Below are 43,473 nucleotides of genomic sequence, written 5' to 3'. Positions count from 1 at the left end.
CTCCCGGGGAGGCGTGGGAGCAGGACAAAAGAGTTGGAGGGAAGCCTCGGTTGCGCCGATTGTTCGCGTTCGTCCCGCCTTCGCATCCCCTGGAAGCGGGCCTGGCCTTCCTGGAGCCTGGAGCCCTCTTGATTCCCTATTGGCACGCCCCGTCGTTCAAGCTGGGGCCCCTGGAGTTGAACCCCTTCAACGTCTTCGTGGCGGCGGGCATCCTGCTGGGCGCGCGACTGCTGACGAAGCAGGCCGAGCGCGAGCGCCTGGACCCCAACCCGCTGGCGGACTACGCCATGTGGGGGGTGGCCGCCGGCATGCTCTTCGGCCACTGGGTGCACCTGTTCTTCTACCACCCGGAGGAGCTGTCCAAGAGCCCGTTCCAGATCTTCAAGTTCTGGGACGGCCTGTCGTCCTTCGGTGGACTGCTGGGCGGCATCATCGCGGCGGTGGTGTTCTTCCGGATACGGAAGCTGCGCTTCAACGACTACGCGGACAGCTTCGCGCTGGGGGTGGCGCCCGCATGGGCGGTGGCGCGGCTGGGGTGCTTCGCGGTGCACGACCACCCGGGGCGGCTGACCGACTTCTTCCTCGCGGTGCAGTTCCCCAACGGCAACCGGCACGACCTGGGCTTCTACGACGCCATCGTGCTCTTCAGCATCACCGGCCTGCTGTACGCGCTGCGCGATTCTCCGAAGATGAAGGGGCGGCTGTTGCCGCTTTTGGCCCTGCTGTACGCGGTGTCCCGCTTCTTCCTGGACTTCCTCCGGGCCACGGACCTGTCGTACGTGGACGCGCGCTACTTCGGCCTGACGCCGGCGCAGTACGGCTGCCTGATGCTGGTGGCGTACGGCCTGTGGGGGCTCTTGCGCAAGCAGGCGCCCAGCACGTCCGCCCAGAAGCCCCCGCCGTCGCAGGGGCGGGTGGAGACCGCGCGCTAGGCTCGGGCGTCTCGCAGTGGGTTTGAACGGGGGGTGCGTATGAAGGCACTGGCGTATGACGCGGTGATGGCGCCGCTGGGATGGGTGGGGCTCAACACCGCCCGGCGGCAGCTGGTGGAGGGGCTCTCCGGCCGCGTGCTGGAGGTGGGCGCGGGCACGGGGCTGGCGCTGCCGGGCTACCCGGACAGCGTCAGCTCGGTGACGGCGGTGGACGTGGACCTGGAGGTGCTGACGCGCGCCCGGCAACGGCGCACCGGCGTGGCGCTGCTCCAGGCGGACGCGCAGGCGCTGCCGTTCGCGGACGCGTCGTTCGACGCGGTCGTCTCCAGCCTGGTGTTCTGCTGCGTGGACGCGCCGGCCACCGCGCTCGCGGAGGTGAGGCGGGTGCTCAAGCCGGGCGGCGAGCTGCGCCTGCTGGAGCATGTGCGGGCCCCTGGCAGGGTGCTCGCCACCGCGCAGGACCTGCTCACGCCCGCGTGGCGCAAGCTCTTCGGCGGCTGCCGGCTCAACCGGGACACGTTCCGCCTGGTGGAGACGGCGGGCTTCCATGTCGTCCGGCGCGAGCAGCGCCTGGGCGGCGTGGGCGAGTTCATCTTCGCCCGGCGGCCCTGAGTCCAGCCGGACCTTGGCGGGTAGGACACAACCCACTGCATCAGGTTTCAGGTCAGGATGTCAGAGGTCACTTTAGGATGGGGGGCACGACGGCGGGCCGACCCGCCGCGTCCTCTTCCCAAAGGCCCTGACGAATGACGCGTTCCCTCCCCACCCTCCTCGCGCTGCTGCTGCTCGCTGGCTGTGGACCTGAGTCCGACACGGGCGCTTCGCCCGACCTCACGAGTTCCCCCGCCGCGCTGCAGGAGGCCGACCGCCAGGGTGGCGCCCGTCCCCGCGAGGGTGCCGTGCGGCTGTCCACCGGCGTCACGCTCCGCTACGTGGAGCAGGGTCGCCAGGACGGGCCCGTCGTCGTCTTCCTGCACGGCTACAGCGACTCGCACCACACGTGGGATTTGAACCTGCCGCGCTTCCCGCGCGACTTCCACCTCTACGCGTTGGATCAGCGCGGCCACGGGGACTCGTCCCGCCCGGCGTGCTGCTACACGCAGCAGGCGTTCGCCCGGGACGTGGTGGCCTTCCTCGACGCGATGCACGTGTCGAAGGCCGTCCTCGTGGGCCACTCGATGGGCAGCTTCATCGCGCAGCAGGTGGCGTTGGACGCGCCCCGCCGCGTGAAGGCGCTGGTGCTGGTGGGTTCTGCGCCCACGGTCGCGGGCAACGAGGTGGCGCTGGGGCTCAAGTCCTTCGTGGACACGCTGAGCGACCCGGTGGATCCGCAGTTCATCTACGAGTTCCAGGCCAGCACCTTCTACCAGCCCGTGCCCGCGTCCTACCTGGACACCCTGGTGGCGGAGAGCTCCAAGGTGCCCGCGCGCGTGTGGCAGGACGCGCTGGACGGGCTCATCGCGGAGGACCACTCCGCGCGGCTGGGGGAGATCCGCGTGCCCACGCTCATCATCGGCGGGGACCAGGACGGCTTCTTCTCCGTGGCCGAACAGCAGGCGCTCGCCAGCGCCATCCCGAACGCCACCTACCTGCTCTACCCGGACACGGGCCACGCCCCGCACGCGGAGCGCCCGCAGCGCTTCGTGAAGGACGTGCACCGGTTCCTGCAGCGCCTGTAGCGCCTGGAGCGCCTGGAGTCAGCGGCCGCTCGCGGCGTCAGGGGCTGGCCGCCTGGGACACGGGGTCCGGGCGGGCCGGCTCCGAGCGCGCCAGCACCACCACCGCCACCAGGATGAGCAGGCCGCCCGCGCCCTGACGGAGCGACAGCCGCTCGCCCAGGAAGAGCGCGCCCAGCACCACCGCCATCACCGGCTCCAGCGTGGACAGCAGCGACGTGTTCACCGGACCGATGCGCTGGAGCCCCGCGAAGAACGTGAGCACCGCCACCACCGTGGACAGCAGCGTCAGCCCCGCCACCGCGCCCCAGCCCAGCGGCGTCTGGGGGAGGGACGGACCGTTCACCAGCATCAGGGCCCCGAAGGCGACCCCCGCCGACAGCGGGACGACGGTGCTCGCCGCGAGCGGCCCCGCCGGGCCCACCACGCGCGCGCTGGCCAGCACGTAGAGCGCGTAGATGACGGCGGACAGCACGCCCAGGGCAATGCCCAGCAGCTCCGCGTCCGGCCCGGGATCCACCGTGAGCCCCGTGCCGACGAGCGCCAGCCCCACGGCGAACCAGCGGGTGCGGCTCAGGTGCTCGCGGCCCAGCGCCACCTGGAGCAGCGCCACCAGCGCGGGGAAGAGGTACAGCAGCAGCGCCACCAGCCCCGCGGAGGCGTGCTGGAGCGCGAGGAAGTAGGCGCTGCCTTCCGCGAAGTAGCCCAGCGCGCCCAGCGCCACCAGGCCCAGCAGCACCCGGCCCCGGGGCCACGCCTGCCGGCGCGCGAGCATCACGCCCGTGAGCACCAGCCCCGCCAGCGTGAAGCGCAGGAACAGCAGCGTGGGCATGTCCGCGCCCGACGCGAAGGCCAGACGCGCGAACAGTCCCAGCGCGCCAAACGAGGCGCCGGACACGATGACGAGCAGGAAGCCGACGGTGCGGAAGCGGGACAACAGCGAGCGCCTACCAGTTCTTCACGGACTGGAGGTCGAACACCTCCGGGAAGCCGCCCTTGCGCAAGAGCTCCGCGGCCACCGCGCTGCGGCCTCCGGCGGCGCAGTACACCACCACGGGCGTGCCGACGGGGCCCACCTCCGAGAGGCGCTGGGCCAGCACCTGCACGGGGATGTTGCGGGCGGCGTCGGGGTGTCCCTGCTGGAACTCCTCCGGCGTGCGCACGTCCAGCAGCACCGCGCCCTTGGCGACGAGTTCGTGGGCCTTCTGAGAGCGTTCCTGAGGCGTCATGTGGCCATCGTAACCCCAAGCCCCCGCCCCGGCCGGGCCGAAAACTGGAGGCCGCTCCACCGGACGCTACAGTCCTGTAACGACCGCCATGCCACTCGACAAGCACACCCTGCTCCACCAACTGGCCGAGCGCCTCCAGCAGAGCGACCGGCTGGCCCACCGCGCGGAAGCCGACGCCCGCGAGGCCGCCCGCAGCCTCGCCACCGAGTCCGAGAAGAAGGAGGACGGCCGCGCCGCCATCGAGTACGGCAGCCTCGCCACCGGCCAGGCCCAGCGCGCGCGCCGCCTGCAGGAGGAGCTCCAGGCGCTCACCGCCTTCGGCGCCAAGGACCTGCCGCGCTTCCCGCGCCAGGGGCCCGTGGGCCTGGGCGCCCTCGTGGACGTCAGCACCGAGGACGAGGACGGCTTCGCCGAGCGCACCTTCTTCGTCCTCCCCGCGGGCGCGGGCACCGAACTCACCGGCCCCGGTGGCGACGGCTTCCTGTCCGTCATCACCCCCAGCTCCCCCGTGGGCCGCGCCCTGCTGGGCCGCCGCGCCGGGGACACCGTGGAGGTGACGCTCGCGGGCGAGGTGCGGGAGTGGACGGTGCTGGAGGTCGCCTGAGGCTCCGGTGAGACTTCGGTGACGCCTCAGCCCCCTTCGGATTCGCTGGTGGGGCCCGGCGCCGCGTGCGCCGTGAGCCACTCCTCCGGGATGTCGCCCCGGGGCAGCTCCAGGGTGAACGTGGAGCCCTGACCGGGCTCGCTCTGGGCCAGCACCGTACCGCCGAACGCTTCGACAATCTGGCGGGTGATGTAGAGGCCCAGGCCCAGGCCGCCGTAGTGCCGGTCGCTCACCGCGCGCTCGAAGCGCTCGAAGATGCGCGCCAGGTCCTCCGGCGCGATGCCGATGCCGTGGTCCTTCACGGTGAGGCGCGCCACCGTGCCGCGCGCGTCCACGGACAGCACCACCGGGTGGCCCGCGCCGTACTTGAGCGCGTTGGACAGGAGGTTCGTCACCACCTGCTCCAGCCGCAGCCGATCCCACCGGCCCACCACCGGCACCGGGGCGTGCAGCTCAAGCTCCGTGCCCTGCTGCTGCGCGGCCGGGGCGAAGCGGTAGAGGATTTCAGCCGCCACGCTCGCCAGGTCCAGCTCCTCCACCTCCAGCCGCAGCCGGCCCGCGCTGATGCGCGACACGTCCAGCAGGTTGTCCACCAGCCGCGACAGCCGGCGCACCTGGCGCTGCACCACCTCCAGCGTCTCCGACACGCGCTCGGTGGGCACGGGCTTGCCCTCGCGCGCCAGCACCGTCACCTGCTTCTGCAGCAGCTGCACCTTGAGGCTCAGCGGCGTGAGCGGCGTCTTCAGCTCGTGGCTCGCGATGCCCAGGAACTCGTCGCGCTGGCGCACCGCCTCGCGCGCCTCCTTCAAGAGCCGCGCGTTCTCCAGGTAGAGCGCGGTGCGGTGGGCCAGCTCCGCCAGGACGCGCTCCTCCTCCGCGTCGAAGGCGTGCAGCACGTTCGCACGCAGCAGAATCAGCGCGCCCAGCACGTTGCCGCGCGCGGCCAGGGGCACGCTCAGGCACCCGTGCGGGCCCACCTCCCGCATCATTCGCGCGTGCTCCGCGTCCCGCGCCGTGAGCGTCACGTGCTCGTCGGACATCACGCACAGGCGCGCCACCGCCCCGGTGACGAACACGTGTGACAGCCCGCCCGGCAGGGTGGGATCCGGCGGGTAGCGCGACAGCAGCTCGCGCAACAGCGCGTGCCTGCCCGCGTCCACGTGCAGGGACGCCGCCACGCTCACGTCCGCATCCGGCGACATCAGGATGAGCAGCGCCCCGTCCCCCAGCGTGGGGACGAGCAGCTTGAGCAGCGGCTCCAGCTGCGCCTCCGCGTCCACCGACGTGCCCAACAGGGCCCCGGCCTCCGCGAGCAGCCGCGACGCATCCAGCAGGGGAGCAGGCAGGGCCTCGACGGCCCGGGTGCGCAGGACCGCCGCCGCGACCCGCCCGTCCCCGCCCTTCACGGGCGTCGCCGTGCCCTGGAGCCGGACGCGCATCCCGTCCGGCCGCAGCACCGTCCACTCCGCCGTGTCTACCTGCTCGCCCGCCAGGGCCCGCGCGAGGGGGGCCTCGTGGGAGGGCAACGGCGTGCCGTCGCTCCGCAACCACTCACACCCGGGCAGGCGGCCGTGCTCCACGGTGGTGGGCGCCGGAATGCCGAAATGGACGGAGGCCTGCGCGTTGAAAGCAACGACGCGTCCCGAGTGTTCGACGAGGGCCCAACCCTCCGCGTCCATGACGCGCGAGGATAGAGGCGGGGCGTCCCCGTCTTTCAGGGAAGCCACCGCAGAAGCCTGCGGGGAATCCAGGGAAGGATCCGAGCGGTGCGCTGAAGGCATGGCGCCGAAAGACATGCTGGGGCTTTCCGCACGCATCATGGTGTCATCTCCGCCTCCCGGGAAGGAAGGCAGCCCGCAGGTCCGCCCCATCACCATCAAGCACAGGGAATGCTTCCCGTCATCCCGCTCTTCCCGCAAGGCCCCTTGCCTGCATGGCGGCGATCCTCAATCGTTCGACTCTCATCGTTCGCCCCCTTCACGTCCGCCCTTTGTATCGTTCCATTCGCACGGCGAAGTTCTTCCATCGCGAAAGTCTCCCGCATGCAGATGCCGTTCACCCGGCCTGACGGCACCCCCAATGAGCGCCGCTTCCGGCAAGTCATCGACACGCTCCAGGAGGTCGTCTTCCAGACCGACCTGGAGCGGACGTGGGTCTTCCTCAATCCGGCGTGGACCGAGGTCACCGGCTTCTCCGTGGAGGAGAGCCTGGGCCGGTCGGCGTTTGACTTCATCCACGTGGACGACCATGCGCGCACGCTGGAGGTGTGCCAGTCGCTGATCACGGGCGAGCGCGAGTTCGTCCAGCACGAGGTGCGCTACCTCACGCGCGACGGAGGCTTCCGGTGGGTGGAGGTCTTCGCCCGGGTGACGCAGGACGAGGACGGCACGCTCATTGGCATGGCGGGCTCGCTCAATGACATCACCGAGCGCAAGCGGGCGAACGATGCGCTCGCCCGGCGTGAGCGCTACCTCACGGCGCTGGTGGACATGCAGCAGCGCCTGCTGTCGGTGCCCGAGGGTGGGGACCTGTACGGGCCCGCGCTGGCGCCGCTGGGGCAGGCGTCGGGCGCCAGCCGCGTCTACGTCTTCGAGACGCTCACCAACGCGCAGGGCGCGCTCGTGTGCAGCCAGCGCGCCGAGTGGTGCGGCCCCGGGGTGACGGCGGAGATCAACAACCCGCTGCTCCAGGAATTGCCCATGCGGCCGGACCTGGAGCGGTGGGTCCCCCTGCTGGAGCGGGGCGAGGTCGTCGCCGGGCGCGTGGCGACGTTCCCCGCGTTCGAGCGGGCGCTGTTGGATCCACAGGGCGTGCTGTCGCTGCTGGTGCTGCCCCTGCGCGTGCAGGGCCGGCTGGTGGGCTTCGTGGGATTCGACAACTGCTACGAGGCGCGCGAGTGGGACCGGCTGGAGGTGGACCTGCTGTCCGCGGCCAGCGGCGCCATCTCCGTGTCGCTGGAGCGGCGCGAGTCGGAGCGCGCGCTGCGCGAGCACGAGCACCGCTTCCGCCAGCTCGCGGAGAACGCGTCCGACGTGCTGTACCTCTACCGGTGCGCGCCGCCGCGCGGCTTCGCGTACGTCAGCCGCGTGGTGCACGCGAAGCTGGGCCTGGGCCCGGAGGCGCACTACGCGGATCCGGAGCTCTGGTACCGCCAGGTACACCCGGAGGACCGGCCCGCGCTGGAGCAGTTGCTGGAGTCGCCCCGCACGTCGGACGGCGTGCCGGTGGTGCTGCGCTTCCTGCACCCCGACGGGCGCACCCTGTGGCTGGAGCACGTGGTGGCTCCGGTGACGGACACGCACGGGAAGGTCGTGGCGGTGGAGGGGCTGGCGCGCGACATCACCGAGCGGCGCCAGGTGGAGGAGGCCCTGAAGCGCTCCGAAGCCAGCCTGCGCGCGCTGATGGAGGGCTTCCCGGACGCGGCGGCCATCGAGCGCGACGGCCACATCGTCTACGCGAACGCGGTGCTCGTCACGACGCTGGGCTTCCAGAGCGCGGAGGAGCTGGTGGGGCGCCGGCTGTCGGAGTTCCTGTCGGACGTGCCGGGCACGGGCCCCACGCCCGCGGGCACGAACGCGGCGCCGCTCACCAGCGAGCGTCGGCTGGTGCTGCGCGACGGACGCACGCGCGTGGTGGAGCTGGCGTCGCTGCCCCTGCGCTTCGACGGGCAGCCGGCGGTGGTGTCCATCGCACGCGACGTGACGGAGCAGCGCCAGTTGCAGGCGCGGCTGACGCTGGCGGACCGGCTGGCGTCGGTGGGCACGCTGGCGGCGGGCATCGCGCATGAAATCAACAACCCGCTGGCCTTCGTGGTCTCCAACCTGGGCTTCCTGTCGGACGAGTTCCGCCACCACCTGCAGCCCAGCGCCGGGCGCGGGGTGCGCCCGCCGGACGTGGCCGAGTGGCAGGAGGTGCTGGGCGAGGCGTGCGAGGGCGCCGAGCGCGTGCGGCAGATCGTCCGCCAGTTGAAGACGTTCTCCCGGCCGGATGAAGAGCGCATGACGCCGGTGGACCTGCACGCGGTGCTGGACTCGGTGGTGATGATGGCCGCGAACGAGATCCGCCACCGCGCGCGGCTGCGCCGGGACTACGGCACGGTGCCGCAGGTGATGGCCAACGAGGGCCGGCTGTGCCAGGTGTTCCTCAACCTGGTGGTGAACGCGGCGCAGGCCATCCCGGAGGGCTCCGCGCACGACCACGAGGTGGTGCTGACGACGCGCATGGAGGGCGGACGCGTGGTGGTGGAGGTGCGCGACACGGGCAGCGGCATCCCGCCGGAGGTGCTGGGCCGCATCTTCGATCCGTTCTTCACCACCAAGCCCGTGGGCGTGGGCACCGGCCTGGGGCTGTCCATCTGCCACGGCATCATCAGCGGCATGGGCGGCGACATCTCCGTGGACAGCACCGTGGGCAAGGGGAGCGCCTTCCGCGTGCTCCTGCCCGCGCCCGTGGCCGCCTCCACGTCACGCCCCTCCGCGGCCACCACGCCCGACGCGCCCGTGACGCCGCGAGGCCGGGTGCTGGTGGTGGACGACGAGCCCGCGGTGGGCCGCGTGCTGCAGCGGCTCCTGCGGGGCCATGACGTGGAGGTGGCCACCAGCGGGCGGCAGGCCCTGGAGCGCATGGGCCAGACGCCGGGCTTCGACGCGGTGCTGTGCGACGTGATGATGCCGGACCTCGCCGGCCGGGACGTGTACGAGGCCACGCGGCGCGCGCACCCGGGGATGGAGCGCCGCTTCATCTTCGTGTCCGGCGGCGCCTTCACCGTGGGGGCGCGCGAGTTCCTGTCGCAGATCCCCAACCCGGTGCTGGAGAAGCCCTTCGACGAAGCGCGCGTGCGCGGCGCCGTGGAGGCGCTGGTGCGCCACGGTCCGCAGGACGTCCCCTGACGCGGGTGCATGCAGCGCGCGGGACCCATCGGTCATCGGGAGGACCCTCCTCCCGCTGACCGATGCCCGGGGCGGGCGCGTCTGCGAGCGTGTGCTCGTCCGCTCGCTCCAGCCCGAGGTACGCCGCCCATGAACCGCACCACCCTGCTGCTGTCCATCGCTGGCCTGCTCGTCGTGGGCGCGCTCGCGCTCGACGGCATCCACGCCCTCTTCGCCACCCGCTCCGAACACCCGCCCTTCGTCCATCAGCCGCGCGCCGCGCCGCCGTCCGCGGTGGACCAGAGCCACACGGTGGTGCAGCCGGGTGAAGCGCCCATCACCACGGTGCTGCCCGTGGGCGTGGGCACGCCGGGGTCCGGCAAGCCGGGCATGGTGGAGCTGACCGGCAAGCTGTCCGGCGCGTACGTGAAGACGGGGCCCGGTGAGGCCTTCGCGTGGTTCGAGGTGTCGGCGCGCGCCCCGGAGAACCCGCAGCGCGTGCCGGTGAACCTGGCGCTGGTGGTGGACCGCTCCGGCTCCATGATGGGCAGCAAGCTGGTGGACGCGAAGCGCGCCGCGGAGGCGCTGGTGAACCAGCTGCGCGTGGGAGACCGGCTGGCGCTCGTGCACTACGGCTCCGACGTGAAGACGCTGCCCAGCGTGGAGATCACCGAACAGACGCGCGCGGAGCTGCTCAAGGCCATCGCCGCCATCGAGGTGGATGGCTCCACGAACATCAGCGGCGGGCTCCAGGCGGCCGGAGTGGCGTTGATCCCGTACACGAAGCAGTACCGGGTGACGCGCGCCATCCTCCTGAGCGACGGCCAGCCCACCGAAGGCGTGGTGTCCGAGACGGGCCTCTTCTCCGAGGTGGGCAAGCTGCGCGAGCAGGGCATCACCGTGAGCTCGCTGGGCGTGGGCGAGGGCTTCAACGACGTGCTGATGCGCGGCATGGCCGAGCGCGGCGGCGGCTTCTCCGGGTTCGTCAGCGATTCGGCGCAGCTGGCCTCCATCTTCACGCGCGAGCTGGAGCAGGCCGCCAGCACCGTGGCGCGCGACGTGAACCTGGTGCTGACGCTGCCGCCCGGTGTGAGCAGCGTGGAGGTGATGGGCCTGACGTCCACGCGCGAGGGCAGCACCGTGCGCGTGCCCCTGTACGACCTGACCGGCGGCCAGTCCGCGCGCGTGGTGGCGAAGGTGACGCTGGTCGCCCCCGACACCGCGTCCCAGATGAACGTCCTGGCCGCGAACCTGTCGTACATCGACGTGACGGCCGACCTGCCGTCGCGGGTGCTGCTGTCCCTGGACGCGAAGGTGACGCCCGACGCGCAGGTGGTCCACGCGAACCTGGACCGGGACGTGCGGGTGCACGCCATCCGCGCGTTGGGTACGCAGCAGTTGCATGCGGCCGCGGAGCAGATGAAGAGCGGCAACCGTCAGGGAGCCCTCGATCTGCTCGGCAACGCGCGTCGCCTCTTTGGCAGCTCGGCGTCGGCGCTCGCGGGGGAGCTTGCGGATGTGGACGCGACCCAGGCAGCCTACGGGAATGCCCACAGCGAGGCGGAGGTACGGCGTGAGATGCTCGACCTCAAGAAGAAGACGATGAAGAGCTTCGGGCAGAGCAACTCCTACTAGTCGTTCAAGCCGCTCGGGACGGTGCGCCATGTCGCTCTCCATCCAACTCATCCGCCGGGAGGACTTCGAGTCGCGCTGCCTGTGCGCGCTCGTGGGGGCGGGCGCCATGGCGCTGGTGGCCGGCGTGGCGCGGCAGGTGCTGCACGTCCCGGTGGAGCCCGGCTACTTCGCGCTGGCGGCGGCGGCCGTCACCGCGCTGAAGCCGCAGCCCGCGTACAGCGCCCTGATGCGCGCGGCGGTGGTGCTGCTGCCCGCCCTGCCCTACGTCCTGGGCCTGCCGTCCCCCCTGCGGCACGCGGTGGCGGGCGCCATCGCCGCGGGGCTGCTGGCGTGGCGCGGCCATGGGCGCGACCACGTGGGCACGTCCACCCAGGTGGGGCTGAGCGCCGGGGCGGCCGCGGTCACCACGGCGCTGGGGATGTACGTGTACACGGTGATCCACGCGCGCTTCCTCCCGGGCCAGGGCTACTTCCCGCTGCTGGTGGACTACGCGGTGGTGGCGCTGTTCTGGAGCATCGGCACGCTGCCGGTGAACCTGGCCATCGACCTGGACGCGGTGGCCGCCCGGGGCATGCGCCTGGAGGCCACCCTCACCGGCGAGGTGCGCGGGCTGGTGACGCGGGCGCTCGGGCTGTACCGCCAGAGCCAGGCGGAGGCGCGCAAGCTGGCCACGGGCGAGGGCCGCGTGAAGCTGGAGCGCGTGCTCGCGAAGCTGGCCCAGGACGCCTTCGGCCTGGCCGAGTCCCACACGGTGCTGGAGGGTCAGCTCTCCGCCGCGTCCCAGGGCAGCGTGGATTCGCAGGTGCAGGAGCTGCGCAAGCGCGCCGCGGACGCCCAGGACGGCGTGGCCCGGCGTCAGCTGGAGCGCGCCGCCGCCTCCCTGGGCGAGGAGCTCAACCACCTGGACGCGCTGTCACGTCGCCGCGAGCGGCTGCACGCCCAGCTCCACGCCCAGGTGGCCCTGCTGGAGCGCGCCCGGGTGTGCTTCATCGGGGCCCGGGCGGCGTCCCCGCTGGACGGGGGCGACCGGGCCCTGGCCCTGGCCGACAAGCTCTCCGCCCTGGACCTGGAGTCGTCCAGCCCGGAGGCGCTGCCCCCGCAGGTGCGCGCTCCCGGGGTCCACTCCTAGGCCCGACGGTCGCCCTGCCCTTCAGGGCGGGCCTCGCGTCACTTCGTCGCGTGGGCGGTGGTCGTGCGCTTGCGCGCGGGCGCTGCCTTCCGGGGGGCCGTCTTCGCCGGGACGCGGGGCGCGTGCAGCTCGCTCGCGATGCGCTCTTCAATCTCCTCGCGAGTCCTGCGGCTCACCTCCAGCGCGGCGTTGATGCGCTCGCGCACGCGGTCGGCCTGGGCCTCGGCGGCGGCCCGGTACTCCGCGATGTCCCGGCGCAGCTCCAGACGGCCCGCGGTGGCCGGGGCGGCCTCCGCCTTCTTCCGGGTGGCCGTCTTGCGCCGGGCCGGACGGTCCGTTGCGGTCTCACTACCCTCGTGTCCCTGTACCTTGCGCGCCATGAGGCCCCCTCGTGCGATCTCTCGCCTTGGGCGGAAAGGTGGGGTGTGTGGTTCCACCAGGGAAGCCCGACCCCGGGTCGGACGCAGTCCTTGCAGGCGGACAATCCGGGGCTGCTCCAACAGGAGGGCTTCTCAATGTCGCCAGGAAAACGCTAAGAGGGGCCTCGCCGTTCCTGAGCCAGGGGCCTTCCAGCCTGCTAGCTCAGGCACCGCCGCATCGTCCAAAGGGCCGGGATGCGAGCGAGCCTTCTTGTCCCGCGTGCTCCGACGGCAGGGGTCTCGCGGTGGCAACCTCTAGTGAGGGGATACCGTGGCGGTCTCTTTCCTGAACCGGAAGCACAACCTCGACCGGATGTCGCTGCGCGACCTGGTCTATTCGTTCTTCACGTACTACGCCGTCGTTGCCTACATCCTCATCGGCATCACCTGCATCGTGCTGTCGGTGAAGTGGTTCGAAAACCCGGTGCGCATGGCGGCGGCGGTGGTGGTGGCGACGGTGGCCTACCCGTTCGGCTGGTACCTCATCCACCGGTACATCCTGCACGGCCGCTTCCTCTACAAGTCCGCCGCGACGGCGGTGACGTGGAAGCGCATCCACTTCGACCACCACCAGGACCCGCACGACCTGCGCGTCCTCTTCGGCGCGCTGCACACCACGCTGCCCACCATCGCGCTGGTGCTCACGCCCATTGGCTACCTCATTGGCGGGCGCTCCGGTGCGGCCGCGGCGCTGGGCTGGGGCATGGTGACGACGTGCTTCTACGAGTTCTGCCACTGCATCCAGCACCTGAACTACGCGCCGCAGTTCAAGTTCCTCAAGGACATCAAGCGGCTGCACATGTCCCACCACTTCCACAACGAGACGGGCAACTTCGGCATCACGAACTACTTCTGGGACCGCGTGTTCGGCACGCTGTACGAGAAGGCCGCGGACAAGCCCAAGAGCCCCACCGTCTTCAACCTGGGCTACACCGCCGAGGAGGCCCAGAAGTACCCCTGGGTGGACAAGCTCTCCGGCGGCACGCGCGGTGACGGACACCCGCGCCGCTTCTGGCAGGCCGAGGGACTGAACGCTCCGGAAGCCAGCACCAGCGAACAGTCGTAGCCCCGCCTCTGCCTGCTTCACCCGGACCTCCCCGCGCGCACGTCGCCGGGGAGGTCTTCTGTTTCAGGGCGCCGGCCTCACGCGGAGAGCGACGCCATCATCGACTCCTGCTCCTGCTCCTCGCGGAAGCGCTGGGCGGCCATGGGCGGCAGGGAGTGCACGCGCGCGACGAGACACGCCGCGCTGCCCCCGGCCAGGTGGAATTGATCCAACCGCACGCTGACGGGGCGCCGGCCCAGTCCGCGCAGCACGGCCTCCACGCGGGGCACGCGCGCGCCGATGATGACGGTGTTGCCCACCTCCACCAGGTTGAGGCCGAACGCGAGCGCGTCATCCCGCGCGATGGGCACCACCTGCCCTATGCCCTCCGTGCGCGACAGCGTGTGCAGCGACTCCGGCGTGAAGGCCTCCGGACACACCAGCGCGGTGCCGTCGGACAGGACGGTGAGCGCGGTGTCCAGGTGGTAGAGGTACGGGTCGCACAGCTCCAGCGGCGTGACGGGCGCGTCGAGGAAGGCCTCCAGCACGCCCGCGGCCCGCTGCGTGGAGCGCTGGCCATACCCCAGGAGCGCGCCCCGTCCCGCGGGCAGCATCGCCACGTCCCCACCTTCGATGTGCACGCGCGGCGGCTCGATGACGTCGAAGCCGCGCGCGGCCAACCACCGGGCCCGGGCGCGTTGCTCCCCCCGGCGTTGTCCGTGGCGCATGGTGGCGAGCAGCGCGCGCAGCTCTCCGTCCTGGGCCACGAGCACCGCGTTGTCCTTGGCGAACACGGAGTCATACGCGCCGTGGACGAAGGGCAGCTCGAAGCAGCTCGCGCCCGCCTCGCGCAGGACGCGCAACAGCTCCCGGTGCTGGCTACAGGCGCGGCGCCACGCGACGGCACCGACCTTCATGTGCGGATTGATGTTCCACGCGACCTGATACGCGCAGTCGCGGGAGCGGACGTGGTCCTTTTCGCAGCGCACCTGACTCACGGCGAAGGTGGCAGGGGCGAAGTGGCCGGTGTTCAAGGTCATCCCCATACATGTGGTCGGAAGGCACTCCTGCCTTCCCAGACATGTAGAGAGGGTGCGCACCATGGGCGGGCTTGGCGAGGTGGCAGGGGAAGTAGGAACGGAGGACGCACGCCTGGCTGAACGGCTGCATCGGACCCTGTTGCGCTTCAATCATTCGAGACTGGCGCCGGGCTTTCCCACGGGGGGCTGGCGGGCAGACGTGCAGGCGGAGACACAGTTGCGCCTGCTCGAAGGCGAATATGTGGAGGCCGAGCGACAGCGCATGGCGGCCTGGGCCGCCGAGGCACCCGAGGACGCGGACGGTTTCATCGCGTGGTTCGAGGACCTGAAGGAGACGGGGCCGGGGCAGCAGGACCCGTTGTTTCCGTGGCTCGCGACGCAGGCGTCGTTGGAACAGATGCGTTGGTTCCTCACGCAGGAGGTCGCGGGCGAGGCGGGCTTCGACGACCTGGTGGCGCTGACGCAGTTGCAGCTGCCCACGCAGGCGAAGCTGGAGCTGGCGCGCAACTACTGGGACGAGATGGGCCGCGGGCGCGAGGACGCGATGCACGGGCCGATGCTCGCGGAGATGGCGGCGAAGCTGGGGCTGAAGCCCACCGACGAGGACACGGTGTGGGAAGCGCACGCGCTGGCGAACCTGCTCTGCGCATTCGCCTTCAACCGCCGCTACACGTACCTGGCGGTGGGTGCGCTGGGCATCGTCGAGGAGACGGCGCCGGGCCGCACCGCGTGCGTCAACGAGGGCCTGAAGCGGCTGGGGTTCGACATGCGGGTGCGGCGCTACTACGCGGTGCACTCCACGCTGGACGTGAAGCACTCGGAGACGTGGAACCGCGAGGTGCTGCGTCCCTTGGTGGCCGCGAACCCCGCGTGCGCGAGGCCCCTGGCGGAAGGGGCGCTGTTGCGACTGTCCGCGGGCGCGAAGTGCTTCGAGCGCTACCGCCGCGAGCTGGGCCTGGAGCTGAAGTCCCTCAGCTGAAGCCGCGGACCTGTCCCCCGGGACCTTGCGCGTGTGCGCTGGCCTGGGGGCTGCGTCCGCCAGAGGACGGCGGGGGCCGCCAGGGCGTGGGCAGGGGATGCGCGCGGCGCGGGGGCAGCGCCAGCTTGGGGGCGTTCGAGAGCCGTCTGGAGGTCCCGATGTCCCTGTTCCGATTCGCCTGTGCCGGGGTGCTGGCCCTGACGGCGTGTGCTTCCCCGGGCACGTCGTTCGAGGACGTGATGCGCCGCACCCAGCCCCTGACACCGACGCGGCCGGATCCGCTGACCTACGGCACCCGGCCGGAGAACCCCGTGCGCGTGGGCTGGGGCGACAAGGGCGTCCACGCGTACTTCAAGCTGTTGCGAGGACCGCAGGGGCAGGCCGTGGCGTGGCGCCGGATGGGGGACTGCTGCGAGTTCACCCCGGTGGATGGCCGGGGCACCACGCAGGGCAAGCTGGCCATCTTCGAGGTGACGTACGAAGGCCTGGATACGCCCGTGGTGCTCTACGTGGACGCGTACACCGGAGGCTCCGTGTACGCGCCCTGGGGCTTCGTACTGGAGGGCGGGCCGGACTCGAAGGGCACGCCGGCGGGCGCGGAGCCGGACATCATCGAGCTGTGAGCAAACGCCCCTTGGGACCAAGTTCCGAGACGTCGCGAAATAAGCCCTGCCTCAACCTCCGTTGCCACTCAAGAGAGTAGGCAGCCGCATGAATCGGGCCTGGGTAGGCCCGGTACGCGCGACTGGAGACAATCCGTCAGGTTGCTCACCCGTCCCAACCAAAGCGCAATTCTGCCGGCCTGAGCCGTCAAGAGACGTCAGCCCCTTGCCATGCCTGCCTACCCACCTAGACACCGAAGGACCTGCCCTCTGCAAGGTAGCCTCAACCCATGCAACCAGCGAAGCTTGGTGGCCATCAAATGGCCACCAGACCTTGACTTTTGGGCCCATATTTCGCTACCTTACGACACTGAACGGAGGTTCCATGACTAGCAAAAGAACCATGACGTTGAACCTTAGCGACCTAGAAATGGATGTACTGGAGACATTGGCCACCAGAAAGGACATTAGCAAGACGGGCGTAATCAGGCAGGCATTAAGACTTCTCCAAATGATTGACGTACGCGCAGAGCGCGGCGAGAAGATTTACTTCGAAAACGAAAGAACAAAAGACAAGGCAGAGTTGATGCTCCTATGACCGACCAACCACAGACAATGCACATCAAAAAAAATACGACTGGAGCCATCATCGCCGCAGAAGTCCACCAATCAATTCAAGACACAGATCTCCTTGACTGGCAAAAAACCTGGCAACCGGAAGTAAACGAGGTAATCCAAAAACTTGGCTCCCAAGGAGTCCCCTCCAAGAACTGGCCACAGAGCTTTCATTGGAATTGGATAAACAAAGTCCGGGCCACCGAAGGGCTGCTTGGACAAGAGACATTCTCACTTCGAGCGGAGGGACAACTACAGGGATTGATGCATCTTGACCTCACCAAGTCGGCCCGACACGCATCTCAATCCGGAAAACCGATTGTTTACGTTGAATATCTTGAGACCGCACCGTGGAACAGAGCCCCTCCTTTTCGAGGTCCCCTTTTTAGCGGAATCGGCTCAGTGCTGACTGCGATTGCCATCAACAGGAGCTTTGAAGAAGAATTCAAGGGGCGCATTGGCCTGCACTCCTTGCCACAGTCAGAGGACTTCTATCGAAACACGGTCAAGATGACGGATCTTGGCAATGACCTGAACTATCTAAATCTCCGCTACTTCGAAACCACTCCCGAACAAGCTATCGCATTTGCCGAGAGGAAGTAGGATCTCATGAAGAAAATAATTTTCAGCAAGGAATGGTGTGCAAGCGCAGCGGCCAGTGAGGCTTCTACCGAAGTAGGGGCTGGTCTTAGTGCTTTTGCTTCTACCGCTAAACAAGCCGCAGCACTACCTCAACATGAAAGCGATGAATCCCGAATTGCCTTTGGTCGCCTAGTTCAACTCATGCGCCGCAAGCGCGGACTAACCCTCGAGGATCTTGAGAAAAAAGCAGACATAGACCTCGAGGAATTGGTCAACATTGAGGAAGGGACAGCTCATATTCCTGAGCCACGAACAGTTTACCAATTGGCGCAGTTTTTCAAGGTCCCATCCAAGGGGCTTTTACAACTATCGGGACTCAGCACAACGAGAGATGATCGCATCAGACATGAAGCTGTTCGTTTTGCAGCTCGCTCGGAGTCCGTAGCAAAACTCACATCTGAAGAAACAGCTGCCCTTGAGAGCTTCATCGCGGTGCTCTCAAGCCAGCGTTAGTGAGCCGGCCAACCGTGAAGAATCTTATTTTAACACAAAAGACCGCCGCCAGCATTGACCGTCATGTTGAGAAAGTACTGAAAGGGTTAGGAAACCCAGAACCTCCTCTCAACTTAGAACTTGTCCGCGAGTTACTACGACTTGATCGAGCATATTATACATCCTCTGACGATAGCGCGGTCCGCGAGACTGTTAGTCGGATCAAGGTAGCTGGACTACAAATCCTCAAGCGCCCATCTCTTCTTTTTGAAGCCATTAAGAAATTCGATTTAAAGGCGCTTTATCTACCAGATCAACGTCGGATATTAATAGACAAGAGCAGGCCCCCAAAGAAACAACGTTGGGATGAAGCTCATGAGATCGGGCACAGTCTTTTGCCCTGGCACGAGGAAATGACGCTGGGTGACAACACTCAGACACTAACCCCCGTCTGCCATGATCACCTTGAGGCGGAGGCAAACTTCGCAGCAGGCCAACTCCTATTCCTGAAAGATAGGTTCGCCCTTCAAGCAAATGATTACGCACCGAACCTGGACTCCATACGCAAGCTATATCCTGTCTTCGGGAATTCGATAACTACGACACTCTGGCGATACATCGAGCTGGCACACAACCAGACGCCAATGATCGGTGTCGTATCCTGCCATCCACATATCTCTCGACGTCCAGTTGACTTTGACGCCACCCAGCCCTGTCGGTATACAATTCAATCACCAGAATTCGCGAAGCGCTTCTCCAAGACACCAGAACTAAGCATATTCAACACAATCGTATCGTACTGCGGCTCACAGTCGGGTGGGCCCCTCGGAAAATCCCAATGTTTATTGTATGACGACAACGGGGTCTCCCACATATTTCTCTTCGAGACCTTCTTCAATCGCCATGACGCACTCAGTCTTGGCGTCTACTTAAAACCGAACCCTTCGACATTCCAGTCCTTTGGACTGTAGACATTGAACCAAAACAGCATCTCGCTTTTTAACTAGGGGCTGTTCCTGATTAACGCAGCCAGAGAAGCATGGAGGCGACGTGCAGGACGGCGAGGTAGCTGGTCGCCGTCTTGTCGTAGCGGGTGGCGGCAGCCCGAAAGCGTTTGAGGTCGTGGAAGAAGCATTCGACCCGGTAGCGCAGCCGGTAGAGGGACCGGTCCAAAGGCAACGGGCTCTTGCGGCTTGGGTTCGAATGGATGACAGGCTTCATTCCAAGCTTCTGGACGTTGGCGCGGATGCGGTCGGCGTCATCGCCCGTGTCGGCAATGAAGGCTTCGCCTTCGGCGTGCACCAGGAGTTCCTCGGCCATTGTGGACTCATGCTGCTGGCCAGGAGTCAGCGCGAGGTGGAGCGGCTTGCCGCCCGTCGTTGTGACGGCGTGAATCTTTGTTGAAAAACCTCCTCGAGAACGCCCCAGAGCATTGCTTCGGATCCCCCTTTTCCGCCCGCGGCGTCTTGGTGCGCCCGGACGACCGATGCGTCGACGAGGGAGCCGAGCTCATCCACGTCGAGCCGAAGCGCCTGGAAGATGGCTTCCCAGCGCCCGGTTTTCGCCCATCGGCGGAAGCGGTTGTAGACGGTCTTCCAGTGGCCGAATCGCTCCGGCAGGTCCCGCCACTGCACCCCGGTCTTCACGCGCCACACCACGGCGTTGATGAAGTCACGGTCCCCTCGCTTCGAGGGAGGGCCGCTCCGGGAGCCCAGCAGGGGCTCAATGCGGCTCCACTCGGCATCGCTCAGTTCATGTCGGCGCACAGCCAGCGTTGATCATGCCTGACGCTGGCTGGCAACCTCCTCATGCCCCCTGAAGCTGGGTCCAACCCCGATGTTCGATCCAGCAGGTTGAATTTTCGGACCGGAGATCAGGGACAGCCCCTAGCGCTGCCGCGACGTGTGCCCCCCATTGTGCTCAACCTTGAACATAGGCAGAGGAAACGGCGGCAGTACTTACGCGAAGAGGGGGGCGGCCCCAGGCGCAGTAAGCAGCGTGGGTGAATGGGAAGAGCTATCCGTCGGACCTCACGGACATGCAGTAGGCACTGGTGAGGCCGTTGCAGGAGGTCTACCGACAGGGCGGGCCGGACTCGAAGGGCACGCCGGCGGGCGCGGAGCCGGACATCATCGACCTGTGAGGACCGGCGGGGTGCTGGGTCCTTTGAATCCGTAGAACCTCCGGGGAGGGAGCGGCCATCCGTCACGGAGGCCCCCTTCCTGGAGCGCGCCGTCGTACCTAGATGCAGGGGGACGGAAGCGGGCCGGAGCTCGGGAGCAGGGTGCGTGCGCGCCCTTCGGAGCGGACAGGCGGGCGTGAGGCTTCGCGGGGGCGTGATTATCCCCGCGGCGGGGGCGTCACGCTGGATAGTGGAAGTTTCCCCGCCGAGGAGGGGCGTCCGGGTCTCCATGGGAGATGCGGCCCACCCGGCGCTGCGCTAAGCGTTCGACCGCTCTCCCGACGGAGGAGGAACCGTGGCGGCTGTGAAGAAGAAGCGTTGGCCCTATGTGCTGGGGGGCATCCTCGTCCTCCTGATCGCCATCGTGGCGGTGGTGCTGTGGCGGCTGGACGCCATCCTGCTGAAGACGGCGCGTGACCAGGCGGCCACGTACTCGCAGAAGCTCGGGCGCCCCATCACGATTGGCGACATCTCCACGAAGCTCTTTCCCCATGTCGGCGCGCAGATTGAGGACGTCGTCGTGGGCCCCGCCGAGGGCGAAGACCTGCCGCTCGCGGAGCTGAAGCAGGTGGACGTGAGCGTGGCGGCGATGCCGCTCTTGTCCTCGCGCGGCAAGGACATCCAGGTGAAGAACGCCGAGGTGTCCGGCCTCACCGTGAACGTCCTCCGCCTGGCCGACGGCACCACCAACGTGCAGCGGTTGCAGGAGAAGCTGGCCCAGCAGCAGCCCAAGGAAGAGGCGCCCGAGGAGGAGTCGCAGCCCACCGACCTGTCCGGCGTGCACGTGGAGCGCGCGGCGCTCACCGACGGCACCATCCGCTTCGTGGACCGCGCGGGCGGCGCCCAGGCGCGCGAGCTGGCGGTGCGCGACCTGGACATCGAGGTGAAGGACCTGCGCGTGGGCCAGCCCTTGAAGGTGGACCTGGCGGCGGCGGTGCTCGCGGAGAAGCAGAACCTCAAGATGACGCTCCAGGCGGCGCCGCTGCCGGCGACGCTGGTGCCCACGCCGGAGCAGGTGACGCTGAAGGCGGACCGCATCGACCTGTCGCCCCTGGGGCCCTTCCTGCCCCCGGACGTGGGCTTCCAGGCGGGCACGCTGGACGCGGACTGGAAGGCGGACCTGGGCGGCGCGGTGCCCGGCGGCAAGGGCCCCACGAAGCTCGTGGGCGTCATCAAGGCGCTGGGGATGAAGTTCGCGGGCGCGGAGGGCGGCAAGGCGCTGGACGTGGTGCTCGACACGGACGTGACGGGCGACATGGCCACGGGCGACCTGGCGCTGGACAAGCTCAAGCTGGACCTGGGCCCCGCGGCCATCACCGGCAAGGGCCGCGTGAAGGGGCTGCTCACGGACAAGCCCGCGGTGGAGGGCTTCGAGCTGGTGGGACGCAACCTGGATCCCGCCGTGCTCGCCGAGTACTACCCGCCCCTGAAGAAGCAGCTCAAGGGCATGGTGGCGGGCCCCATCGGGTTGGACGTGCGCGGCAGCGGGACGCAGGACGCGCAGGCGCTCAACATCGCGGTGGACCTGACGCCGGTGCGGCTGCGCGTGCCGGATCAGCTGTCGAAGGAGGCCGGCGGGGCGATGAAGCTCAACGCCCAGCTGGCGGGCGCGGCGGCGAGCGGCGGCGCGCTGCGCTTCGACGCGAAGGCGGACCTGGACGGCGTGGACATGCGGCCGGGCCTGCTGGTGAACAAGGCCCCGGGGCAGCGGCTGGACGTGGCGGCGGCGGGCACGTACGCGCCGGCGAAGACGGGCAGCGGCATGACGGTGAACGTCACCAGCATGACGCTGCACGCGCTCGAGGACACGATGACGGGCACCGCCACGGTGGCCCTGGCCGGCACGGGCAAGAAGGCGACGACGACGTTCAAGGCGAACGTGAAGAGCGCCCGGCTGGATGCGGAGAAGTTGTTGATGAGCGAGGAGCAGGTCCTGGAGCGCACCGGGGGCAAGCCGCCGCCGGAGCCGCCACCGGCGGAGGCCACGCGCTTCAACGGCTACCGGGGTGACATCCAGTTCGCCATCGCGTCGCTGCGCTACACGGCGATGGACCTGTCCAACGTGACGGGCGTGGTGAAGATGGTGGACGACCTCATCACGGTGGAGAAGTTCTCGACGGGCATCTACGGCGGCAAGGTGGTGGCGGACGGCACGACCATCCGCCTGGGCCCGGCGCCGGAGGCGCGGCCGTTCTCCGCGAAGGTGCAGGTGCAGGGCCTGGAGGTCGCGCAGGCGCTGGCGGCGCGCACGCCGAAGCAGGTGCTCACGGGCAAGTTCAACGGCAACGTGGACGTGCAGGGCGTGGGCTACACGATGGAGAAGCTCCAGCAGACGCTGCTGGGCGGCATCAACGGCAACCTGCTGGAGGGCACCTTCCTGGGCAAGGACCTGGTGTCCTCCGCGACGGGGCCGCTGGCCAAGGCGATTCCGTTCGCGAAGGCGCTGAAGAGCGGGGACGTGACGTCGCTGGGCGCGGACCTGCCCTTCAGCGTGACCATCAAGAACGGCGTGGCGCAGCTGAGCAAGCCCATCACCTGGACGCGGCCGGAAGCGGCGATGAACTTCGACGGCGGCATCAAGCTGGATGGCACGCTGGATTTGATTGGCGGCATCTCGCTGACGCCTGCGACCATCAAGGCGCTGACGGTGGGCAAGGTGACGCCGACGGAGCCCATCCCGGTGGGGTTGAAGCTCACGGGCAAGGCGTGGAGCCCGGAGGTGACGGGCATCGACGTGAAGCCGGCGGCGACGACCATCCTGAAGCTGGCGGGCGCGTCGGTGGCGGGCAACCTGCTGGGCGAGAAGGGCAAGGCCGTGCAGGACGTCATCACCGGCGGCCAGGACAAGGCCAAGGCCGAGGCGGAGGCCCGCGTCGCGGAGGAGAAGAGGAAGCTGGAGGAGCAGGCCCGCGCCGAGCAGGAGAAGGCGAAGCAGCGCGCGGCGGAAGAGGCGAAGAAGAAGCTCAAGGGCATCTTCGGCGGGAAGTAGGCACCGCCGCAGGCCCGGAAGTGAAACACGCCGCGGAGCTCCGACGAGGGAGCTTCGCGGCGTAGGCTCTCCGCCCATGGTCCTCCGACTCACGCGCATCGAGGTCGCGGGCTTCCACTCCCTGCGCGACGTGGTGCTGCGCCCTCGGCCGCTGGAGGTGTTGCTGGATCCGGACGGCACGGCCACCCGCGACCTGATCCGTCTCTTCACGCTCCTGCGAGCACTCGCCGAAGGTCGGCTCCAGGAGCACCTGGCCCTTCCCTGGATGGCGGACGAACAGGTGACGTGCGTGCTGGGCGTCCAGGGTGACGACTACCGCGTGGAGCTGCGGCGCTTCCCGGACGGGCGGTGGCGCATCACCCGCGAGGAGCTGGACTTGGCGGCAGGACTGGGAATCCCCTTCGTCGAGCCCTCGGACAACGCCCCCCAGGACGAGGCCCGGCTCTCCTCGTTCCCCCCTGCCCTCGCTGCCAGCCCACCCGGGCCCGTGGCCAACGAAGCGGAGTGGCTCGGGCAGATCGCCGACGGAGCGGCGCGGCGGATGAACCGGTTCCTGCGCGGCTTCCGCGTCCAGTCCGCCGGGGACTTCACCGTGGACGAGGAGTCCTTGCTCTTCCTCCAGGAGCCCGGCACCGAGCCCGGCGTGGACCTGCCCGCGAATGCACTCTGGGACCGGGTCCAGGCCGCTCGCGCGGCGTCCGCTCGGGTCCCCGTGCTGCTGTGCACGCCGTCGGTGGCCCTGGCGGACGCCTTCGACCTCCAGGACGTCCAGCGCGTGGAAACCTCCTCCGACGGCGCCTCCTTCCGGCCTCTGGGAGCCCGGAAGGAGCGGAGCAGTTAGCCGCTACTGCCCGGCCGCGCCGCGCGCTTCCCAGCCGCCACCGGCACCACCGACAGGGCCACCGCGGGGACCACCGCCGCGGGGGCTGGCGTCTTCACGACGCATCTCCTGGTACTTCGTCAGCTGATCCGCGCTGAGGACCTTCTGCATCTCCTGGTCGGTCTGCGTGCGCAGGTCGCGCATCTGCCGGCGGGTGTCCCGGCCCTGACCCGCGCCGCCGCCGTTCAGGTTCGCCATCAGCTCCTGGCGCTTCGCGTCCTCGGCCTTGAGCTGCTTCGTCAGCTCCTGCTCCTGGCTGTAGGAGAGCTTCGCGTCGGAGATGAACGTCTTGAGGCGCTCGCTGCGTTCCGCCTCCGCCTGCGACCGCATCTGGTCGATCTGCTGCTGCCACTGCTGGCGCTGCTCGTTGCGCTGCTCGTCCTGCACCGAGCGCAGCATCTCCTTCAGCGTCGCCTTGCCGCTGTCGGTGCTCAGCGCCTCGCCCACCATCACGCCGCGCACCTCCTCGCGCAGCTTCGCCACCTCCGCCTCCAGGCCCGCGGGCGCAGGACCGGCGCCGGCGCCGGCCGTGCCGGGCTGCTGCTCGAAGGCCATCAGCCGCCGCGACAGCAGCTGCACGGTCTCCTCCAGGGCCTTCACGCGCGTCTGGAGCGCCCGGACGTCCGCCGACGCGTCCTGTGCCCGGGGCGCCTCTTCCGCCGCCGGAGCCTCCGTCCGGCCGGGCCCCCACAGGGCCACGCCCAGCGCCACCGAAGCCAACCCCACCGATGCGATGCCGAGAATGCGATTCATGATGTTCCTTCTGACGGAAGTCCCGGCCGCCTATTCCACCGCGCTCCCGGTCTGCGTCCCGCGCCGTCATCCTCCCACCCGCACGCCTCCCGGGGAACCTTCCTGGCCTGCGTGCCTGCCTGCTCTCGCGCCTCACGAGCGTTGACCTCGCCCGGCGGGACGCGGAGAGTCCCGCGCCATGACGCTCCGTCCCATTGCCGAAGTCGGCGCCGAGCTGGGCCTCGCGCCGGAAGACGTCCTCCCGTGGGGCCGCGACCGCGCCAAGGTGTCCCTGGACGCCCTGGGCCGCAGCTCGCGCCAGGGCCGCATGGTCCTGGTCTCCGCCATCAACCCCACGCCCCCGGGCGAGGGCAAGACGACCATGTCCGTGGCGCTCGCCATGGGCCTGCGCCAGCGGGGCCGCAAGGCCGTGGCGGCGCTGCGCGAGCCGTCCCTGGGCCCCGTCTTCGGCGTGAAGGGCGGTGGCACCGGCGGCGGCGTGGCCAGCCTGGAGCCCGCGGCGGACATCAACCTGCACTTCACCGGCGACCTGCACGCCATCACCAGCGCCCACAACCTGCTGTCCGCCCTGGTGGACAACGCCGTGTACTACGGCCACCCGGTGGTGCTGGAGGGCACCAAGGTGCGCTGGCGCCGCGCCATGGACATGAACGACCGGTTCCTGCGCAACGTCATCGTGGGGCTGGGCGGCAAGGCGCACGGCGTCCCGCGCGAGACGTCCTTCGACATCACCGCCGCCAGCGAGGTGATGGCCATCCTCGCCCTGTCGGAGAGCCTCAAGGACCTGGAGGCGCGGCTGGGGCGCATCGTCGTGGGACAGGCGCCGGACGGCTCGCCCGTGCGCGCCAACGACGTGAACGCGGCGGCGTCCATGGTGGCGCTGCTCAAGGACGCGCTGATGCCGAACCTCGCCCAGACGCGCGAGGGTGGTCCGGCCATCGTGCACGCGGGGCCCTTCGGCAACATCGCGCACGGCTGCTCCTCCGTCATGGGCACGCGCCTGGCGCTGGCGTACGCGGACGAGGTCGTGACGGAAGCGGGCTTCGGCTTCGACCTGGGCGCGGAGAAGTTCCTGGACATCAAGTGCCGCGGCGCGGGCGTGTGGCCCCGGGGCGTGATGCTGGTGGTGACGCTGCGCGCGCTCAAGCACCACGGCGGAGCCGCTCCCGCGCAGGTGGCGGAGCCGGACCGGGACGCGCTGCTGCGCGGCTTCGACCACCTGGAGAAGCACCTGGAGTCGGTGGCCGCGTTCGGCCTGCCGGCGGTGCTGTGCGTGAACCGCTTCCCCCAGGACACGGCGGCGGAGCTGGACGAGCTGCGCGCGTTCGCGAAGGCGCGCGGCGTGGGCATCGCGGTGTGCGACGGCTTCACCAAGGGCGGCGAGGGTTCGCTGGAGCTGGCGGACACGGTGCTCGCGATGCTGGACGCGACGGACGCGGCGCCCCCCAAGCCGCGCTTCCTCTACTCGCTGGAGCAGTCACCGGAGGAGAAGATCCGCGCCATCGCGCGCACGGTGTACGGCGCGGACGACGTGGCCTTCACGCCAGGGGCGCGCAAGGACCTGGAGACGGCGCGCGCGCTGGGCGGCGCGGAGCTGCCGGTGTGCATGGCGAAGACGCACCTGTCGCTGTCGGATGATCCGACGAAGACGGGCCGGCCCCGGGGCTTCACGTTGACGGTGCGCGAGGTGCGCCTGTCCGCGGGCGCGGGCTTCCTCGTCGCGCTCACCGGCGAGCTGCTCACCATGCCGGGCCTGCCCCGCGAGCCCGCCGCGAGGCGCGTCACCGTCCACCCGGATGGCCGCATCACCGGCCTGATGCAGGGCGAGTAGGGACCGAAGCACCCCGAAGCACAGCGGGCCGCCCCGGTGCATCCGGGACGGCCCGTGGGCCCTGCTGGCGCCGTGCGACGGGGCGCTAGACGCGGAACGAGGTGGACAGCTCCTGGAGCTTGCCCAGCGAGGCGTTGATCTGCCCCACCGCCTCTTCGGCGTTGCTGGTGGCCATCACCACGTCGCTCATCATCTCCGACAGCTGCGTCACCACTTCCGTCATCTGCGTGATGCCCGCGTTCTGCTGGGTCACCGAGGCGACGATCTGCCGCGCGGCCTGGCTGCTCTCCTGCACCACCTGGGTGATGTCCTTGAGCGTCGTCGCGGAGGCGAGCACCTGCTCGATGCCCTCCTCCATCTTCTGGCTGTCCCCCTCCGCGATGCCCACCGTCTGGCGGATGGCCTGGTTGATCTCCAGGAGGATCTTCCCGATGCGCTGCGTGCTCTGGAGCGACTGCCCGCTGAGCGCCCGCATCTCCTTGGCCACCACCGCGAAGCCCCGGCCCTCTTCGCCGGCCCGCGCCGCCTCGATGGCCGCGTTCAGCGCCAGCACGTTGGACTGGTCCGCCAGGTCCTTCACGCTGCCGATGATTTCACCGGCGTGCACCGCCTGCTCGGACAGGTGCCCGATGCTGCCCACGAGCGCGCCCACCCGCTGGCGGATCTGCTGCAGCCCCTCCGCGCTCCGCTCGATGGACACCTGCCCGGAGGAGCTGAACGCGTCCGCCTGCGCCGCGACCTTCAGCACCATCTCCGCGCGGCTGGCCGCCATGCCCGACGTCTGGGCGATCTCCGCGATGGTGGAGCTGGCCTCCGTGAGGCTGCGGGACTGGTTGGTCAGGAAGTTGAGCTGCTCGTGGCTCGCCGCGTTCAGCCGCGACGCCGCCGCCGTCAGCTCCGTCACCACCGCGTGCAGCGTGCCCGGCACCGAGCGCAGCCGCTGTTGCAGCGTCTGGATGCTGCGCGCCAGCTCCCCCACCTCATCCTGGGAGCTGGTGTCGATGAGCTGCGTCAGGTCACCGTCCCGCGCGATGCGCGTCGCCGACTCCGTCAGCCGCGCCAGGGGCTGCGTCACTTCCCGCAGCAGCCACACCATCAGCGCCGCGAGCGCGGCCATGCACACCACCGACAGCAGCAGCACCCACGTCAGCGTGGAGCGGTGCAGCGACGACACCTCCATGAAGGCCTCGCGCTGCGCGGCCTCCTGCTGCGCCGTCACCGACTCCAGCCGGTCGTGCACCGTCTTGTGCGCCGACCCCAGCTTCGCCAGCGCCGCCTCCGCGGCCGCGTCGTTGCGGGAGGCCAGCGCCACCACGCGCGTCGCCTCCTGCCAGTAGGTCGTGAAGGCCGCCTCCACCGCCTCCACCGCGGTCGGGTCCACGTCCGGAAGGGCGCGCAGCGCCTTGAGCCCCGCCTGGAGCTCCTTCACCTGCGCGTCCAGCGACTGCTGCTGCACCGCGTGCAACGCCACCGCGTCGCCCACGTCCTGGTGCAGGGTCGCGAAGCCCGCGCGCGCCGTCTGCGACAGGCTCACCGACGGAGCCAGGCTGGAACCGATGCGCTCCGACACGTTCCGCGTGCGCGAGCCCAACACCACCGTCACCGCCACGATGGCCACCAGGAACACCGCGGCCACCACCGGCAGCACCATCATCTTCTGCTTGAGTCTCAACGCCATCGCACACCCCCTCGCAACCCCACGTCAGTCATCCCGATGAAGCGCGGTCGTGGAGCCCCGCAGGGCCTGCTGCGCCAAGTCATTGTCGCTCATCCTTCCGCGGCCCGCACGGGCCCCCCCAGCAGTCGAGGCTCCGCCGAGGCCCGTAGGATAGACAACACCTCTCCCCCCGACTCAAGCCCGCGACCCTTGAAATATCTTGGAAGCGGGTCTGACCTGCCCCGCAGGGTGGGGTGGGACACCTTGCCCTGTCAGGTGGGACCTGGCGCGCAGGACGCCTCACGTCTGACGTAGGCGGCGGGCGCACATGGCGGTGCGATCAGGAATCCAGGAGAGACTCAGCGTGCGGGCGGGCTGAGGAAGGGTTGGATCTCCCGCTTGCACACGTCGTCGCACTCGGCGAAGCGGGCGAGGAAGTCCGCGTGCTTGGTGCACCGCTTGGGAAAGCGCGTGGTGCCGCCGTCGAGCAGCACGCACAGCTCCTGGAACTCATCGTGCGTCTCCTGGAACAGGGCCTGTCGCTGCGAGGGCGCGAGCGCGTTCAGCGCGCGGTTCTCCCCGCCCTGCAGCCACAGGAAGACGCCGATGAGCAGCAGCAGGACGGCGCCAATCCACGTGCCCCGGCGCACCCAGCGGTCGGGCGCGGGCGCCAGCTCCTTCGCGAAGATGTTGTCCTCTCCCCCTTCACCGGGCGGCGTTCCGTCGTTGCGCATGGGCTCCATTCCATCCACGGCGCGTGCCAGTCCGCACGGCCGTCCCGCAGCAGACACCAGCCGGCCCGGGGTTGCACCTTGCAAGCGCGCTCCGGGCGCGCTCTTAGACTGTCCCCATGGAAGTCCGTACCGGACCCGAGGCCATGGAGCGCCCCATGCGGGTGCTCGTGGTGGACGACGAGCGAAACATCCGCCACACCCTGCGCGTGTGCCTGGAAGGCTTCGGGTGCGAGGTGCGGGAGGCGGCCACCCCGGAGGCCGCGCTCGCCGCGTTGGCGCAGGGCCCGGCGGACCTGGCGTTCGTGGACCTGCGCCTGGGCAACGCCTCCGGGCTGGAGCTGCTGCCGCGCCTGCTGGCGGAGTCGCCCGCGCTGGACGTCATCCTCATCACCGCCTACGCGACGTTCGACACCGCCGTGGAGGCCGTGAAGCGCGGCGCGCGCGACTACCTGCCCAAGCCCTTCACCCCCGCGCAGATCCGCCACGTGCTGGAGCGCGCGAAGGCGCAGCGGGAGCTGTCCTCGCACCTGGGGGACCTGGAAGGGCAGCTCGCGCAGGCGGTGCCGGAGGCCACGCTGGAGACGGCGTCGCCCGCGATGCACGCTGTGATTGGCTTCATCACCCGCGCGGCCACGTCCGACGCGGCGGTGCTGCTGCGCGGGGAGAGCGGCACCGGCAAGGGCGTGCTCGCCCGCGCGCTGCATTCCATGAGCGCGCGGCGCAAGCGGCCCTTCGTCACCATCAACTGCCCCACCCTGTCCGAACAGCTGCTGGCGAGCGAGCTGTTCGGCCACGCGCGCGGGGCCTTCACGGGCGCGGTGAAGGACCAGCCGGGGCGCGTGGAGCAGGCGGAGGGCGGGACGCTGTTCCTGGACGAGGTGGCGGAGATGAGCCCGTCGCTCCAGGCGCAGCTGTTGCGCTTCCTCCAGGAGAAGCAGTTCGAGCGGCTGGGCGAGGGCCGCACGCGCAAGGCGGACGTGCGGGTGGTGGCGGCCACGCACCGCGACCTGGAGAAGGACGTGGCGGAGGGGCGCTTCCGCGAGGACCTGATGTACCGGTTGAACGTCCTGGAGGTGAAGCTCCCCGCCCTGCGCGAGCGGCCGGAGGACCTGCTGCCGCTGGCCCGGCGCTTCGTCGCCTTCTTCGCGAGGGCCGCGCAGCGTCCGGCCCCGGAGCTGTCGCCCGCCACGGAGGCGATGCTGCGCGCCTACCCCTGGCCGGGCAACGTGCGCGAGCTGCGCAACGCCCTGGAGCGCGCGCTCATCGTGGGGCCCGCGGGCGTGGTGGAGCCGCAGGCGTTCCCGGAGCGCATCGCGTCCGCGGCGGGCCCCGGCGTGAGCCTGGGCGGGCCGCACACGCTGGAGGACGTGGAGCGCGAACACATCCTGCGCGTCATGGCCTCCACGCCCACGCTGGAGGAGGCGGCCCGGCTGCTCGGCATCGACGCGTCCACGCTGTGGCGCAAGCGCAAGAAGTACGAGTCGGACGCGTGAGCCCCCCTCCTCCACGCCCGCCCGGCCCTGGAGGACGGGGCGCTCAGGGGTACGGCCTCCTGCGTGGGGATTGCACCCGCACGCGCGCGTGAGGACCCTGCGAAAGGGCCACCACTCCGGGGGCCCAGGCAGGGGGGCGCATGGACATCATCGACGTGCTCATCCAGCAGCACCGCGACCTCGAGGCCCTCTTCGAGGCCTACCGCGCGGCTCCCGATGACGAGCGGCCGGAGCTGTGCGTGCGGCTGGCCGAAGCTCTCACGCTGCACAGCACCCTCGAGGAGCGCTGGGTGTACCCGGTCGCCCGCGGCGTCGTCCACGGCCCGCGCATCGACTTCGCGGTGGAGGAGCATGGGGAGATGACCCAGCTGCTCTCCGAGCTGATGCACGCCTGCTGGGACGTGCGCCGCAGGGAGGCCACGGTGCGGCAGCTGGAGGCCGTGGTGGCGCACCACCTGACGGAGGAGGAGCGGGACGTGTTTCCCCGGCTCCGGAAGATGGACGAAGCAGCGTTCGGCCTGTCCAGCACGGAGCTGGCCCGCTCCGCCTCCGACGCGCGCCAGGAAGCGCGGCGCCATCTGGAGGTGGTCGCGCCGCCGTGACGCGGCGGTCGTCCGTCAGTCCCCAGCAGGCTCCGGCATGGACTGCGGCGTGGGCTGCGGGAGGGTGAACCAGAAGGTGCTGCCCTGGCCCGGAGTGCTCACCACGCCCAGCTCGCCGCCGTGCGCCTGGACGATGTCGCGCGCGATGGACAGCCCCAATCCCGCGCCGCCCGGGGGTGCGCCCGGCGCGCGGTAGAACTTCTCGAAGATGCGCGCCTGCTCCTGGGCGGGGATGCCCTCGCCGGTGTCGCGCACCTCGAAGCGCACGAGGGCGCCGTCGCGCAGCACGCGCACCGCCACCTCGCCGTCGCGGGGCGTGTGCTTCACGCCGTTGCCCACGAGGTTGCCCAGCACCAGGTGAAGCCGGTCCGGATCCACGCGCACCGTCTCCACGTCCTGCGACAGGGAATGGGACAGGCGCACGCCGCGGTCCTCGGCCACCGTGCGCCAGGCGTCCAGCGCGTGCTCCATCAGGTCCTCCGTGCGCACCTCGCGCAGGTCCAGCTGGAGCTGGCCGGACTGGATGCGCGACAGGTCCAGCAGGTCGTCCACGATGCCCTGCAACCGCTCGCAGTCCTCGCGCGCCGCGAAGAGCAGGTCCGCCTGCTTCTCCGTCACCGGGCCCACGACGCCCTCGGCCACCAGGTGGATGGCCATGCGCAGGGACGTCAGCGGCGTGCGGAACTCGTGCGCCACCGTGGCCACCAGGTCGTTCTTCAGCTCGTCGAAGCGCCGCAGCCGCGTCACGTCCTGGAGGATGAGCGTGGCGCCCACCACCTCCCCCGTCTCGCCGTGCACCGGGCTGCCGCGCGGCAAGAGCCACCGGCCGCCCTCCGGGGAGGCCTCCACGCGCACCGCCTCCTCGTAGCCCCGGGGCTGGTAGGCGCCCCGGCCGCCCACGACGTGCGCGCGCACGCGCTCCAGCACCGCGCGCACCTCCGGCTCCACGCGGCCCAGCGCGTCCCCTCCTTCATCCAGCTTGAGCCGCAGCACCGCCTCCGCCGCGGCGTTCACGTTGAGCAGCCCGCCGTCCGCGCCCAGCACCAGCACCGGGTCCGGCAGGCTGTCGATGGCCGCCTGGGACACCGCCTGCGCCTGGAGCAATTCGCCCAGGCTGCTGCGCCGGTACTGTCCCAGCCGCTCCGCCATGGTGTTGAAGTCCCGGGCGAGCCAGGCGATCTCATCCCCACCCTCCACCACCGCGCGCGCCTCGCCGTCGCCCTGCCCCAGCCGGCGCACCGCCTGCGACAGCACCGACACCGGCCGCAGCGCCCGCTGCACCAGCGACGTGGTGAAGAAGAGGCCGAAGCCCAGCGCCGCCGCCACCGCCAGCACCATCAGCGTGTTCACCTGCCCGCTCTGCTGGCGCAGCCGGTCGCTCTTGTGCACCATCGCGTCCTGGTTGAGCGCGAGGATGGCGGACGCGGCCGCCTTCGCCGCCTGGAAGGCCGGTGAGAGGGATTGGAAGTAGCGCGCGCGGGACGCCTCCGGGTCACGCTCCTGGAGGAACGCGTCGAACGCGGACTGGTAGCGCGTCCACGCGGCGCGCAGCCGCTGCGTCGCCTCCGCCTCGCCGGGTTCGGTGATGTTGCCCTGCTGCGTGGCCAGCTCCGACTCCAGCGGAGGGCGCTGCGCGGCCTGCTGGGCCTGTCCCCGCTCGCGCTCGCCCGCGACGATGAACAGGGCCGCACTGTCCATGCGCTCCAGGTGTTCGGTGATGCGCTGGGTGGCGAGCACGCTGCGGTAGTTGTCCTCCAGCACCTGCTGCCCGGAGCGGCCCACGCGCCCCAGGGTGACGACGGCCAGCGTGCCCAGCAGCAGCAGCGCCAGCACCAGCGGCGCCTGAGCGAGCAGCAGGCGGGAGCGCAGCGTCATGGGCGCTTCTCCTCATGCGGGACTTCGAAGGACACGACGTGGATGTCGAAGCCGTCCCCCTCTCGCAGCAGGCGCGCGTCCGCGGTGAGGCCCAGCCGCTGGCGCCACCTCGCCTGGGTCGAGCGCCCGATGATGATGTGCCCCACGCCGTGCGAGCGGCCGAAGTCCAGGAGCGCCGCCACGGGGTCCTTCGCGCGCAGGCGCACCACCTCCGCGCCCAGCTCCTTCGCCTTCTCGATGTTCGTCAGCAGGTGGCGCTGGGCCTCCGCGTCGATGAGGTGGGGCGCTTCCCCCGGCGTCTCCACGTACACCACGAACCAGTCCGTGTTGAGGCGGCCCGCCATGCGCGAGCCCCGGCGCAGCAGCGTCGCCGCGCGGGGCGGCTGGCTGGAGAGGGCCACCAGCACGCGGCCCCAGGCGCCTCCGGCTCCCTTCTGGGACGGGTCCTCGCCCGCGCGGGCCTGCTTGCCGGTGGTGGCGCGGTCCAGGCTCTCCGCCACCTCGCGCAGCGCCAGTTCGCGCAGGGTGGAGAGGTTGTCGCCGGTGAAGAAGCGCTCCAGGGCGTGCGGCACCTTGTCGGGCGCGTAGATTTTTCCCGCCTTGAGCCGCTCGTGCAGGTCCTCCACCGCGAGGTCCAGGTTCACCACCTGGTCGGCGTTCTTGAGGAAGCTGTCGGGCAGGGTCTCCCGGACGGTGACGCCGGTGTTGCGCTCCACCAGGTCGTTGAGGCTCTCCAGGTGCTGCACGTTGAAGGCGCCAATGACGTTGATGCCCGCGGCCAGCAGCTCCTGCACGTCCTGGTAGCGCTTGCGGTTGCGGCACACGGGCAGGTTGGTGTGGGCCAGCTCGTCCACGATGGCCACGTGCGGCCTGCGCGCGAGGACGGCGTCCAGGTCCATCTCCTCCACCGTGACGTCGCGGTAGGTGCTGCGCTGGCGGGGCACGAGCTCCAGTCCCGCCACCAGCGCCTCCGTCTCCGGACGACCGTGCGTCTCGACGAAGCCCAGCACCACGTCCACGCCGCGCAGCTTGAGCGCGTGCGCCTCCTCCAGCATGCGGAACGTCTTGCCCACGCCCGCCGCGAAGCCGATGTAGAGCTTCAGCCGGCCCCTCCGGCCGCGCTCCACCAGCTCCAGGAAGTCTTCCGCGCGAGGGCGCCGCGTCGTCATGCCAGGGTCTTCCTCAAGGTCCCGCGGACTTCGCGGGGGTGGGAGCGGGCCCGCCGAACTGTCGGTCCATCGCGAGGTTCAACGTGAGCACGTTCACCCGGGGTTCGCCCAGCACGCCGAACGTCCGGCCCTCCACCTGCGACGCCACCAGCGTGCGCACGCGCTCCGGGTCCACCCCGCGCGCCCGCGCCACGCGGGGAACCTGCCACAGCGCGGACTCCGGCGACACGTGCGGATCCAATCCGGACGCGGACGCCGTCACCAGCTCGCCCGGCACGAGGCCGGGGGCGTCCGGGTTCTCGCGGCGCAGCCGGTCCGCGTCCGCCACCGCGCGGTCCCGGAGCTTCTGGGAGGTGGGCCCCAGGTTGCTGCCGCTGGACGCCGCCGCGTCGTAGCCCGCGCCAGCGGCGGAGGGACGCGGCTGGAAGTAGCCGGGCCTCGTGAAGCCCTGGCCGATGAGCGTGCTGCCCACCTCGCGGCCCTGGTCGTCCTTCGCGAGCGACCCGTTGGCTTCGTGGGGGAACAGCACCTGCGCCACGCCCGTGACGACCAGCGGGTACATCACGCCCGTGAGGACCAGCGTGACGACGCTGACGCGCAGGGCGGTGAGAAGAGTGGAAGCCATGATGTGCCAATTCCTTTCAGGTCAGGCCAGGCCCACGGTGGTGAGCAGCACGTCGATGACCTTGATGCCCACGAACGGGACGATGACGCCGCCCACCCCGTACAGGAGCAGGCTGCGGCGCAGGAGCGCCGCCGCGCCCAGCGGGCGGTAGCGCACGCCCTTGAGCGCCAGCGGGATGAGCGCCACGATGATGAGCGCGTTGAAGATGACGGCGGACAGGATGGCGCTGAACGGTGACGTCAGCCCCATCACGTTGAGCGGGGCCATCTGGGGGAAGACGCCCATGAACAGCGCCGGCAGGATGGCGAAGTACTTGGCCACGTCGTTGGCGATGGAGAACGTCGTCAGCGTGCCGCGCGTCATCAGGAGCTGCTTGCCCACCTCCACCACCTCCAGGAGCTTGGTGGGGTTGGAGTCCAGGTCCACCATGTTGCCGGCCTCCTTGGCGGCCTGGGTGCCGGTGTTCATCGCCACGCCCACGTCCGCCTGGGCCAGCGCGGGCGCGTCGTTGGTGCCGTCGCCCGTCATGGCCACGAGCTTGCCCTTGGCCTGCTCGGCGCGGATGAGCGCCAGCTTCGCCTCCGGGGTCGCCTCCGCGAGGAAGTCGTCCACGCCGGCCTCGCGGGCGATGGCGGCCGCGGTGCGCGGGTTGTCGCCGGTGATCATCACGGTGCGGATGCCCATGGCGCGGAAGCGGTCGAACCGCTCCTTGATGCCGCCCTTCACCACGTCCTTCAGGTGGATGATGCCCAGCACGCGCGCGCCGTCGGCCACGGCCAGCGGCGTGCCGCCCGCGTCACCGATGCGGCCCGCCACCTGGGCCAGTTCCTCCGGCACGGCGCCGCCCTGCTCCTTCACGTAGCGCACGAGGGCGTCCACCGCGCCCTTGCGGATGCTGCGCGGGTGGGGGTCCACCAGGTCGCAGCCGCTCATGCGCGTCTGCGCGGTGAAGGGCACGAAGGTGGCCTGGTGCGCGCGCAGCTCCCTCGGACGCATCTTGTAGGCGTCCTTCACCAGCGTGACGACGGAGCGCCCTTCCGGCGTTTCATCCGCGAGGCTCGCGAGCTGCGCGGCCTCCGCCAGCTCCTCCATGCGCACGCCGGGCATCGGGAGCAGCTCCGTGGCCATGCGGTTGCCCAGGGTGATGGTGCCCGTCTTGTCGAGCAGCAGCGTGTCCACGTCCCCCGCCGCCTCCACCGCGCGGCCACTGAGCGCGAGCACGTTCTTGCGCAAGAGCCGGTCCATGCCCGCGATGCCAATGGCGCTCAAGAGCCCGCCGATGGTCGTGGGGATGAGGCACACGAGCAGCGCCACCACCGCCGTCCCGGACAGCGGCACGCCGGAGTAGAGCGCCAGCGGCACCAGCGTCACGCACGCCAGCAGGAACACCAGCGTGAGGCCCACCAGCAGGATGTGCAGGGCGATTTCATTCGGCGTCTTCTGCCGGGCCGCGCCCTCCACCAGTCCAATCATCCGGTCGAGGAACGACTCGCCCGGGTCCACGCTGATGCGGATGACGATGCGGTCGGACAGCACCTTGGTGCCGCCCGTCACGGCCGAGCGGTCGCCGCCGGACTCGCGGATGACGGGGGCCGACTCGCCGGTGACGGCGGACTCGTCCACGCTGGCGATGCCCTCCACCACGTCGCCGTCGCCGGGGATGACGTCGCCCGCCTCGCACACCACGCGGTCGCCCTTGCGCAGCGCGGGGGCGCCCACGCGCTCCTCGCTTCCGTCGTCCTTCAGCCGGCGGGCCTGGGTGTCCTGGCGCATGCGGCGCAGGGCGCTCGCCTGGGCCTTGCCGCGCCCCTCCGCCACGGCTTCGGCGAAGTTGGCGAAGAGGACGGTGAACCACAGCCACAGCATCACCGACACGGTGAACCAGGACGGCGCGCTGTCGTGTCGAGGGGCCACCGCGTCCTTGAGGACGAACACGGTGGTGAGGAGGCTGCCGGCCCAGACCACGAACATCACCGGGTTGCGGGCCACGTCGCGCGGGTGGAGCTTCTTGAAGCTCTCCCACACGGCGGGCTTGAGCAGCGTCGGGTCCAGCAGCGACGCCTGCCTGGAAGCGGGGGCCATGGTCAGTACACCTTTCCGGCCGCGCCGAGGAAGTGCTCGACGATGGGGCCGAGTGACAGCGCGGGGAAGAACGTCAGCGCGCCCACGATGAGGACGACGCTCACGAGCAACCCGGTGAAGAGGACGCCTTCGGTGGGGAAGGTGCCGGGCCCGGGGGCCACGACCTTCTTGCCCACGAGCGAGCCCGCCAGCGCCAGCACCGGCACCATCATCAGGAAGCGGCCCGCGAGCATCGACATGCCCAGGCTGACGTTCCAGAACGGGGTGTTGGCGTTGAGGCCGGCGAAGGCGCTGCCGTTGTTGGCGACGCCGCTGGTGAACGCATACAAGATTTCCGACAGGCCGTGCGGCCCGGCGTTGTTGAGGGACGACGTGCCCTGCGGGATGACGGCGGCCACCGCGGACAGGCCCAGGATGACCAGCGGGAAGACGAGCACGTACAGCATCGCGAGTTTCATCTCGCGCGCTTCAATCTTCTTGCCGAGGAACTCCGGGGTGCGGCCCACCATCAGGCCGGCGATGAACACCGCGAGCACCGCCATCACGAGGATGCCGTAGAGGCCCGCCCCCACGCCCCCGAAGATGACCTCGCCGAGCTGCATGTTGACGAGCGGCACCAGCCCGCCCAGCGCGGTGAAGCTGTCGTGCATGGCATTGACCGCGCCGCACGACGCGTCGGTGGTGACGGTGGCGAACAGCGCGGAGGCCGCGACGCCGAATCTCGCCTCCTTGCCCTCCAGGTTCCCGGCCTGGACGACCTGCGCGGAAGCGAGCGCGGGGTTGGGCTGGGACTCGGCGGCGTAGCTGGCACCAGCGCCCCCGAGGAAGAGGACGGACATGGCTGCGAAGAGGACCCAGCCCTGCTTCGTGTCGCCGGTCATCTTCCCGTAGGTGTACGTGAGGCCCGCGGGGAGCAGGAAGATGAGCAGCAATTGCACCAGGTTGGTGAGGGGCGTGGGGTTTTCAAAGGGGTGGGCGCTGTTGGCGTTGAAGAAGCCGCCGCCGTTGGTGCCCAGCATCTTGATGGCCTCCTGCGAGGCCACCGGCCCGAAGGCGAGCGTCTGCTTCACGCCCTCCACGGTCGTCACGCCGTGGTACGGCGCGAGGTTCTGGAGCACGCCCTGCGAAACGAAGAACAGGGCCGCGACGAAGCTCAGGGGCAGCAGCACGTAGAGCGTGCCGCGCACCAGGTCCACCCAGAAGTTGCCCAGCGTCTTGCGGCCCTCCGGACCGGGGCGGCGGGTGAGGCCGCGCGCCAGGGCCAGCGCGACGCCCAGGCCCGCGGCGGCGGAGACGAAGTTCTGCCACGTCAGCCCCACCATCTGGGTGGCGTAGCTCATCGTGGATTCGCCGGCGTAGGACTGCCAGTTGGTGTTGGCGACGAAGCTGGCGGCGGTGTTGAAGGCGAGCTCCGGACCGACGGCCGGCAGGCCCTGGGGGTTGAAGGGGAGCACGTGCTGGAGGCGCTGGAGCACGTAGAGGATGAGGACGCCCAGCAGGCTGAAGGCGAGCAGGGCGACGGTGTACTGGCCCCACGTCTGCTCGCGCTCGCGGTCCACGCCGCACAGGCGCAGGAGGGCGCGCTCGACGGGGCCGAGCAGGCGTGGAAGAGGTTGGGTGCCGGCCTCGAAGACGCGGAAGAGGTAGCCGCCCACGGGCTTCGTCAGCGCGAGGACGAGGGCGAAGAACAGCAGGGTCTGCAGCCAGCCGGTGGCGGTCATCAGAAGCGCTCCGGCCGGAGCAAGGCGTAGACGAGGTAGACGGACAGCAGGACCGCGAGCGCGGTCCCGGCGACGTATTCGAAGGTCATGGGTTCGGCTCCGTGGGGAGGGTCAGAAGTAGGCGACGGCTCCGACGACGAGCAGCGTCTGGTGTTGGCGCGGTGTGTCCCGGCTGTCGAAGACGCGCTCGGTGGAGCGGTCGTAGCGGGCCTCGGCCTTGAGGGTGAGGTGTTCGGCGGGCTTCAGTTCCAGCGTGAGCGTGCCCTCGGAGAGCGTCTGCGCGGTGCCACTCAGGAGCCCATCCCGGTCGCGGTACACCTCCGCGCGCGCGGTCACGGCCACGGGCCGGGCGACCTGCACGCGCACGTTGGCGCCGGCCGCGTACCAGAGCGCGGCGCTCATCCCGGGGCGAGCCTGACGGCCGGCGTCCGCGGTGGCGGAGACGCTCACGGCGTCGGTGACCTTGAGGGTGGCGACGGTGTCGACGAAGAGGCGCAGGGCCTCCGCGTCACCGGAGCCCTCGTTGCCGACGAAGGTGTTGAGGGCCGCGGACAGGCGGTCCCCGGCGTAGGCGACCTGGGTGCCCAGGGCCTTGCCGGTGTTGTTCTCGCCAATGGTCTGCCAGCCATTGAGCAGGTGCAGCTGCGCGCTCCAGCGGTCATTGAAGCGCCAGGTGCCCTTGAGGCCGGTCTGGTAGTAGGGGGAGAACTCTCCCATCCACGAGCGCGTGTACGTCCAGTTGAGCTGGGATTGGAAGGACTCCAGCCCGATGTGGCTGGGGAAGATGCCGGCCTCCAGGGTGAGGGGGCCTTCGGCGAAGGACAGCGACGCCTGCTGCACGAAGCGCCAGAGGTCGGGGCCGGTGGCGTCGCCCTCGGGTTCAGCGCGGTGGAGGACGTCCATGCCGGTGCCGAAGCCGAGCAGCACGCGCACGCCCACGGGCTCCGGGGTGACGCTCACGCCGAGCGAGGCGAGGTTGACGGTGGCCTCGTTGTGCCGCCGTGCGGTGGTGCCGGTGCCTGCCAGGAAGCTGGTGGCGCTGGCGGGGCGGTTGAAGTCGTAGCCGTAGTAGGCGTCCACGCCCCCTTCCACCTGGAGGCGGGAGAGGACGGTGGGCGCGGGCTCCACGGGGCCGGCCTGGGCCAGGAGGACGTGGGTCAACAGCGGGGTCAAAGGGAAGGTGGGCATGATGGCGTCCCCTTCCCTTGAGCATCCGCCGTACCGTCACGGGCCGCCGGCCGCCCCAGTCATTCCGGCCGGTTGCGGGGCGCGGGTGCGGGCCCGGATTGCAATGTGCACGAACAGGCCTCCGGGAGCCCTGCGGCGTGAAACGTGCGGCACGAGCTTCAGGGCTGGCTGGACACGGACTCGTCGCAATCCGGGCCGGTGCACGTGCCAGAGCAGGTCACCTGGCCGGGATAGGAGAGCAGCGTGGCGCACGTGGTGCCGCCGGTGCAGGTGACGAGCTCCGTGCACACCGACGCCTCATCCACGCAACGCGCCTGGGTGACTCCGTCCAGCTTGAAGGCAAAGCAGCCCAGGCTCTGCGGACACTGGGGCAGGTCCACGCCGCACTCCTGCGCGACGTCCAACGACTGCCCATCGCGCAGCGCGAGCCGCCCCTGCTTGTCGCCCGATGCGTCCGAACCACAGGCCGTGAAGGCCATCACCGTCAGGCAACATCCCACCAGTTTCATCCAGCGCATCGCGGCTCCTTCAGCGGAAAGTGTGACGCAGCCCTGCGCACAGCAAGGCGCGGACCAGCGCGGTCCTCTCAGGAATTCCGCCCCCTTGCCCAGGAGGAAGCCCACACGCCTCCCAGAAATCTGAGGCAGTCACGGATAGGAGAGGGCAGTTCGAAAGGCGACGCCTTCCCCATCCCAGAGGGCAGCGTGGCGCGCGTATTGCGTACGGTCGACTGCAACGCAGCCGGCCTCGCGCGTGTTGCGGACCTGCTCATCTTGGGAGGCGCGATGGCAGGAGTGAAGAACAACGTGCTCGCCGACGGGATGAGCCCGGTCACCACCCAAAGCGAGGGGAAGGTGGTGGGGTTCCCCGACGTTTGCAAGACGCCGGGTCCGTCCGGGCCTATCCCCCTCCCCTATACGAACATCGCCCAGAGCAAGGACCTGGAGAACGGATCGAAGACGGTCTCCATCAACGGCGCCGCGGTGTGCCTGTCCAACTCCTTCATCGGCAAGTCGACGGGCAACGAGGCGGGGAGTCTGGGCGGCGTGGCATCGGGGAAGACGCGGGGGAGAGCGCACCCGATGAACTTCTCGTTCGACGTGCGCATTGAAGGGAAAGGCGTGGTGCGGAACTTCGACCTCTTCTGTCTCAACGACCACAACACTCCGCCATTTCCGCTCGTGCAGCCCCAGGTGACTCGCCCGTTGGCCGGCCGGGTGGAGGAGCGGGAGACACCGCGGCGCAGGGTGCCGTGTGATTGCTGCGGGAAGGAGCACCCGCCCATCGAGGCGAAGGGGCGAGCGGGCGGCAACCTGGGCAGTTCCGCCGCGCTGGGTCGGAACATGCTTCAGGGACGCGAGCTTGCGACACACCCCTGGTACACGGGACCGTTCTCAATCGCTGCGCATCACCTCATCTGCCTGGAAGCACTGGAGAGCGAGAAGTGGGCCCTGTTCTGCGTGCGTTTCGGGTACCACCCCGACCGACAGCAGAACGGGGTGTTCCTGCCCATGAAGATGGCCGGCGCCTGCGAGCTCCACGTCGCCGTGCATCGAGGGAACCACGCCGAAGGTTATGCGTTCGACGTCGCCTTGGCGTATCCCAGGGCAGTCATGAAGAAGCTTCGGGAGGTCGAGGCACAAGTGGAGCGTGGCGCGTTCTGCACCGACCCCGACGCATTGGTCCGCAAGTTCGACAAAATCAGTGCGGAGATTCTGGAAAAGGTGGAGCGGTTCTTGTGGACCCTCACCCGTGACGGACTCGACTACGCACCAGGCGGGAAAGGATGCTCGGGGCTCAGGAGCATCCGGCAGAAGCCGGGTTCGTCGCCCTGTCCCCGGGAGAGACAGCACCTCCACAAACAAGCGGTGACGGGCCGCCCCCTGGCGAGGCGCCCCCTTCGCATTGGAGAGTGAGCCATGCAGGCCGACTACTTCGTCATCGAGTCAGCGCCGAACAACAGCCACCCGCTCCTCCAGTGGGACGAGTTGGTGTGGGGCTTTGGGAGACCGGAGCCCGTCACCCTCTCAAACCCAGTGCGGTTGCGACTGGGCTCTCCAGTACCGCCCCACCCGGTGATGGTGGATCATCACGGATTGCCGCAACCGGTGTTCTCCACTCGGATGAAGGAGGTGCTGGAGCCGCTGGGACTTCATGGCGTTCAGCTTGTGCCAGCGGACGTGAAGGTGAAGCCGGACGATGTGCGGCGCTATTGGGTGCTGCACGTCTACAACGAAATCGCCTGTGCGGATCGGCAGCGATCCGTGCTGTCCATTGATGCTGAAGATGGCGAGGTGTTGGGCATTGATGCGCTCGTCCTGGACGAACGCGTGCTCCAGGAAATCCCGCTGGAGAGACGGCTGCTGTTCGTGCTGGCGGAGTCCATCAGCACCTACGTGTTCCACCGGTCCCTGGTGGAACAGCTGCTAGCGCTGACGCCGCCGCCGGAAGGCATGGCGTTCGTCCGCGCGGACAAGTGGAGCGACTCCGCGGGCTTCCGGGTGGATGCTGGCGGGTAGTGGCTGACGCACTGGCAGCACCGATTCGCGAGCATCGTCAAGGGCATCACCCCTTCCGACAGGGTCGGTGAAACCCCGTGCGGTTGCGACTGGGCTCTCCCGTCCCGCGTCACCCCGTGATGGTGGACCACCACGGCTTGCCGCAAAACGAGATCGCCTGTGCGGACCGGCAGCGCTCCGTGCTGCCCCTTGATGAGGAGGACGGCGGGGTGTTGGGCATTTCCGCGAGCTTCCAGGTGGATGCCGCCGGGTAGGGCCTGCGCGGTGGCTGCGGTCCCGAGGGTCCTGACTCACAGCGTCGCTCAGGAGCCCCAGGCACTCCGCACCCCGCCATCAGCCAGCAGGCCCCCCAGGGATTCCCTGCCCGTGCTCTGCAATAAATCACACACACCTCTCAGAAATATAAGAAAATAGCGGATTCCCGCATTGGCCTCTCGGGCTGAGTCCAGACACACAAAGACAGTCAGGCAACCACACCCAACCTGACGGGGGGTTTGTAATCTATCCAAGAAATCAGACCTATACCGTTATCTAATCATCACCGGCATCGGGGGGCCGTACGATGAAAGAAGAGCTCGACAGTTCAGACATGGAGTACGCCGTCTTCGCGATCCGCCAGCAGCCCATCCTGGTGGCTGTTGCCCGGAATCTTTGTGGCCGGAATGCCAGCGATTGCGCGGACCTGGTCCAGGACGTGCTGCTGCGGGCCCTGCTGAAGTGGGACATGCTCCAGTCCTGGACGGAGCCGGAACGGCGCGCCTGGCTGGTGCGGGTGCTCCACAACCGCTTCCTCGACCAGTGCCGCCGCTCCCGGTCCGAGGCCGCCACCGTCATCAACCTCGGCAACGTGCACAAGCTCTTCGAGGAGCCGGACGCGCCGGACCTGGAGCTGTGGGAGTGCATCACCGAGGCGGAGCTGCGCCAGGCCGTCGCCACCCTCCCCTACAACCTGCGCCGCACCTTCGAAATGCACTCCGAAGGGCTGCGCCACGCGGAGATCGGCCGCCACCTGGGCGCGCCCGTGGGCACGGTGGGCACCTGGCTCTTCCACGCGCGCCACCGCCTCCGTGACCAGCTCCGCGGCATGGCGGAAGCCCGCCGGAAGCGGGGGAATGGGTGACGACGGCCGACTGCCCCAACCTCTCCGCCTTCGTGGATGGCGGATTGCCTCCGGAGGACCAGGACGGCTTCCGCGCGCACCTCGCCAGCTGCGAGGTGTGCTGGGTCCGGCTCCATGAGCTGCTCCAGGTGGACGTACTCGGCCGGATGGCGTTCGCGGAGGAAGCCGAAGTCCGCGAGGCCGCCTCGGCCCCCTGGCCCCAGCCC

At 69.6% G+C, this 43,473-nt stretch carries 38 protein-coding genes and 1 pseudogene; 22 read left to right on the top strand and 17 right to left on the bottom strand.

The window, feature by feature from the left end; all coding sequences use genetic code 11:
- The first annotated feature begins 128 nt into the window (after window positions 1-128).
- From D7X12_RS09700 to D7X12_RS09690, 3 genes are all read left to right on the top strand, one after another.
- The gene (locus tag D7X12_RS09700; protein ID WP_120624985.1) at window positions 129-932 is read left to right on the top strand and encodes a prolipoprotein diacylglyceryl transferase; all 804 of its coding nucleotides are present in this window, start codon (window positions 129-131) and stop codon (window positions 930-932) included.
- Between the two features lie 39 nt (window positions 933-971).
- Entirely contained in the window at window positions 972-1,544 is a 573-nt protein-coding gene (locus tag D7X12_RS09695; protein ID WP_120624979.1) for a class I SAM-dependent methyltransferase, read from the top strand.
- Window positions 1,545-1,678: 134 nt separating this feature from the next.
- A complete protein-coding gene (locus tag D7X12_RS09690) occupies window positions 1,679-2,611 on the top strand; it encodes an alpha/beta fold hydrolase (RefSeq protein WP_120624978.1) in 933 nt (310 codons plus the stop codon).
- 37 nt (window positions 2,612-2,648) lie between these two features.
- Here the strand turns inward: D7X12_RS09690 and D7X12_RS09685 are convergent, their stop codons facing one another.
- A complete protein-coding gene (locus tag D7X12_RS09685) occupies window positions 2,649-3,545 on the bottom strand; it encodes a DMT family transporter (protein WP_208718907.1) in 897 nt (298 codons plus the stop codon).
- Between the two features lie 10 nt (window positions 3,546-3,555).
- Complete coding sequence (locus D7X12_RS09680; RefSeq protein ID WP_120624976.1) at window positions 3,556-3,837, bottom strand: rhodanese-like domain-containing protein; 282 nt, start codon at window positions 3,835-3,837, stop codon at window positions 3,556-3,558.
- Between the two features lie 88 nt (window positions 3,838-3,925).
- Between D7X12_RS09680 and D7X12_RS09675 the strand changes: the two genes are divergently transcribed.
- Window positions 3,926-4,441 carry a GreA/GreB family elongation factor gene (locus tag D7X12_RS09675; RefSeq protein WP_120624975.1) on the top strand — a complete coding sequence of 172 codons (516 nt, stop codon included), beginning with the start codon at window positions 3,926-3,928 and terminating at the stop codon, window positions 4,439-4,441.
- A gap of 26 nt (window positions 4,442-4,467) precedes the next feature.
- On the opposite strand, the gene D7X12_RS09670 is transcribed toward D7X12_RS09675, so the two are convergent.
- Window positions 4,468-6,168 (bottom strand): GAF domain-containing sensor histidine kinase, encoded by a 1,701-nt coding sequence (locus tag D7X12_RS09670; RefSeq protein ID WP_244224457.1) that lies wholly within the window; start codon window positions 6,166-6,168, stop codon window positions 4,468-4,470.
- 315 nt (window positions 6,169-6,483) lie between these two features.
- Between D7X12_RS09670 and D7X12_RS09665 the strand changes: the two genes are divergently transcribed.
- The 3 genes from D7X12_RS09665 to D7X12_RS09655 all read left to right on the top strand — a co-directional run bounded on the left by D7X12_RS09665 (window position 6,484) and on the right by D7X12_RS09655 (window position 12,073).
- The gene (locus D7X12_RS09665; RefSeq protein WP_120624973.1) at window positions 6,484-9,330 is read left to right on the top strand and encodes a PAS domain S-box protein; all 2,847 of its coding nucleotides are present in this window, start codon (window positions 6,484-6,486) and stop codon (window positions 9,328-9,330) included.
- A 129-nt stretch (window positions 9,331-9,459) separates the two neighbouring features.
- A complete protein-coding gene (locus D7X12_RS09660) occupies window positions 9,460-10,944 on the top strand; it encodes a vWA domain-containing protein (RefSeq protein WP_120624972.1) in 1,485 nt (494 codons plus the stop codon).
- Between the two features lie 28 nt (window positions 10,945-10,972).
- On the top strand, window positions 10,973-12,073 hold the full coding sequence (locus D7X12_RS09655; RefSeq protein ID WP_120624971.1) for a hypothetical protein: 1,101 nt from the start codon (window positions 10,973-10,975) through the stop codon (window positions 12,071-12,073).
- 38 nt (window positions 12,074-12,111) lie between these two features.
- Here D7X12_RS09655 and D7X12_RS09650 read toward each other — a convergent pair whose 3' ends face one another.
- Window positions 12,112-12,453 (bottom strand): hypothetical protein, encoded by a 342-nt coding sequence (locus tag D7X12_RS09650; protein WP_244224456.1) that lies wholly within the window; start codon window positions 12,451-12,453, stop codon window positions 12,112-12,114.
- A gap of 352 nt (window positions 12,454-12,805) precedes the next feature.
- On the opposite strand from D7X12_RS09650, the gene D7X12_RS09645 reads away from it, so the two are divergent.
- The gene (locus D7X12_RS09645) at window positions 12,806-13,558 is read left to right on the top strand and encodes a sterol desaturase family protein (protein ID WP_120624983.1); all 753 of its coding nucleotides are present in this window, start codon (window positions 12,806-12,808) and stop codon (window positions 13,556-13,558) included.
- 77 nt (window positions 13,559-13,635) lie between these two features.
- On the opposite strand, the gene D7X12_RS09640 is transcribed toward D7X12_RS09645, so the two are convergent.
- A complete protein-coding gene (locus D7X12_RS09640) occupies window positions 13,636-14,577 on the bottom strand; it encodes a dimethylarginine dimethylaminohydrolase family protein (RefSeq protein WP_120624970.1) in 942 nt (313 codons plus the stop codon).
- 199 nt (window positions 14,578-14,776) lie between these two features.
- On the opposite strand from D7X12_RS09640, the gene D7X12_RS09635 reads away from it, so the two are divergent.
- From D7X12_RS09635 to D7X12_RS09610, 5 genes are all read left to right on the top strand, one after another.
- The gene (locus D7X12_RS09635; protein WP_244224455.1) at window positions 14,777-15,556 is read left to right on the top strand and encodes an iron-containing redox enzyme family protein; all 780 of its coding nucleotides are present in this window, start codon (window positions 14,777-14,779) and stop codon (window positions 15,554-15,556) included.
- A 158-nt stretch (window positions 15,557-15,714) separates the two neighbouring features.
- On the top strand, window positions 15,715-16,179 hold the full coding sequence (locus tag D7X12_RS09630; RefSeq protein ID WP_120624969.1) for a fibril protein: 465 nt from the start codon (window positions 15,715-15,717) through the stop codon (window positions 16,177-16,179).
- A 573-nt stretch (window positions 16,180-16,752) separates the two neighbouring features.
- Window positions 16,753-17,376, top strand: coding sequence for a GNAT family N-acetyltransferase (locus tag D7X12_RS09620; protein ID WP_120624967.1), 624 nt, complete (start codon window positions 16,753-16,755; stop codon window positions 17,374-17,376).
- Window positions 17,377-17,382: 6 nt separating this feature from the next.
- Complete coding sequence (locus tag D7X12_RS09615; RefSeq protein WP_120624966.1) at window positions 17,383-17,868, top strand: helix-turn-helix domain-containing protein; 486 nt, start codon at window positions 17,383-17,385, stop codon at window positions 17,866-17,868.
- Window positions 17,869-17,882: 14 nt separating this feature from the next.
- The gene (locus D7X12_RS09610; protein ID WP_120624981.1) at window positions 17,883-18,818 is read left to right on the top strand and encodes an ImmA/IrrE family metallo-endopeptidase; all 936 of its coding nucleotides are present in this window, start codon (window positions 17,883-17,885) and stop codon (window positions 18,816-18,818) included.
- Window positions 18,819-18,867: 49 nt separating this feature from the next.
- Here D7X12_RS09610 and D7X12_RS44175 read toward each other — a convergent pair.
- A pseudogene (locus tag D7X12_RS44175) lies at window positions 18,868-19,613 on the bottom strand (IS5 family transposase).
- A 711-nt stretch (window positions 19,614-20,324) separates the two neighbouring features.
- Between D7X12_RS44175 and D7X12_RS09595 the strand changes: the two are divergent.
- Together D7X12_RS09595 and D7X12_RS09590 are read left to right on the top strand one after the other, a co-directional pair.
- Window positions 20,325-23,018, top strand: a complete 2,694-nt coding sequence (locus tag D7X12_RS09595; protein ID WP_120624963.1) for an AsmA family protein — start codon at window positions 20,325-20,327, stop codon at window positions 23,016-23,018.
- 76 nt (window positions 23,019-23,094) lie between these two features.
- Window positions 23,095-23,859 carry a hypothetical protein gene (locus D7X12_RS09590; protein ID WP_120624962.1) on the top strand — a complete coding sequence of 255 codons (765 nt, stop codon included), beginning with the start codon at window positions 23,095-23,097 and terminating at the stop codon, window positions 23,857-23,859.
- Window positions 23,860-23,862: 3 nt separating this feature from the next.
- On the opposite strand, the gene D7X12_RS09585 is transcribed toward D7X12_RS09590, so the two are convergent.
- Entirely contained in the window at window positions 23,863-24,651 is a 789-nt protein-coding gene (locus tag D7X12_RS09585) for a hypothetical protein (protein WP_120624961.1), read from the bottom strand.
- 178 nt (window positions 24,652-24,829) lie between these two features.
- Between D7X12_RS09585 and D7X12_RS09580 the strand changes: the two genes are divergently transcribed.
- Entirely contained in the window at window positions 24,830-26,482 is a 1,653-nt protein-coding gene (locus D7X12_RS09580; RefSeq protein ID WP_120624960.1) for a formate--tetrahydrofolate ligase, read from the top strand.
- Window positions 26,483-26,567: 85 nt separating this feature from the next.
- Here the strand turns inward: D7X12_RS09580 and D7X12_RS09575 are convergent, their stop codons facing one another.
- Both D7X12_RS09575 and D7X12_RS09570 read right to left on the bottom strand, forming a co-directional pair.
- Entirely contained in the window at window positions 26,568-28,160 is a 1,593-nt protein-coding gene (locus D7X12_RS09575; RefSeq protein ID WP_120624959.1) for a methyl-accepting chemotaxis protein, read from the bottom strand.
- 338 nt (window positions 28,161-28,498) lie between these two features.
- Window positions 28,499-28,873, bottom strand: coding sequence for a hypothetical protein (locus D7X12_RS09570; RefSeq protein ID WP_244224454.1), 375 nt, complete (start codon window positions 28,871-28,873; stop codon window positions 28,499-28,501).
- 155 nt (window positions 28,874-29,028) lie between these two features.
- Between D7X12_RS09570 and D7X12_RS09565 the strand changes: the two genes are divergently transcribed.
- Window positions 29,029-30,366, top strand: a complete 1,338-nt coding sequence (locus D7X12_RS09565; RefSeq protein ID WP_167508988.1) for a sigma-54-dependent transcriptional regulator — start codon at window positions 29,029-29,031, stop codon at window positions 30,364-30,366.
- A gap of 140 nt (window positions 30,367-30,506) precedes the next feature.
- Window positions 30,507-30,968 carry a hemerythrin domain-containing protein gene (locus tag D7X12_RS09560; protein WP_120624956.1) on the top strand — a complete coding sequence of 154 codons (462 nt, stop codon included), beginning with the start codon at window positions 30,507-30,509 and terminating at the stop codon, window positions 30,966-30,968.
- A 15-nt stretch (window positions 30,969-30,983) separates the two neighbouring features.
- Here D7X12_RS09560 and D7X12_RS09555 read toward each other — a convergent pair whose 3' ends face one another.
- From D7X12_RS09555 to D7X12_RS09520, 8 genes are all read right to left on the bottom strand, one after another.
- On the bottom strand, window positions 30,984-32,843 hold the full coding sequence (locus tag D7X12_RS09555; protein ID WP_120624955.1) for a HAMP domain-containing sensor histidine kinase: 1,860 nt from the start codon (window positions 32,841-32,843) through the stop codon (window positions 30,984-30,986).
- Window positions 32,840-34,012, bottom strand: a complete 1,173-nt coding sequence (locus tag D7X12_RS09550; protein WP_120624954.1) for a sensor protein KdpD — start codon at window positions 34,010-34,012, stop codon at window positions 32,840-32,842. The genes D7X12_RS09555 and D7X12_RS09550 overlap by 4 nt, the downstream gene beginning before the upstream one ends.
- A gap of 13 nt (window positions 34,013-34,025) precedes the next feature.
- Entirely contained in the window at window positions 34,026-34,637 is a 612-nt protein-coding gene (gene kdpC, locus D7X12_RS09545) for a potassium-transporting ATPase subunit KdpC (RefSeq protein WP_120624953.1), read from the bottom strand.
- 21 nt (window positions 34,638-34,658) lie between these two features.
- Window positions 34,659-36,719 carry a potassium-transporting ATPase subunit KdpB gene (gene kdpB, locus D7X12_RS09540; protein WP_120624952.1) on the bottom strand — a complete coding sequence of 687 codons (2,061 nt, stop codon included), beginning with the start codon at window positions 36,717-36,719 and terminating at the stop codon, window positions 34,659-34,661.
- Between the two features lie 2 nt (window positions 36,720-36,721).
- Entirely contained in the window at window positions 36,722-38,440 is a 1,719-nt protein-coding gene (kdpA, locus tag D7X12_RS09535; protein ID WP_120624951.1) for a potassium-transporting ATPase subunit KdpA, read from the bottom strand.
- A complete protein-coding gene (kdpF, locus tag D7X12_RS09530; RefSeq protein ID WP_120615194.1) occupies window positions 38,440-38,529 on the bottom strand; it encodes a K(+)-transporting ATPase subunit F in 90 nt (29 codons plus the stop codon). The genes kdpA and kdpF overlap by 1 nt, the downstream gene beginning before the upstream one ends.
- 22 nt (window positions 38,530-38,551) lie before the next feature.
- Window positions 38,552-39,628, bottom strand: coding sequence for a porin (locus tag D7X12_RS09525; RefSeq protein ID WP_120624950.1), 1,077 nt, complete (start codon window positions 39,626-39,628; stop codon window positions 38,552-38,554).
- 158 nt (window positions 39,629-39,786) lie between these two features.
- Window positions 39,787-40,146 (bottom strand): hypothetical protein, encoded by a 360-nt coding sequence (locus D7X12_RS09520; RefSeq protein WP_120624949.1) that lies wholly within the window; start codon window positions 40,144-40,146, stop codon window positions 39,787-39,789.
- 276 nt (window positions 40,147-40,422) lie between these two features.
- Between D7X12_RS09520 and D7X12_RS44170 the strand changes: the two genes are divergently transcribed.
- The 4 genes from D7X12_RS44170 to D7X12_RS09495 form a co-directional block, all read left to right on the top strand.
- The gene (locus D7X12_RS44170; RefSeq protein WP_244224453.1) at window positions 40,423-41,544 is read left to right on the top strand and encodes a PAAR-like domain-containing protein; all 1,122 of its coding nucleotides are present in this window, start codon (window positions 40,423-40,425) and stop codon (window positions 41,542-41,544) included.
- 3 nt (window positions 41,545-41,547) lie between these two features.
- Window positions 41,548-42,147, top strand: a complete 600-nt coding sequence (locus tag D7X12_RS09505; protein ID WP_120624948.1) for an imm11 family protein — start codon at window positions 41,548-41,550, stop codon at window positions 42,145-42,147.
- 562 nt (window positions 42,148-42,709) lie between these two features.
- Complete coding sequence (locus tag D7X12_RS09500) at window positions 42,710-43,267, top strand: RNA polymerase sigma factor (protein ID WP_120624947.1); 558 nt, start codon at window positions 42,710-42,712, stop codon at window positions 43,265-43,267.
- A partial coding sequence (locus tag D7X12_RS09495) for an anti-sigma factor family protein (RefSeq protein WP_147443591.1) occupies window positions 43,264-43,473 on the top strand: 210 nt, incomplete at its 3' end. The genes D7X12_RS09500 and D7X12_RS09495, both read left to right, overlap by 4 nt.

It is taken from the genome of Corallococcus sicarius, assembly GCF_003611735.1.
In the GTDB taxonomy this organism is placed as follows: domain Bacteria; phylum Myxococcota; class Myxococcia; order Myxococcales; family Myxococcaceae; genus Corallococcus; species Corallococcus sicarius.
The sequence above is the reverse complement of the archived record's forward strand: the minus strand, read 5'-3'. Positions and strand labels throughout refer to the sequence as shown.

Excerpts from the sequence above, each read along its gene's own strand:
- D7X12_RS09520 (WP_120624949.1), bottom strand. The coding sequence starts at position 40,146 with ATGCGCTGGATGAAACTGGTGGGATGTTGCCTGACGGTGATGGCCTTC.
- D7X12_RS09680 (WP_120624976.1), bottom strand. The coding sequence starts at position 3,837 with ATGACGCCTCAGGAACGCTCTCAGAAGGCCCACGAACTCGTCGCCAAG.
- D7X12_RS09500 (WP_120624947.1), top strand. The coding sequence starts at position 42,710 with ATGAAAGAAGAGCTCGACAGTTCAGACATGGAGTACGCCGTCTTCGCG.
- D7X12_RS09660 (WP_120624972.1), top strand. The coding sequence starts at position 9,460 with ATGAACCGCACCACCCTGCTGCTGTCCATCGCTGGCCTGCTCGTCGTG.
- kdpF (WP_120615194.1), bottom strand. The coding sequence starts at position 38,529 with ATGACCTTCGAATACGTCGCCGGGACCGCGCTCGCGGTCCTGCTGTCC.
- kdpC (WP_120624953.1), bottom strand. The coding sequence starts at position 34,637 with ATGGCTTCCACTCTTCTCACCGCCCTGCGCGTCAGCGTCGTCACGCTG.
- D7X12_RS09650 (WP_244224456.1), bottom strand. The coding sequence starts at position 12,453 with ATGGCGCGCAAGGTACAGGGACACGAGGGTAGTGAGACCGCAACGGAC.
- D7X12_RS09525 (WP_120624950.1), bottom strand. The coding sequence starts at position 39,628 with ATGCCCACCTTCCCTTTGACCCCGCTGTTGACCCACGTCCTCCTGGCC.
- D7X12_RS09645 (WP_120624983.1), top strand. The coding sequence starts at position 12,806 with ATGTCGCTGCGCGACCTGGTCTATTCGTTCTTCACGTACTACGCCGTC.
- D7X12_RS09630 (WP_120624969.1), top strand. The coding sequence starts at position 15,715 with ATGTCCCTGTTCCGATTCGCCTGTGCCGGGGTGCTGGCCCTGACGGCG.
- D7X12_RS09675 (WP_120624975.1), top strand. The coding sequence starts at position 3,926 with ATGCCACTCGACAAGCACACCCTGCTCCACCAACTGGCCGAGCGCCTC.
- kdpA (WP_120624951.1), bottom strand. The coding sequence starts at position 38,440 with ATGACCGCCACCGGCTGGCTGCAGACCCTGCTGTTCTTCGCCCTCGTC.
- D7X12_RS09570 (WP_244224454.1), bottom strand. The coding sequence starts at position 28,873 with ATGCGCAACGACGGAACGCCGCCCGGTGAAGGGGGAGAGGACAACATC.
- D7X12_RS09565 (WP_167508988.1), top strand. The coding sequence starts at position 29,029 with ATGCGGGTGCTCGTGGTGGACGACGAGCGAAACATCCGCCACACCCTG.
- D7X12_RS09585 (WP_120624961.1), bottom strand. The coding sequence starts at position 24,651 with ATGAATCGCATTCTCGGCATCGCATCGGTGGGGTTGGCTTCGGTGGCG.
- D7X12_RS09665 (WP_120624973.1), top strand. The coding sequence starts at position 6,484 with ATGCAGATGCCGTTCACCCGGCCTGACGGCACCCCCAATGAGCGCCGC.
- D7X12_RS09505 (WP_120624948.1), top strand. The coding sequence starts at position 41,548 with ATGCAGGCCGACTACTTCGTCATCGAGTCAGCGCCGAACAACAGCCAC.
- D7X12_RS09555 (WP_120624955.1), bottom strand. The coding sequence starts at position 32,843 with ATGACGCTGCGCTCCCGCCTGCTGCTCGCTCAGGCGCCGCTGGTGCTG.
- D7X12_RS09615 (WP_120624966.1), top strand. The coding sequence starts at position 17,383 with ATGAAGAAAATAATTTTCAGCAAGGAATGGTGTGCAAGCGCAGCGGCC.
- D7X12_RS09690 (WP_120624978.1), top strand. The coding sequence starts at position 1,679 with ATGACGCGTTCCCTCCCCACCCTCCTCGCGCTGCTGCTGCTCGCTGGC.
- D7X12_RS09655 (WP_120624971.1), top strand. The coding sequence starts at position 10,973 with ATGTCGCTCTCCATCCAACTCATCCGCCGGGAGGACTTCGAGTCGCGC.
- D7X12_RS09640 (WP_120624970.1), bottom strand. The coding sequence starts at position 14,577 with ATGACCTTGAACACCGGCCACTTCGCCCCTGCCACCTTCGCCGTGAGT.
- D7X12_RS09560 (WP_120624956.1), top strand. The coding sequence starts at position 30,507 with ATGGACATCATCGACGTGCTCATCCAGCAGCACCGCGACCTCGAGGCC.
- D7X12_RS09695 (WP_120624979.1), top strand. The coding sequence starts at position 972 with ATGAAGGCACTGGCGTATGACGCGGTGATGGCGCCGCTGGGATGGGTG.
- D7X12_RS09575 (WP_120624959.1), bottom strand. The coding sequence starts at position 28,160 with ATGGCGTTGAGACTCAAGCAGAAGATGATGGTGCTGCCGGTGGTGGCC.
- kdpB (WP_120624952.1), bottom strand. The coding sequence starts at position 36,719 with ATGGCCCCCGCTTCCAGGCAGGCGTCGCTGCTGGACCCGACGCTGCTC.
- D7X12_RS09590 (WP_120624962.1), top strand. The coding sequence starts at position 23,095 with ATGGTCCTCCGACTCACGCGCATCGAGGTCGCGGGCTTCCACTCCCTG.
- D7X12_RS09550 (WP_120624954.1), bottom strand. The coding sequence starts at position 34,012 with ATGACGACGCGGCGCCCTCGCGCGGAAGACTTCCTGGAGCTGGTGGAG.
- D7X12_RS09580 (WP_120624960.1), top strand. The coding sequence starts at position 24,830 with ATGACGCTCCGTCCCATTGCCGAAGTCGGCGCCGAGCTGGGCCTCGCG.
- D7X12_RS09620 (WP_120624967.1), top strand. The coding sequence starts at position 16,753 with ATGACCGACCAACCACAGACAATGCACATCAAAAAAAATACGACTGGA.